The sequence below is a fragment of the Moraxella lacunata genome (assembly GCF_002027545.1).
GTDB classification, from domain to species: domain Bacteria; phylum Pseudomonadota; class Gammaproteobacteria; order Pseudomonadales; family Moraxellaceae; genus Moraxella; species Moraxella lacunata.
In genome coordinates, this window is the sequence record NZ_MXAN01000009.1 from 1 (window position 1) to 57,671 (window position 57,671).

Consider the following 57,671-nt stretch of genomic DNA (forward strand, 5'->3'; position numbering starts at 1 on the left):
GCGTGGTAGTTGGCTAACATGATTGGTTTGGCTCGGTAACGTGTTAATTGGGTTTTAAATTAGGGCGTGCATGCCTTTTATATTTGCAATGAAAAATGAGAAAAATCGCACGTTTTTCAAGGAAAAAATGCAGTCTGATAGTTATTCTATCAGACAAGTTTTTGACGATGAAAAACAAGATTTAGCCATTTTTCATGCAAAAACGATTAGTTTATTTCTAAAACATTTCTATATTGTAAATAGTGTTATAAAGGTTCAACACGCCCTAATCTTAAAAAGGAAAAACCCATGACCGCAGTTACCAAAACCCCATTCTCCCCAAACCAAATCCCCCTAGACTTAATCAGTGAAGTCCGCAAGCAAAACCCTCTAATTCACAACATCACCAATCTGGTTTCTGCCAATTTTACCGCCAATGGACTGCTTGCCGTTGGTGCGTCTCCGATGATGGCGGAGTCGCCCTTAGAGATGGCGGAGCTTGCCAAGATAAGTAGTGCTGTCGTGCTAAACATCGGCACACCGTCCGACCCCAAAACGTCCGCCATGATTATCGCAGGGCAGACCGCCAACGCCCACGGCATTCCTGTGGTGCTAGACCCTGTGGCGGTGTCGGCAAGCACTTTACGCCAATCTACCATTCATCAGATTAGCCAAGTCGTGCAGTTTGATGCCATTCGTGGCAATGCAGGCGAGCTTGCATTTTTGGCAGGGGCAAGCTGGCAAGCCAAAGGCGTGGACGCAGGGCGTGGCGATGCGGATTTGGCGAGCATTTGCCAAGCGGTTGCCCAAAAGTACCGCACCATTGCCATTTTGACAGGCGAGATTGACTATATTTCGGACGGCACGCAGGTGCTTGCTCTTGCCAATGGTGCGCCACTACTCCCTAAAGTTACCGCCACAGGGTGTCTGCTAAGTGCGGTGATTGGGGCGTTTTTGGCGGTGGCAGGGCGTGAGCGGTATTTGGTGGGGGCGGTCAATGCCTGTGCCACGTTTGCCATTGCAGGCGAGCTTGCCTGTGAAGGCTTATTGCCAAGCCAAAGTGGTACGTTTATGTATCAATTTTTGGACAAATTGGGCGGTATTAGCCCTGATGAAATTGCCAATCGTGTCAAGTTCGTGGGGGAAGTATGAATCACATCCACACGCACCCACTCACCCACCGCCCCGCCCAAGCCTTAACCATTGCAGGGTCGGACTCTGGCGGTGGGGCAGGCATTCAGGCGGATTTGAAAACCTTTACCATAAGGCGTGTATTCGGTACAAGTGTACTGACCGCCACAACCGCCCAAAACACCCAAGGCGTATGGGACATTCATCATCTGCCAACCGACCACATCAAAGCCCAGCTTGTCGCCATTGGGGACGATTTTGCGATTGGGGCGTGCAAAATCGGTATGCTTGGCACGTCTGACATTATTGATGCGGTGGGGGAATTTCTACAAAATCGTCCGTTTGGGCAAGTGGTGCTTGACCCTGTGATGATTGCCAAAGGCGGACAAGCCTTGCTTGATGACAACGCAACGGACAGCCTAAGACGGCTTATTCTCCTAACTGACATCATCACGCCCAACCTACCAGAAGCCGAAGTGCTGACAGGCATGACGATAGCGTGTGATGATGATATAAGGCAAGCCCTACACACCTTACAAGACATGGGGGCAAAGACGGTCATCATCAAAGGCGGACACAGCCAAAATTCCCAAAGTGCCATGTGTACAGATTATGTGCTTGATGAAACGGGCGATATTTGGCAAGTACAAAGCGAACGCACCGACAGCAAAAACACGCACGGCACAGGGTGCACGTTCTCGGCGTGTATCACGGCAGAGCTTGCCAAAGGGGCGAGCGTGGCAGATGCTATCTGTACCGCCAAACGCTTAATCAGTCAAGCGATTAGCACTGCCCCCAACATCGGACATGGACATGGGGCGGTTAATCATTGGGCGTTTTGGGAAGGTGGGGCATAGATAAAATGATTGGAAAATTTTAAAATCGTAATCGTAAGGTGCGTAGTACGCACCGATAATCGGTTACTTCAATCTCAACTTAAAATGATAACCTATTGATTTTTTATAATTATTTTTGGGTTGTAGGGGCGAATTGCAATTCGCCCTTGATAAATTAATCACTTATACAAAATTGAGAATGGGGTATCATTTATAAAAAGGTGTGTAATACGCACCTTATAATCATCACATTAATCCCCCAAAAGGAACTCCCATGTTTGATAAATCAATCCTGTCCGTCTATTTTGTCGCAGGGACACAAGACTGCACACACCGCTCCGAACCCACGCCAGAGCAGAGACTGCTTGCGGTGTTGGAGAATGCCTTGCAAGCAGGGATTACTTGCTATCAATTTCGTGAAAAAGGCGACAACGCCCTAACTTGCCTTGACAAGATTAAAAAGCTTGCCCTAGATTGCCAAGCGTTATGCTGTCAATATGGCGTGCCATTTGTGATTAACAATGACGTTCATCTGTGCCTTGACATTGGGGCGGACGGCGTTCATGTGGGGCAGACGGACATGGATATTCATGACGTGGCAAGGCTCTGCCGTGGGCGTGCGTTTGTGGGTTTGTCGCACAGCTCGCTTGATGAGATAGGGGTTAGCGTGGGGCATGATTTGGCGGATTATTTGGCGATTGGGGCGGTGTTTGACACACGTTCAAAGGCGGACGCTGGGCGTGCGGTGGGCGTGGATATGGTGGGGCAGGTGCGAGCGATGATTGGCAACCGTCCGCTTGTCGCCATTGGTGGGATTGATACGACCAATGCAAGCCTTGTGCGTGCCAATGGGGCGGACGGTGTGGCGTGCGTGTCGGTGATTGCCCGTGCGGACGATATGGGGGCGGTGGTGGGGGCGTTAAAGGGAACATGATAAATCGTATGGCGTTTGTCATTGCAAATTGGGGCGTATTGCTTTACAATAAAACAAATAACCATAAGGGGGCTATATGACCACAACCAATTTAAATATCCGCATTGATGACGAACTCAAAGCTCAAGCCACAAAAGTGCTGGCAAGCTATGGCTTGTCGCCCACACAAGCGATTAAACTGTTTTTTCATCAGGTGGTTAGCACCAATCAAGTGCCTGTGTCTTTTGATTATCAAGCCAGAACGCCCAACGCCAAAACCTTGCAAGCGATTGCCGAGCTAGAAAATGGCGGTGGTACGCTTTATGATGATTTGGATAGTTTGCTTGCAGGGCTAGATAATGTTAAGCGTTAAGACCAGTAAGGATTTTGACAGGGATTTAAGAAAACAAAAACTCACCGCCGAGCTTTTGGAAGTATTAAGTTGTCTATATCGTGGCGAGCCATTGCCTGCCAAATACAAAGACCATGCGTTACATGGCGACAAAAAGGGCTGGCGTGATTGCCATGTACAAAATGATTTGGTGCTGATTTACAAAATTGAAGATGATATTTTGTATTTGGCAAGGTTAAATACCCATAGCGAAGTTTTTGGTTAATCAGGGCGTGCCTGCCCTTTATAACACTGTTTACAATATAGAAATATTTTAGAAAAAACTAATCGTTTTTGCATGAAAAATGGCTAAATCTTGTTTTGCACCGTCAAAATCCTTGTTGGTATTTTAATATCAACTGCGGACTTTTCCTTGAAAAATTTGCGATTTTTCTCATTTTTCATTGCAAATACAAAAGACAGGCACGCCCTAAATAAATATCCCCCATTTCCCCAAAAATTTGCTATCATACCCCAAACTTCTTTTTGGAAAAATCATGACCCACACGCCAATCATCACATCATTATTGGATAATGACTTATACAAATTTACCATGCTCCAAGCCATGCTTCACCAATTCCCCCAAACGCATGGCGTGTACCGCTTTCGCTGTCGCAACAACGACAAATTGGCGTTCCCCTTAGGCGAGATTAAGGACGATTTGGAGCATCAGCTTGACCTGCTTTGCACCCTAAAATTTAAGCAAGATGAGCTAGATTATTTGAGAAATTTGCGGTTTATTAAGCCTGATTTTGTGGATTATTTAGAATTATTTCAATTAAAACGCCGATTTATCAAGGTGTGGACGGATGATGAAAACCGCCTAAATATTGAGATTGAAGGGGCGATGATTCAGGCGATGTTTTTTGAAATTTTTGTGTTATCCATTGTCAATCAGCTCTATTACGAACGCCTAAATGACCCCAATGCCCTAACAGACGGGCAAAAACGCCTTGATGAAAAGGTACAAATTTTAAAACATTATGAAATGCTAGAACACTCAGACGTACACAATCCTGCCTTTGCCGTGGCGGATTTTGGCACACGTCGCCGTTATAGCCGAGACTGGCATTATCATGTGGTGCGGACGCTTGCCAAGGCATCGCCCAGTATTTTTCGGGGGACGAGCAACGTCTATCTTGCCAAAGAGCTGGGTTTAACGCCAATCGGCACCATGGCTCATGAGTTTATGCAAGCCTTTCAAGCCCTAGATGTGCGTTTGCGTGATAGCCAAAAGGCGGCGTTGGAGGCGTGGGTGCGTGAATATCGGGGCGATTTGGGCATTGCCTTGACGGACGTTGTGGGCATGGACGCATTTTTAAGAGATTTTGATTTGTATTTTGCCAAGCTCTTTGACGGACTTCGCCACGACTCAGGCGACCCGTACGAGTGGGGCGATAAGGCGATTGCTCATTATGAGAAGCTACGCATTGACCCCAAAACCAAAAGCCTGACGTTTAGCGACGGCTTGACACTCCAAAAGGCGTGGGATTTGCATGAATATTTTAAAACCCGTATCAAAACAGGCTTTGGTATCGGCACCAATCTCACCAACGACATGGGGCTAACCCAACTGAATATCGTGCTAAAACTTGTGGAATGCAACGGGCAACCTGTCGCCAAACTCTCCGACAGCCCTGGTAAGACGATGATTGACGATGATACGTATTTGGCGTATTTAAAGCAGGTGTTTGAAGTTAAAGAGTGATAAAAAAAGGGGTGTTATACCCCTTTTGTTTTTAAAATTTCTAAATGGCATTAAATAAAGACCTATTCGAAGAAACAGACGATTGAGATTGTTTGACATTGTTGATTTTTAATTGGAAAAATGTGCCTTTGTTTTTAAAATATTGAGTGGTTTTAAAAAATGACACCAAAAATATTTAAATTATCCTGTCAAGAAATTGAAAAACAATTTGGACAAGGAAATTTTGATGACGCCACAGAATATGTTTGGGATTTAATTTATCATTATTTTGGCAATAGTGATAAATTCATCATTAAAAATATTGATTTTGATGATAGTCATACCAACCCTTATTTTCATACTTTAAATATTGAAGTTTAAGGAATTGATAGTATTACGGCAGATTTAATTTTACAAGAATTAAATGAAAAAAGACTAACTTTTTAGAATTTGATAAAGCCAAAATAGAGTTTTAAAAATGTATCAACTGCAAACTAACGAAAGAACAGAAATATTTCATATTTCATCAATTTTAATTACTTGTGAAAAATATCATCAAAAATCAGCCTTTGTATTTTTTAAAAGTAAATTAAAGTGGTATCAGACTTATTTTGATGAAAATGTTCTTTTTATAGAATTGATTGAGAGAGATATTGACAATCATTTGAGTGATTTTAATGAAATTAAACAAATGGAAATTATGTGGCACAAAACACAAGATTTATTTTTAAAATATCAATTCAATCTTTTAATGTTTTTAGGTGAGGATTGCAAAGTTAATTTTAAGATTAAAGACGGTTATTTTTATTTATTCAATGATGAATAAACATTCACCATGAACAAAATAAAAAAAATAGCATTTATTAGATAAATTTTCACAATGTTAGTGAGCATGATATACCACACTCTTGCCCCATAAAATTATCAAGAGCGGTTTTTATAGGATTATGCTATACTAATGCACCATCAATGGGTGCGTACGGCACGCCAATCATTTTAGCATTAAAATTAATAGGAAAATCATGACCACCTTAGACCCCAACTGGCAATCCGATGCCCTAGACCCGACTTTGGGATTTTTTGAAGAGACTTTGGCAATCCGTGGCGGTTATCATCGCACGGACGAGGGCGAGCATGGCGAGGCGATTTTTACGACCAGTAGCTATGTTTACAAGTCCGCCAAAGACGCCGCCGACCATTTTGACGGCACAAAAAAAGGCAATGTCTATTCACGCCACACCAATCCTACCGTGCGAGCCTTTGAAAGACGGCTTGCCCTGCTAGAAGGGGGCGAACGCTGTGTCGCTACCGCCAGTGGCATGGGGGCGATTTTGACCATGTGTTTGGCGTATCTAAAAGCAGGCGACCACTTGCTTTGTGCCAAGCAGTTGTTCGGCTCATCGGTTGCGTTGTTTGATACTTACTTTCGCTCGTTTGGCGTGGAGGTGAGCTATGTGGACTGTTTTGACAATGACGCATGGCAAAACGCCATTCAGCCAAACACCAGAGTTTTGTACTGTGAAAGCCCTTCCAATCCCTTAGCTCAAATTGCCGATTTGCGATTTTTGGCAAACCTTGCCCATGACAATGGGGCGATGCTTATCGTGGATAACTGCTTTGCCACCCCTGCCATTCAAAAGCCGTTGGAGCTTGGGGCGGACGTGGTGATTCATTCGGCGTCCAAGTACATTGACGGGCAAGGGCGTGTGCTTGGCGGAGCGTTGGTTGGCTCTGATGAGCTGATGGAAAAGGCGTTTGGCGTGGTGCGTACGGGGGGCATTAGCCTGTCGCCCTTTAATGCGTGGGTGCTGTTAAAGGGGTTAGAGACCCTATCAATCCGCATGAAAGCCCATTGCGACAATGCCAATCGGGTTGCCGAATTTTTATCAAACCACCCCAACGTCCAAAAAGTGCATTTTTCAGGGCTATCTGCCCACCCAAGCCACACGCTTGCCAAATCGCAACACACGCACTTAGACGTGCAAGGCGGAGCATTCGGGGCGATTATCGGCTTTGAAGTGGCGGACAAAGACAAGGCGTGGCACGTCATTGACAGCACACGGGTCATCAGCATTACCAACAACTTAGGCGATGCCAAGTCCACCATTACCCACCCTGCAAGCACCACCCATTTTCGCATGACGCCCGAGCAACGAGTGCAGGCGGGTGTGAATGACGGTCTCATTCGCCTATCGGCCGGGCTTGAAAATGTCAATGATATTATCAATGATTTAAAGCGTGGGCTTGATGAGTTGTAAAAACATGGGTCAGCCACGACTTTTGCCAAAATTGCAACAAAATATTACAAAGGAGCCATGTTTGCTTAGGGCGGGGCTGTTATCTTATGCTAAATTTATTTTTGAAAGTTAATTTATGAAAAAAATTCTTAAAGTTGTTGCCGTCGGTGGGCTGATGATGACTCTATGGCACAAAAAAGGGCAGGGCAAATCGCAGAGTGATATCACCACGTCCATCAGTCATGCTCGCCGTAGCCGTGGATGGCTCCCTGTCATTGGCTCGGCACTGTTGGTGGGGACAGCGGTCATGACTGCCCCTGCGTATGCCATGAGCGAGTCAGCGGTTCAGAGTTTTGCCAGTAGCCTAAATACTGCCGCCAATGCTCAAAATATCGGCATGGTTTCACGTCTTATCGATGATAATGCTGTCATTAGTTTGACACGCAAAGGCAATACCACTACCCTTGATAAAAATGGGTATTTGCAACTACTCCAAAAATCATGGGCAGGGGCGAGCGACTATCGTTATAGTATTAATGTGACAGATGTGGTCGTCACAGGCAATCAAGCCCGAGCCAATGTTATCACCACAGAGAGCTGGACAAAAGATGGTCGTCGCACGACATTTAGAACGCATTCCAAGGCAACTTTGTCCTATACAGGCGGTAATGCCATGCTACTTAGAGCGGTGTCGCAAGTTACTGTGGAATAGACTATACGATTTTAAAAAATCAAGAAAGAAAATAGGTGTGGCAATGCCATGCCTTTTCTATTAACATATTTGGGTTTGATTGATGGGGCTTGATATATTATAATACGAGCATATTTCACATCATTAATTAATAGGATTTTATCATGGCTTTTTTTAACATAGGCTCTAAAACAGGCGTGGCAGGTCTTAAACCCTTGACCATTGCTGTCTCATCGACGTTATTATTTGCTTGTGCCAGTACCAATAATACTAACGTAAACACAGGTAATGCCCCCATTGTTAGCACCCCAAGCACGCCAAATGCCCCTGCTGATATCTATGCAGGCGTGCTTGACCAAGCAACCCTAGATGAGTTAGAAGACCTACTCCAAGCCACGGACATGACCATGGTAGAGGGTGATGCCTTGACCGTACAGCGTTATGGTGATTTGTGGGACAGAGTGCGTCGTGGCTATCGCATGAGCGAGATAAATAATGGACGCATTGAAGCCCAAAAATCATGGTTTTATAGCCGTCAAGACTACATCAATCGCCTAACCGCCCGTACATCACGTTATCTACATCACACCGTAACCGAAGCGGAGCGTCGTGGTATCCCAACCGAACTTGCCCTACTGCCCATCATTGAAAGCTCCTACGACCCATCAGCAACATCCAACGCAGCGGCAGCAGGTCTTTGGCAGTTTATCCCCAGTACTGGGCGTATTTATGGTCTCAACCAAAGCACCACTTATGACGGTCGTCGTGACATCATCGAATCCACCCGAGTGGCGTATGACTTTTTGACCAGTTTGTATAATCAGTTTGGTTCTTGGGAGCTTGCTTTGGCGGCTTATAATGCAGGACCAGGACGTATCCAAAGAGCCATTGACGCCAATCGCAATGCAGGTCTGCCAACCGATTATTGGTCACTACGCCTGCCTACTGAGACGATGAACTACGTACCACGCTTTATGGCGGTTGCTCAAATTGTCAAAAACCCCCAAAGCTATGGCGTGTATCTGCCTGCCATTGCCAACCATACCCACTTTAGAGCCGTGCCTGCCAACTTTGGTGTGAGCCTATATGACGTGTCAAATGTGACGGGCGTGCCAGTAGATGAGTTAAGACTACTTAACCCGTCGCTTATTAATTATAGCGTGGATGCCAGTGGACCGGGACGTGTGATTATCCCCAATAGCGTGCCAAGCAGTGCTGATGCAAGGCTTAGAGAATTGCAAGGCATGGGCTATGGTGCTTCTACCTATGTTGCAAGCAATTATGTACAGCCAAACATGGGTGTACAAAACCCCAATTCAGGCAAAGAGCTGGCATCTGCCAATGCTTTGCCAGCCACAGGGGCGGGCATCACGGCTAATAACAGTATCATCCAAGAGCCACCACTCACCCAAGAAGAGCGTGATTTTATCGCTGCTCAAATCCAAGCAAACAGCACAGAAAACGTCCAACCGATTGCCCTTGATGGTAATATTGAGCTAAACGCGGTGCAAACTCAGCAGTCTGTGCTTGAAGTTCGTGGCGAGACAAAAAGCCTAAGCTATAACGCCCCAACAGGAGCGGGCACGCCTGCGGTCGCATCACCGCCAAACACAGCATACATCCCGCCCGTTACTACCCCTACTACCCCAGTCCCCACGCAGACACAAGCCCCTGTCAGAGCAGAGCGTTACAAGGTCGTGGCGGGCGATACATTGACAGGTATTGCAGCAGCTCACGGGCTAAGTGTCAGTCAGTTGGCAAGCTATAATGGCATTCCTGCAAACACGCAAGTGAAGACAGGGCAACGCCTGTGGCTCATCCCTGGTAAAGTCAGCACGGTCGCCAAAGACACCGCCAAGCCAGCAGCCAAGACCAGTACGCATACCGTCCAGTCGGGCGAGAGCCTTACTTCGGTGGCAAGAAAATACAACATGAGTGTGCAGGATTTGGCGGCACTCAATGGTTTGTCGGTCACCGATGGCATTTTGATTAATCAAAAGCTAAAAGTATCAGGCGCGCCAGTCAAGTCAAGCAGTAACACAAGCTCATCAAGCGGGTCATCGAGCAGTGCCAATACTGGCACCTACAAAGTCCAGTCAGGCGATACGCTGACTGCCATCTCCAGAAAACTGGGCGTGAGCAATGCTGACATCGCTGCATTAAATAGCTTTAATGCCAACTCGCCACTTATCGCAGGACAGACGATAAAAGTACCTGCCACCAACGCCCAAGTGGAACGCAAACTAAACAACCAATCGGTAAAATACACCATTCAATCAGGCGACAGCTTGTCATCGGTGGCAAATAAATACGGTATTAGTGTGGATGAGCTCGCTGCTGCCAATAACCTATCAAGAACAGCAGGACTTATTCGTGGTAGAAGTATTACCATTCCTGCGGCAGGCACGGTAAATACCAGCAGTAGAAACACCGCTCAAAGCAGTCGTAATGACAGCTCAAACACCGCTCGTGATAATGTCATCAAATCCACCGAAAGCTACACAGTAAAAGCGGGTGATAACTTAACGGTACTTGCCAATAGATATGGCGTGTCAGTACGGGATTTGGCGGCGACCAATAAACTGTCTGCCAATGCTCAGCTACAACGGGGACAGACACTCCAAGTGCCAAAATTGATTGATACTTATAAAGTTAAGTCAGGCGACAGCCTTAACTCTGTGGCGAGAAAATTTGGCATTAGTGTGGCAGAGCTTGCCAAGATGAATGATTTAAGCACTAACGCACAGTTGAAAATCAACCAAACCTTGATTGTGCCACACAAATAATCAGCCCAAACAAAACCCCATCTTGAAATTAAGATGGGGTTTTATGTTGTCAAAGGGGTTTAGAATAAAACCGCCATTAACTTCAATGACGGTTTTGCGGTTTATTTGGCTTTTGCCAATGCCTGATTTAAATCCGCCTTGATGTCATTGATATGTTCAATGCCGATAGACAGGCGAATCATGTCTTCGCTCACACCTGCTTTGGCAAGCTCTTCGTCATTAAGTTGGCGGTGGGTGGTCGTGGCAGGGTGGCAAGCCAGCGACTTGGCATTGCCGATATTGACAAGACGAGTGATAAGCTCTAAGGCATCGATGAATTTCGCCCCTGCTTCTCGTCCGCCTTTCACCCCAAAGGTTAAAATCGCTGACGGCTTGCCCTTATAGTATTTTTGTGCCAAATCATGCTCGGGGTGCGTGTCTAGCCCTGCGTATTTGACCCAAGCGACTTGTTCATGGCTTTCCAAGAACTTAGCCACCGCCAACGCATTATCGCAATGTCGCTCCATACGTAGGGCAAGTGTTTCAAGTCCAAGCATGATTTGCCTCATGGGCGACAGGCACGCCCCTGTGTTGCGAAGTGGGGCGACACGGGCTCGGGCGATGAACGCCATATTCCCCATGGCTTCGGCAAAGTTTACGCCATGATAGCTGACATCGGGGGTGTTTAGTAGGGGAAAACGCTCTTTTTGGCTTGCCCAGTCAAAACGACCGCCGTCAATGATGATACCGCCCACGCTTGTACCAGAACCGCTTGCGTATTTGGTCAAAGAATGCACCACGATGTCCGCCCCATGCTCAAAGAGCTTACATAGGATTGGTGTGGCGACCGTGTTGTCAATGACCACAGGCACGCCCTTACTATGAGCAAGCTCACTGATTTTGGCGATGTCTAGGATATTGCCTAGGGGATCGCCAATGCTCTCACCAAAGACTAGCTTGGTCTTATCATCAATCAAATCAAGCAGGCTTTCAGGGTTATTATAATCAAAAAAACGCACTTCAATGCCTTGACGGGGTAAGGTGTGGGCGAACAGATTGTAAGTGCCACCATACAAGGTAGAGACCGACACGATGTTATCGCCCGCTTCACAGAGTGCCTAAATGGTGTAGGTAATGGCGGACATACCAGACGCCACGCACAACCCCGCCACACCGCCTTCTAAGGCACTCATGCGAGCTTCTAGCACGGCATTGGTCGGGTTCATGATACGGGTGTAGATGTTGCCCGTCACTTTTAAATCAAACAAATCCGCCCCGTGTTGGGTGTTGTCAAAAGCATAAGAACTGGTCTGATAAATCGGCACGGCAACGGCTTTGGTTGTGGGGTCAATCTCATAACCTGCATGAATGGCAAGGGTTTCGGGGTGATGTGTGTGGGTCATGGCGTTTTCCTTTTTGCAATGAAGTAACCGTTAGATTGTAACAAATTGGACTGGTTATGGCAATTAAGATTTGACAATTAGGATTTGACAATCAAGATTTGGCTTTTTTCACGGCAGGTTTGGGGTCGGTTAAATCCAACGCCCCACCTGCAATCGCCCACAGATACAGACTTGCCACCGAATTATAGGGGGTAAACCGCCTTTGATATTTGGCAAACAGCTTGGGCGTGATTTCACGATGACGATACAACATTCTAAGCCCACGCACAATCGCCAAATCATGCTGACTTAACACGTCCATGCGATTTAGGCTAAAAATCATCAGCATTTGTGCTGTCCATTCGCCCACGCCTTTAAAGGCAACAAGCACCTGTTTTATCTCATCATCGCTCATCGTGTGCAGGCTATCCAAATCCAAATGATTGTCCAAAATATCGCACGCAATGCCCTGAATATAACCCACCTTGCGATACGATATGCCAATGCCCTGCAACTCATCAGCTGATAAGTTGGCAAGGGCGGTCGGTGTGATGTCGGTCAAATTTGTCAAGCGTTGCCATACGGTTTGGGCGGCGGAGCTGGAAATCTGCTGACCGATGATTGCCCGTATCAGCTCGCTAAATATATCAGGATTGACAGGGCGGTCAATGTGTCCGATTTTGTTAATCGCCATTGCCATTTTGGGGCAACGACTGGCCAAATAATCGGTATGGGAGTTGTCATATTGGAAAGTTTGCATAGGATTTCTTTTTATACTCAATTCATATCAAAACCATACAAAAAACCGTTCGCCCTGAGCTAAGTCGAAGGGTGAATTGGTTTTTCCGTTATGGTTCGACAAGCTTGCCACGAACGGAAAAACTTTTGTTGTGTTTTGAATAGAATTTACCATAAATCATTTAAAGTCATATTAGCACAAATCTTTATTTATCAGATATTTATCAATGGCAAGTTCAACGGTCTCTTGGGTAAAGGCTTGAATCGTTGGCACAACCCAGCCACGAGAACCGCCAAAATTTAGCGTTTTGATGTCATATTTTTCAATAAAATCAATAAGATAATCAGACGCTACTTCTGCCGAAAACACGTTCATATCAATGAGTAAATACGGCTTATGTTGGCTAATACACGTTTTTAGGGTCAATTCTGTGCCACTTTTTGGGGTGATTTGGGCGTGGTAAATAATCACGGTCGCATCGCTGTCTATCACGTTTTGGCGAGTGCGTTTGCGATAGCCCGCACCCATTAGGGGCGTGAGCGGATATTTGTCATCAATGATATCGTCTTCGGCTTGCCTGCCTTCGGGGCAATGCCCACCGCACGGCATACCACGAGATAACGCACCGTCCAACGCACCCCTATCCACGCCTGTCTGTCCGCCTGAGATGATTTTTGGGAAAGTCATGGTATTCCTTAAAAATTTACCAAAATTCTTTGAGTGGGTTAAACCGATTTGTCAATAGGATTGATAAGTTCTATGGGTAAATGAGTAAAATCTTTCAGATTGCGTGTGGCTAATGGCAAGTGATGAACAAGTGCCGTACCTGCAATCAAGGCATCAATGCCTTTCATTTTCTTAATACGGCGAATATGTGCGGTTTTAAAAATAATGTCGTGATTGATTTCTAACCATACAAACGATTTTTGCAAAAAATTTTCCACTTTTGTGGCTTGCTCATCATCAAAAGGATATGACAAAACTTCCATAACCGTCAAAATAGAAATGGCTAAATTGCCTTGATGTTGCTTGATGAATTTGACCGCATTATCATCGGCTGACAAATAATAATGTTGCTATCTACCAAAATCATCGCTATTCTGCCCGTAAAGCATTTTGAAATTCCACACCGTCCACGCCTTTTAATATACCAATCACTTGGTCTAGCGTGTCATCATTATGGCTAGGTTGTGGTTTAATTTGGCTAATTTCCACAACAAACCATTCATTTTGTGGAAAAGGTTGAATATTTGGAATAAATAACCCACCGTCTTTGGCAATGGCTGTATATTGCATAATAATCCTCCAATGTTTTAATAAGTTTAAAAAAATTATAACACATTGCAATCGCCAAAAACAATTAACCGCCATTATCTCTAACAGCGGTTAATTTTGATGTTTTTATAAGTAAATTACAAATCTTGCAATTTATACACATTAAACGGCAATGTCGTCTCATAGGCTTCACAAACCGCACGCCCTGCGTTTAGCGTGGTTGCGATGAGTACCTTGTTTTGTAGGGCTTCACGGCGGATTGGGAAGGAGTCTTCTAACGCCTGTTTGCCTTCGGTTGTGTTAATGGCAAGATGAATTTGACCATTTTTCATCATATCTACGATGTGCGGACGACCTTCGCTCACCTTATTGACACGCTCGCACGCCACGCCAGCATCGGTAAGTACGTCATGCGTACCGCCTGTGGCAACGATGTTAAAGCCAAAGCCCGCCAGACGTTTTGCCACGTCCACCACCCCTACTTTATCGCTATCACGCACCGAGATAAAGACAGTTTTGGTCTCGCCCTCTTGTGGTAGTCCTGTCAATCTGTCGCCACTGCCCAGCGTTGCCTTATAATACGCCTCGCCAAAGGTCTGACCCACGCCCATGACCTCGCCTGTGGATTTCATTTCAGGGCCCAAAATGGGGTCTACGCCTTGGAATTTGGCAAAGGGGAATACCGCTTCTTTGACCGAGAAGTGTTTTGGCACAATCTCGCTGACAAAGTTCTGCTCCGCCAACGTCTGCCCTGCCATACAGCGAGCGGCGACTTTTGCCAAAGACGTGCCGATACATTTTGAGACAAATGGCACGGTTCGGCTTGCTCTCGGGTTCACTTCTAGGATATAAATCTCATCGCCTTTTACGGCAAATTGCACGTTCATAAGCCCCACCACGCCAAGCTCTTTTGCCATGGCTATGGTTTGTCGTCTCATCTCGTCTTGAATGTCTTGCCCTAGCGAATAAGGCGGAATGGAACACGCTGAGTCGCCTGAGTGAACACCTGCTTGCTCAATGTGTTGCATGATACCGCCAATTACCACGTCTTTGCCGTCCGACACGCAGTCCACGTCCACCTCAATGGCATCGTCCAAGAAACGGTCAAGCAGGACAGGGGCTTCATTAGACGCTTGCACCGCCTCACGCAGGTAGCGTTTTAGCTCGTCTTCATTATAGACAATCTCCATGGCACGACCACCAAGCACATAGGACGGACGCACAACCAAAGGATAGCCGACTTTTACCGCCTCACGAATGCCTTCTTCTGATGATTTGACAATGCTGTTATTGGGCTGTCTTAGGTTTAGCTTGTTAATCATCTGCTGGAAACGCTCACGGTCTTCGGCACGGTCAATCGCATCAGGGCTTGTGCCGATGATAGGCACACCAGCTTCTTCTAGGCTACGGGCAAGTTTAAGCGGCGTTTGACCACCATATTGCACAATCACGCCCTTAGGATTTTCGGTGCGGACGATTTCTAGCACATCTTCTAGGGTAATCGGCTCAAAATACAAGCGGTCTGACGTGTCATAGTCGGTTGAGACGGTTTCTGGGTTACAGTTTACCATAATGGTCTCGTAGCCGTCTTCACGCATGGCAAGGGCGGCATGAACACAGCAGTAATCAAACTCAATGCCTTGTCCGATACGGTTTGGACCTCCGCCGATGACCATGATTTTGTCTTTGTCGGTTGGGCATGCCTCGCACTCGTCATCATAGCTTGAATACATATAGGCGGTATTGGACGCAAATTCGCCTGCACAGGTGTCCACTCGTTTATAAATCGGATATACGCCCAAATTCCAACGCTGTTTGCGGAACTGCTTTTGGCTAATGCCCATAAGATTGGCAATGCGTAAATCGCTCATGCCCTTACGCTTAAAGGTGCGGATATTCTCGGCAGTCAAATCGCCAAAGCCTAAGGTTTTGATTTCATTTTCGGTTTTGATGATGTCTTCAATTTGCACCAAGAACCAACGGTCAATCTTCGTCAATTCAAACACTTCATCAAGACTAAATCCATGACGAAACGCTTCGGCAAGATAAAAAATGCGTTCAGGCGTGGGAATGCTTAGGCGGTTTTTAATCTCAGAAACAATGGCATTTGCCGATTTGTTTTCCAAATTCATCACTTCATCAAAGCCTGTCGCCCCTGTTTCAAGCCCACGCAGTGCCTTTTGCATGGATTCTTGAAAATTGCGACCGATTGCCATAACTTCACCGACTGACTTCATTTGTGTGGTTAGCACAGGTTCAGCTTGGGGGAATTTTTCAAAGTTAAAGCGTGGAATTTTGGTAACGACATAATCAATGGACGGCTCAAAAGACGCAGGGGTAACACCGCCTGTAATGTCATTTTTTAGCTCGTCAAGCGTGTAACCGACCGCCAATTTGGCAGCGATTTTGGCAATCGGAAAACCTGTCGCCTTGGACGCTAACGCTGATGAACGGCTCACACGGGGGTTCATTTCAATGACGACCATGCGACCGTCTTTGGGGTTGATACCAAACTGTACGTTGGAGCCACCCGTCTCTACGCCAATCTCACGCAAGACAGCGATAGAGGCGTTACGCATGAGCTGATATTCTTTATCGGTCAAAGTCTGAGCAGGGGCAACGGTGATTGAGTCGCCTGTATGCACGCCCATGGGGTCAAAGTTTTCAATGGAGCAGACGATGATACAGTTGTCGTTTTTGTCTCGCACGACTTCCATTTCATACTCTTTCCAGCCGATAAGGCTCTCATCAATCAATAGCTGATGCGTGGGCGATAAGTCAAAACCACGCTGACAAATCTCCAAAAACTCTTCTTTATTATAGGCAATACCGCCCCCACTTCCGCCCATGGTAAAAGACGGGCGGATAATGACAGGAAAACCAAAACGAGATTGGATTTCTAAGGCTTGCTCCATGGTCTCGGCAATGTCGGCTTTGGGGCATTCAAGACCGATTTTTTTCATCGCCTTGTCAAATAGATTGCGGTCTTCGGCTTTTTCAATGGCTTCTTTGGTCGCCCCAATCAGCTCACAACCGTACTGTTTTAGCACGCCGTTTGCATCTAGTGCCAACGCACAGTTCAATGCCGTCTGTCCGCCCATGGTCGGTAGCACCGCATCAGGGCGTTCTTTTTCAATGATTTTGGCAACCGTCTGCCAAGTAATCGGCTCAATGTAAGTGGCGTCCGCCATAGACGGGTCGGTCATGATGGTGGCGGGGTTTGAGTTCACCAAAATCACTCGGTAGCCTTCTTCTTTTAAGGCTTTACACGCCTGAGCCCCTGAATAGTCAAATTCACAGGCTTGTCCGATGACAATGGGGCCTGCCCCGATGATAAGAATGGATTGTATGTCGGTACGTTTTGGCATGGTGTCTCTCTTTGTTGATAAATTTTTTGATTGATAAAATGGGTTAAAAAAGTGTTGCCATCGCTTGCTCTTCTTGGCGGATACGCTTAAATAAGACCAGCAAATAAATGGGCAAGCCAATCAATAACACATACCACGCTTGACATAATAAGGCGATGCCAATCAGTTCGGGTATGATGTTTAAAAAATAATTGGGGTGGCGAAATGTTTTAAATAACCACGAACGATTAATTTGATGTTTTGGTAAAATATAGATTTTAACCGTCCAAATCTCTCCCAACTGCTTGATAATCAACGCCAATATCACAAATGAAGCCGTCACCATCAGCGTACCAATCAAGGATATGCCATTAAAAGCAGTGTCAGAAAACCATACCGAGATAAAACATGCCAAATAATAAAGGGTATGAACCACCGCAAGCACCGTGGAATTGGTTTTTCCGTATTGTGTCGCCCCTTTGGTAATTAAGGCTTTTTCATGTTTAATGGAGACGGCTAAAAATAACAGTCTGATGATAAAAAATAGGATTAAGATGCTTAAAATCATTGTCATTGATGTTTTTCCATTGAAATTGAAATGAATATAAATTGGGTTTATGAGGTTTTTAATTAATGATGTTTTAGACCATCATGTTACACTCTACAAAACGAAAAAGTGCTACGGTTTCCGTTCGTGGTGAGCTAAGTCAAACCATCATGGAAAACCACCCGCAGGCATAGCTCAGGGCGAACGGCTTCCGTGGTAAAATTCAATTTTGTTAGCTGTATATAAACAATTCTCATAAGTCCACGCCACAATCTTGTTATCATCATTGCTTTTATAAAATGCTGATAATAATGTGTGCCATACGTAACCATTTACTTACACACGAGTACCAACTTAAAATCACTGTTTGATGATAAAATAAATTGCCATGCATTTTTTAGATTTAACAGCACTTGCATGTCATGGGTTGAAATGCCGCTCACACTCATGCCATCAATAATGGTTTTGGTCTGGGGAAAGTGGTATTGACATTTTCCAAGCGTGACATGCTGTGAATGACTTCCACGATATTCTTACGAGCCAAAAAACGATTTTGTTTAAGGGTTAGGTTGAATTTGTCAGTAAATATGATGGGCATATTCATTCAAAAAAATCTTCATCAATTTCACAAATTTCAAGTACTTCTTTAACTTGAATGCCCACTTTATATTTAATCATCAAACCAACCAGCTCTTGCCCATCAATCAGGACAATCTTGCCCAATAATTTTTGAGAAAATCCTTGGGCGGATTTGGTAAATGATGATGTGGTGATAAACACACCCCGTTCCACACCATTGCCCTGTAATGCTCCTGAAAAGGATTGTAATTCTTTTGAACCAATCATGTTATCACTGGCATATCTTTTGGCTTGAATGTAGATATTTTGAATGCCTAATGGGTCTTGTTTGATGACCCCATCAATGCCACCATCGTATGATTTGCCAGTATGTTCAAACAAGTTTTCTTTACCACCATATCCCATGGCAAGCAATAACTTTAATACTGATTTTTCAAAAAATAAAGGCGTGCCTTGTTGCAATTTATTTAACAGTTCAACCGAAATTTCTGTTTCAAGATTTTTAATGGCATTTTTAGCTTGGGCTTCAAAATCCATGTCATCATTATCATCAATTTTAATGGCGGATTTGTCTGATGATTTTTCTTTATGTTTAATTTCTGCTCTACTTTTTAAATAACTTTTCCAATCAGGTAAATCAGCTTCATCATATAGTTTCTCACTAATTTCTGTTTTATCTTGCCAAAGCTGTGCCATTTTTAAACCAATGGGTGTGATTTGATAAGTGGCTTTACTGATGCGATTTAAAATGCCTGCTTTGGTTAAAGAGGTGATTGACCAAGCGATGGCATTTTCCACTTTTGGCTGACCATGATTAAAGCGTAGGGTCAAAATTTCATCAGAAAATTCCCCCAATTGAATGACGCCTTGATAAATCTCTTGGCGTTTACGAACTTTATTATCGCTCATTAACTTTAAGGTTAAAGCACGGCATTTATCACGGTATTCACGATTATTAAAATTCATAACAGCTTTCCAGAAGAGCAAGTTATTTTAGATGGTGCGTTTCACAAACCAAATGCACCCAATTTATGCCTTCGCCTTTTGCATCTCCATAATAAATCTATCAAACAGCACCGAACAATCATGCGGGCCGGGGCTTGCTTCTGGGTGTCCTTGAAAACTAAATGCAGGGCGGTCGGTACGCTCAATGCCTTGATTGGTGCCGTCAAACAACGAACGGTGCGTGGCTCGTAGCGTGGCAGGTAGGGTGGTTTCGTCCACACAAAAGCCGTGGTTTTGGGAGGTAATCATCACCGTGCCATTGTCCAAATCCTGCACAGGGTGGTTCGCCCCATGATGACCATGCCCCATTTTCATGGTTTTAGCACCGCTAGCGAGTGCCAACAGCTGATGACCCAAACAAATGCCAAACACAGGGATTTTACTGGTTTCAATAATGGTGCGAATGCTGTCAATGGCATAATCACACGCAGACGGGTCGCCTGGGCCATTGGATAGGAAAATGCCGTCTGGGTTCATGTCCAGCACGTCTTTGGCAAGGGTTTGGGCAGGGACGACCGTTAGGCGACAGCCCCTATCGGCAAGCATACGCAAAATGTTGGTTTTTACGCCATAATCATAGGCGACAACGTGGTATTTTAGTTCAGGCTCGGTAAAGCCCACGCCCAGCTCCCACGAGCCTTGCGTCCATGTAAAGCCGTCTTTATCACAGCATTCTTTTGCCAAATCAAGTCCGTTCATGTCAGGGGCGTTTTTGGCAAGTTCTAAGGCTCTCTCCACATCATCGCCCACAACGATTGCCCCATTTTGAGCCCCTTTTTCACGCAAGATACGGGTCAGTTTACGAGTGTCAATATCGCCAATTGCCACGACATTGTGTTTGATAAGGTATTCAGACAGCGACATCTCGCTTCTAAAATTACTGTGAAGCAATGGCAAATCACGGATAATCAGACCGCTCGCCCACACCTTGTGAATGCGTCCAGACTCGGTGTCTTCTTCATTACAGCCTGTGTTGCCGATGTGCGGATAGGTCAGCGTAACCATTTGTTTGGCGTAGCTTGGGTCGGTCAAAATCTCTTGGTAGCCTGTCATGGCGGTGTTAAAGACGACTTCGCCGACCGTCTCACCGTCCGCCCCAATGCTAACACCATGAAAAATTGTACCGTCTTGTAGGGCTAAAATGGCTTTTTTGGTCATGACACGCTCCAATTGGAAAAAATAAATTATAGAGTTATAAAGATATAAAAATTTTGGTTTTTGGCAAATTTTAGACAAAATTTTTTGGCAAAACTGCCACAAGCTAAAATTTAGACACAAAAAAGCGAATGATTAAAAATAAAACTCAACTTTGCTCAAATAAGGGGCAAAAGTAAAGTTGTATTTTCATAATCACTCGCTTGTCGTAGATTTTGTTTATTATATACAAAAAAACAACTTTTTTCTACTACTTTTTATAAATTTTTGGGCGGTTGTGCTTTTTGGGGTAAATGGCAATTTTATTAGGGCGTGTTGAACTTTTGTATTTGCAATGAAAAACAAGATTTAGCCATTTTTTATGCAAAAACGATTAGTTTATTTCTAAAACATTTCTATATTGTAAATAGTGTTATAAAGGTTCAACACGCCCTACACAAACCCTAATCTTGGGCGAATGTGATTCGCCCCTACACACCAATTTTGTCATGGTTTTTGTTAAGTCATTTAAACATATTGATTTAACAACTCATCAAAATTTTGGCTTGTGATACGTCCTATCTCATCAGGCGTTTTACCAAAAATATCCGCCAGAGCCTTTGCCACATATGGCACAAAAGACGGTTCATTATCTCGCCCACGTTTCGGTGCGGGGGCAAGATAGGGACTATCGGTTTCTATCAAAATGCGGTCAAGGGGGAGTTTTTTGGCAACGTCTTGTAATTCCACCGATTTTTTAAAACTGACAATCCCTGAAAATGAGATGTATAACCCCATGTCAAGGGCGGTTTTGGCAAAGGCATAATCTTCGGTAAAGCAGTGGATAATGCCGTGTTCGCACTTTTCGGCTTTTAATAGGTCAAGCGTGTCGTGATAGGCGTTACGGGTGTGGACGATGATTGGTTTTTTTAGGGTTTGGCTTGCGTGAATGTGCGTGGCAAAGCTGTATTTTTGCTCGCTCTTTTTGGTGTCGTCCCAATGATAATCTAGCCCCGTCTCGCCAAACGCCCATACCTTGTCATCATTTAACCGCACAAAGTCGTCCACACTCACCGCCTTTAAAATCGCCTTGTCTTGGCAAGGGTGCAAGCCAATACTCATGCCGATGTTGATGTTGTCATTGGATAAATCTACCCACTGCCTGATGTCGTCAATCTCGCCAAATTCACAGCAAATTGCCATGATACGGCTGACGTTCATCTCTTTTAGGTTGGCAAGTAGGGCGGGTTTGTCGTGTTGGTAAGTGTCTAAATAGGTCAAATGGGCGTGGGTGTCGGTGTACATATTACTGTTCTTTTTGGTGTTGTTAAGTTATGTTGAATCGTGAGCGGTTAAATTAACATTGATTTGTGATGATAGGGTGGTTGTATGAATATGAATTTGTGTTGGGTGTGGCAATAAGTTATTTTGCCAAAATTGGCTGTTTTGATGAGTTATGCAAATTTGTCATGGTGTGTATTTTATCATTACCACCCCCAAAAAAGCAATTTTTGCCATCAGCTTGTGCCAAATGATGCCCATCTGCTATAGATTTTTCTCAATAACCTTTTAAATTTTTATAAAAAGATGAAAAATTAATCAAGTTAGCATGGTTTTTGCAACATATTATGATTAATTTTTAATTAATTTGAACAATAGTTAAACAAATTTTAATCATTACCATCTGTTACACAGCGTTTACAAAAAGAGTGACGATTGTATCCTTTTTGGCGACCAATAAAACTTAACAGAGATTTTTTTGTATTAAATCTCTTTCCAAACTAAAAATAAACCCTTATAAGTATTGGAGTTGAAGTTTTTAAAAATCCATAAAAATCAGGGTTTGGAAAGAAGTCTATTAAAATATTGTTTGATTTAAAATATCATTTAATTTTTTTAAACATTAATACATTGTAACGAACCATGCCGATGATGCTAAGCGACATGCTGGGTCATCGGTACTTTTGTTATTGGTTGTTACTGGTGTGATGTCTCAACAAAAACGCTCAAATAGGAGGCGTGATGAAAATTACCCTAAACTCCATTAAGATTGCCATCTGTGCATTGGCAGTATGCATGACACTGTCTGCTCATGCTGTTCGTATCGTGGATAATGAAAACACCAAGGCAGTCGGGCATGTCAAATGGCACAAAGAAAAAAGCGTGAATACAAACGATGTCATGAACGCACATGTGCCTGATAATGCGGTGAACGTGGTATTTATTCGTCAAGCCGACCAAGACCCCTTGCAGACCAGTGCCAATATTGCCATTAATGACCGCTTTCAGGTGAGCATCCAGCCGGGGAATTTTAGTCAAGTATATTCTTGCTCAGGCATTAACCAGCTTAGCTCTGCGGTTACGGGCGCTAAGCATAATGACCTATTGGCAAACCTACAAACACATTATCTATCAGCAGGTCAAACATACTATTTTTATGTAGAAGTAGATGATAATGCCCGCTCTACCATCAAGCAGATTGATGACACCAGTGCTAAGAGCCTGCTAGAACACACCAGATTGCAAACCCACCAAATCAGCCGTGTGGTTCCTAACTGCCCAGCACCTGCCCCTGCTCCCATACCCGCTCCTGCGGTTGTCAAACCTGCCCCTGTATCTGTGGCAACTACCGCCAAACAAACTCGCTCCATCGAGCTTGCGGTGCTGTTTGACACTGATAAGTCAGTTGTAAAATCCCAATATCATGACAAAATCAAAGAAGCAGCTGACTTTTTGGCAAGCCATCCAAATGCCACCGTGGTCATCGAAGGTCATACTGACAGCCGAGCCAGCGAGCCTTACAACCAAGCTCTATCAGAGCGTCGTGCCAATGCTGTAAGAAACGTACTTATCAAAAATTATGGCGTAAACCCTGACATCATCACTGCCGAAGGGCATGGTGAGCTACGTCCCATCGCATCTAATAACACCGCTGAGGGTCGCCAACAGAACCGTCGTGTGGTCGCTGTCTTTACTTACTAATCTAAACAGGAAATATCTATGAAAACCGTGATTGTAAAAACCTATAATACCAATGAAGCCATTAATGAAGTACGTGTGGTGACCAAAGACGGTCAGCCTACGGTCATCAAAGCAGGCAAGCATGTCAATTATGACTTTTTTGATGAATCTATCGGACGTGCCCCTAACCACATCATCACCAAGCGTCAAGGCAAAGACCTGCACGTCTCTTTTGAGCGAGAGGGTGTTGAGAGCGACCTTATCATCGAAGATTTTTATGAAAATGATGAGCAGGGCTTGGCGGGTATCGCCGAAAACGGTCGTTACTACTATTATATTCCTGATACCGGTGAAGTGGCAGACTACGTCACTCAGCTTCAAGCGGGCGATGTCGAAGGTCAGGCACTGGGCGGCGAGGAAATGCTGGTGCCATTTTGGATTATGATGGTCAATGGCTTGCCATGGTGGCCACTACTGGGCGTGGTGCCTTTTCTTATCAGAGATAAAGATGATGACCCAGCACCTTTAGCTGAGGCAAGACCTAACACGACGCCTGACATTGTCTTGGCACAGGTTAGCGAAGATGAAAAAGTAAATGGGGTGACGATTAATGTGTTAGATAATGACAGCTCATCAAATATCAATAAAGCTGGCATTAAGCTCATCAGCCCACAAACCAACCAAATCAGCACCGAAGAAGACGGTAAAAAAGTCACCGTAAAAGGGCAGGGTACATGGACAGTAGATGACGAGGGTAATGTCACTTTTGTCCGAGAAGAGGGTTTTACAGGCAACCCAACCCCCATCAACTACATCGTGCCAAACAACCAAGGGGAGTATTCAGTTAGCACTGCGGTGGCGGTGGACTACGGTCATGCCCTAACCGCCGATAACGCATCGGGCAAAGCAGGCACGCCAGTCACTCAGGATGTATTGGCTAACGATAACAAAGACGGACTGGTAACTGACACCCTGCAACTTGTCAATCCTGCCACAGGCGAGACGGGCTTGGCTTTGGTTGTGGCAGGTGAGGGCAAGTGGGAGCTTGTGCTTGGTGGTGATAATAAGCCAACAGGTGAGATGACCTTTACGCCCGAAGATGGCTTTACAGACAACCCAACTCCCATCAAATACCGAGTCACCACCACGACAGGCGGGGATTATGAGACAACGGTCGGTGTTAGTTATGACAGCGTAAGTTATGGCAATGGTCACACCAGACCTGACGTGCAGGTGGGTAATCTAGGCGAGCCCGTTACCATTGATGTCACAACTAATGATAATTCGGTGGATGCATCTTCGGTCAGACTGATTGACCCTGCCAACCCTGGTACTCCCGAAACCCCAATATTGGTCGATACTGTAAAAGTAAAAGATGAGGGTACTTGGACGGTAAGTGACGGCAAAGTGACCTTCACCCCTGATGCTGGCTTTGCAGGCAGCCCTAAGTCCATTAACTATGTCGTCAAAGACACTGATGGCAATCAGTTGCTACCAACACCGATTAACGTCACTTATCCATCAATGACCACCGCTGATGTCAAAACAGGTTCTTATGGTAAGCCTGTTGATGTAGACGTATTGGCAAATGATAAGAACATTGTCAAAGACAGCGTTAAAATCATCAATCCATCTACTGGCGAACCTACCAATGAAGTTGTCATTAAGGGTCAAGGTACTTGGAGTGTTGATGATAAGGGTATTGTTACCTTCAAGCCAGAGGATAACTATACGGGCAACCCAACACCGATTAACTATATCGGCACGGATTCTAACGGTCACACTACGTTGCCAACGCCAGTTACCGTCATCTATCCAAACCCTACCACCCCCGACACCAAAATCGGCACACCGGGCAAACCTGTTACTCAAAAAGTCACAGACAATGATGGTAATGTAGACCCAAGCACCGTCAAACTGGTAGACCCTAACAATCCAAATAACCCACCATCTGACAAAGTTACCATCCCTAACGAAGGTACTTGGACAGTAACCCCAGATGGCGAAGTTACCTTTACTCCCGATCCTAACTTCACAGGCAATCCAACACCGATCAGCTATGTTGTTGAAGATGACAATGGTAATGTGTTGCCACCGACACCTGTGGTGGTTAGTTATCCACAGCCGGTGGATGGCGATGACACGCCTATTGCCACCAATCCCGATACAAAACCAGGGTTTAAGGGTTATCCTGTCACGCAAAACGTTGTTGATAATGATAATAATGTTGATCCTACAACTGTTAAACTTATCAATCCCATCACCAAACAGCCTGTGGATGAGATTGTTGTGCCTAACGAGGGTACTTGGACAGTTGGTCCTAACCCAGGGGAGGTTACATTCACACCTGTGCCAGAGCTGGGCGATAAAGATCCATCACCGATTAACTATGTGGTCAAAGACATTGACTCCGATGATTTCTCAGAGCCAACACCGGTTAATGTTACTTATCCAGTAGAAGCACCAAAACCCATCGTCTCCATCAAAGCCACAGACCCTGTCGCCATTGAAGGCGGTGAGGGCAGTGACCCTGCCAAAGACAACAAACTTGTCTTTGAAGTGTCTCAAAGTGACACCATTACCGAAGCCAACACCATTAAGGTAAAAGGCAACCTACCAGCAGGTACGGTGAGTGCAGATGACATCGAGTCCATCAGCTACACAGATGGTGCAAATACAAAAGTAACCATTAAAGACCCAGCTGACATTGCCAAATTCTTTACAGATGGCATTGAGGTGGTCATTCCTGCCAATGGCACCACAGCACCTGTCATTACCATCACTGCCAAAGATGATGGCATCCCTGAAGGCACAGAGACCATCAGTGTTCAAGTGGCAGACGTTAGCAAAGGTTCAATCAGTCCTAATGCCAAGGAAAATACTGCCACAGGTAGTATCAAAGATGAGCCTTATGATGGCACCCCAAAAAATCCAAATGAGACAACTGATCCGAACAATCCGGTAACACCAAGCACCCCAGAAGTGCCGTCTAATGACAGCCCAAGGGTGCCAAAAGACCCAACCAAGCCACATGACCCAAATAATCCTGATGAAAACCTATTGGTGCCTGTTGATGAAAACAACACCTTAGGCGATAAGCCAATCGTTGCCATCAGTGGTCCAGAGCTTGTCAATGAAGCGGTAGGTACGGTTACTTATACCGTTGCCCTAGACCGTCCTGCCACCGAAGACATTGTCATCAGTTATGTCATCAACCACAAAGCAGATGGTTCAAACGATAACCCAACCGAAAATGATGACTTTACCACCGCCAACATCGGCACGGTACAAACTGTCACCATCAAAAAAGGCGACACCAAAGCAACCATTAGTGTTGGTATTAAAAACGACGACAATCACGAAGGTAATGAAGATTACAGCGTGAGCATTGTCCATGCCGACAACAAAGCTGTGGTTAATGACAAAGCCAACACCGTCATCACCACCATCAATGACGAAGGTCAAGGCACCACCGATGGACGTGATCCAAACGACCCATCTAACTACCCTGACCCGAACAATCCTGATGGACCAATGAAGGATCCTAACAATCCTGACAACCCTGTCACCCCTGATGATCTGCCAAAAGCAGATGATGACAGAAAAACACCAGTGGTTTCTATCAAAGCCACCAAGCCAGTATCAGTTGAAAAAGCTACCGCAGATGACTTTGTGGAGTTTACTGTGGCTCGCAGTGCCATCGTTGAGGGTAATAGCTTCAAAGGTGATGTCAATGTGACCTTAAAAGTCCAAGCTGATGGCACCGAGATTGATGCCAAAGATGTGGCTCGTGTTGAGATTGTTGATGAGACTGGCAAGAAATTGGCAGATGCAACTTATGCCGACCTGGTTGCAGGTAAAGTTGTTGTCATGCCACAAGACGCGACCGACACCACAGGTCAAATCAAAGTGCGTATCTATGCTAACGATGATGATGTCTATGAAATCTCAGAGAAAGTCACACTTGCCATCACTGATGTGGATGATACAGGCACGACTGATTCACGTATTGAGCCAAAAATCGATTCCAACAATGGCAATGCAACAGGCTATATCGTGGATGATAGCAAAGATGGGGACAAGCCATTTGACCCAACCAAACCTATCAACCCAACCACCAACCCTGCACCAACAGGGGATAAACCTGTGGTTATCATCAAGGGTGACGATGAAGTCCTTGAAAGTTCAGGCTCGGCTAATTACACCATTGAGATTGAAAATGGCAAAACTTCTGATAAGCCAATCAAGGTAAAATATAAAGTAACTTTACCCGAAGCAAGTGACACCATCAATCCTGCCGAACAAGCAGACTTTGGTGGCTCTGTTGTGATCGATAGAGTGGTCGAAGTTGAAATCCCAGCGGGTCAAACCAAGTTTGAGATTAATCTTCCGATTGTTGATGATGACATTTATGAGAGTAAAGAGACCTATCGTGTTGAGCTCATTGAGGCCAAACTTGACGATGCTGATGTTCGCACCACAGACTCTAATAAGCAGTCAGTAACCACGGTGATTGACGACTTTGAATCTGAGACTGATGCCAACAAGGATAAGCCCACTATTGAGCTTGATCCACCAGCTCACGTCTCAGAAGAGGGCTTGCCAGGAGGTAATAAAGATAATAACTCTGCTAAGCACGCCAACAACACCACAGTAGATGCAAGTACACCAAATAATAATGACTACGACATCACTAATGAGACAAGAACATCAGGCAAGATACGCATCACCAATGTTGATACTACTGATACGAACTTGCTTGATAGACTGTCGTTAGACTTGTCAAATGCCACCCCAATTCGTTTGAGCCAAAATGGTGAAAATCTGACATGGGAAAAAGATGAAAGTGTCGCAGACAAGATTACTTGGTATGCCTATGAGACTGATGTCAAAGACCCTGCATTGACCGTTACGATAGATAACAACTCTCGTAACGTGGCAACCGTTGATGGCAAAGAAGTGGTTGAGTTTACCTATGATGTTGAGCTTCATAAAGCCATTTATCATGAGGGTAACTCTATCATTACCGCTGATTCGTCAGCAGGAGAAGGTCAAGACAACTTGCCTGTAAACTTTACCATCATTGCCAAAGATGGTGATTCAAACATTGCAACCAATGAGACCGTTGTGGTGGTGATTGAAGATGATGCTCCGATAGCAGAACGAGTGGTGCATAATATCCAAGTGGCTCATGACGAAGTGACTCTTAGCGGTCTGATTGGTGGCTTTAAAGAAAATATAATCTTAAAGCCGACTGACAATAGCAATGATGTTACATTTAACAACATGAGAGGCAACTATCCTTCCCGTTGGAAGAGTTTAGATGATGACTCATTGTATGATGGTATTTCATGGGGTGTGCCATTCCCAAAGGAAAACCAAGGGTACAATCAAGCTGCCTATGAAGCTCGAGAAAACAGCGAGTTCTCTGGCACGAATGTCAAAGAGCTAACCACAGGTCTTGGTGAATCGTTCAATATCGGTACATTTACTCACCAAAACTACTCTATTTATACAGTCAGTCAGCAGATTCGCTCGGGTACGTTGACCTACAGCTTTAATACAGCTATTAATGGTCAAGATGTTACCATCTCAGACATTGACTATGATTTTGTCCATCTAGAGACCCAAAACATTGGTGTTCTTGATGGCGTAGCAGGCGACTTGGTGGCATTTAAGCAGTCAGACAAGACCTTTATCATTGGCGATACTGCTTATCGCTTGAGTGTTGAAGGCTTTGTTCCTGTTGCCAATAATGCCCCACAAGGTATGCCAGAAGGTGTCAGTTATGCCGATTATCTGCAAGCCCAGTATCTGTACTTCTTACAAGAGTCTTTGAAAATTAAGACAATTGGAACAACGGGTTATCTGTATGACCGAGAAGCTATGCAGATGCTAAATGAGACATTTGGTGCAGAGTTGATTGCTGAGGCAGAAAATCTTGGGTTGGTTGCCAATGGTTTTCATAACAATCACCCAAGTAACCCAATACTTAGCAAAGAAGATGTGGATAGGGCTTTGGCATTCTTGGATAAAGCCCAAATGGTGCTTGTGCATTCAGACGAGAGCCAAACCAACAACTATAACGTTCAAGCCCATATCGAGCCTATCACAAACCCCCTTGACCTTGAAACCAACGTTGATATTCAAGGCAAGATTCATGTGGGTGGTGACTTGCTGTTGGACAGTCAAGGCAACAAAAAAGTCGATGTTCTATGGACGGCAGTCATTGATGGTGATAATCCGCATATTAAAGAGATCACCTACAAAGACGCCAACGGCAGAGAAACCACCCAAGAAAATGCTCAGTCTACTGAAATCGTTACCACTTATGGTACGCTTGTGGGTAGAAAAGATGGTGATTATCGTTTTACTGCTGTCAATGATATTGCCAGACTTATCGCCGAAGGGGCTGATGAGACATTCACAGTGGAATATCAATATAGTGACTCAGATGGCGATATTGCCAAGTCAGAGGTGGTATTTAACTTTGAAGGTTTAACAAAGGCTCAAATGCAAGAAAGTCGTGCCAATCCTTACGCTGATGGTGAGAGTAATGATTATATTGTAGGCTCAACCCAAGCTGATATTATCTATGGTGGTATCGGTGATGATGTCATTGTTGGTAATGGCGGTGGAGATACACTCATTGGCGGTGCTGGTAATGATGTATTGTTCTATGCCAAAGATGCGGTCTTGATTGACGGTGATGGTGCCAATAATCAGGGTGGCGAAGCAGCCGATGGTAAGGATTATGTGGATATCCTGTCATTAACACATTGGTTGGAGCTTGACGAGAATAACAATCCATTACCTATTGACTTTAACGATGTGCGAAACGTTAAGAATATTGAAGAGATTGATATGAGAAATGATTTTGCTCAGACGCTAGAAATCACTGCTGACACAGTACTAAATATGACAGATGGTAGAAATCAACTGTTCATTCGTGGTGATGTGGATGGGGATGGTAGAGATACCGTGAAATTGATGAAAGGCATGAATGCAGAGTCAGAAGAAACTTATAATGACGAAAAAACCGGCACAACCTTTAAGGTATATGAAGGTTATACAGATGATGGAAGTGTAAAACTTTATATCCAAGACGGCATTACCGTTACAGGTGTCTAACCATCATCAATACTACAAACAACACCAAAAACGCCCCAAGTTGGGGCGTTTTTGTTTGGCTATTGATGGGTGTTAAGTTTGTACCCAATAAGGAGTTTATCAACAAACCCAACAACAAAAGATCCAACAAATTATGTCGGGTCTTTGTTTTGGTATTAAGTTGGGTATCTAGCTTTTTACCCAGCTTAGATCTTCATCAGGTCGTCCTGTCGTGATGATACAGCCGTTATCGGTAACGATGAGTGTATGCTCCCATTGGGCGGAGAGTTTGCGGTCTTTGGTGATTGCTGTCCAGCCGTCTTTCATGATTTTGGTTTGCCATACGCCTTGGTTAATCATCGGCTCAATGGTCAGTGCCATACCTGTTTTTAGCTCCACGCCTGTCCCTGCCTTGCCGTAGTGTAGCACTTGCGGCTCACAGTGAAACTCTGTGCCAATGCCATGACCACAAAACTCACGCACGATAGAAAACCGCTCAGGCAGGACAATCTTTTCAATCTCCGCTCCGATGTCGCCAAGTCTTGCTCCATTTTTTACCACGCTGATACCGGCATATAGAGCGTCTTGGGCGACTTTGCATAGGCGTTTTGCCATGACTGAGCCTTCGCCGATAATCCACATGGCGGACGTGTCGCCATAATAGCCGTCTTTGATGACCGTTACGTCAATGTTGATGATGTCGCCGTCCTTTAAGATGCGCTCGTGGTCGGGCATGCCATGACACACCACATGGTTGATAGACGTGCATAGGGTGTAAGGATAGCCGTGATAGTTTAGGCAAGCAGGAATGGCGTTTTGGACTTCGGTGATGTGCTTGTACGCCAAATTGTCCAAAAAGCCCGTACTAACCCCTGCCTTGACGTGGGGGTCTAGCATTTGTAGGACTTCACTGGCAAGCTGTCCTGCCACTTTCATCTTTTCAATGCCGTCTTTGTTTAATAGAGGAATAACTTTACTCATGGGATTCTCTTTGTCATTTGTTTAAATTTATAAAATTAGGGTAATGGTTTAAAAAGTATGCCAAACTAGGTTTTCCGTTCGCCCTGAGCTATGCCTGCGGGTGGCGGAAAACCGTTATGGTTCGACAGGCTCACCACGAACGGTTTTTCTTGTAGCATACTTTTGAACCAAAACTAAAATTAGTAATCATTGGAATCGGTGCTAACAGGCATATCCATAGGCTCGCCTTGCGTTGGGGTAGAGTGGGGTGGGGTGGGGGATTTTTCGGGCAGGTATAACGCCCCTTTTTGTCCGCACGCCGTCAGGGTGAATGCCAATGCTAGACCAAATAATAAGGTTTTCATCATCAAATTCTAAAAAAATAAAAGGTTATTTTAACATAATTTTGCCAAAATCGCTTGATTTGTGCAAACTCGGCATAATAAACTTTTTGCTTTTTAAGAGATAATAATTTGTCATGATAAACTGCTGTCTTTTTAAGTAAAATATATGCCGTTCTTAACTTTGTATAAGTGATTGATTTATCAAGGGCGAATTGCAATTCGCCCCTACGACCCAAAAAGTAATTATTAAACTTCCTGCAAAACTAGGTTTTCCGTTCGCCCTGAGCTATGCCTGCGGGTGGCGGAAAACCGTCATGGGCAGGCATGGCTCGCCACGAACGGTTTTCTTTAATTTGGGGTTTTGCAGGAAGTCTATTAAAAAATCAATGAATTGCCATTTTAAGTTGAGAATGAAGTAAAATATTTCTCTTTTCATCATTCGCCCACACCATGACCACCGATTATTGTTTTAAAACCACCGCCAAATACGCCTTTACCCAGAGTTTGCCCATTTTGTCGGGCTTTTTGTTTTTGGGCATGGCGTATGGGGTGTATATGCACTCGCTTGGCTTTTCGGCGTGGTATCCTATCATCATGGCGGTGCTGATTTTTGCAGGGTCGGTGGAATTTATCGTGGCGGGGTTACTTATCATGGCGTTTAACCCGTCATCGGTGTTTTTGCTTGTGGCGATGATTAGTGCCAGGCAGATTTTTTATGCCATTTCTATGTTGGATAAATTCAAAGGCATCACAGGGTGGAAACGCTGGTATCTCATCGCAGGCATGGTGGATGAGAGCTTTGCCATTAACTACACCGCCGATACGGACAAGGCAGGCGTGGATAAGGCGTGGTTTATGGTGCTCGTTACGCTGTTTTTGCACCTTTATTGGGTCATGGGGTCAGCACTGGGGACGGTCATGGGGGCGGTATTGCCGTTTGATTTGAAGGGGGCGGAATTTGCGATGACAGCACTGTTTTTGGTGATTTTTGTGGAGCAATGGGGCAGAGAAGCCACGCACGAAAGCTCGCTACTTGGCATTGGCATGACCGCGTTGGCGTTGGTGGTGTTTGGTAAGACTAATTTTTTAATCCCTGCCATGCTTGGGATTTTGGTGTATTTGACCGTCAGACGCTCGGCACTGCATGACAAACTGACCAACAAGGTGGCAAAATGACCCTAAATGAACAACTTTTGACCATTGCCACCGCCATTGTTGCTGTTCAGCTGTGCCGTTGGGTGGCGTTTTGGGCGTTTCCTGCTCACAAAAAGGTCCCTGATTTTGTGCAATATCTGGGCAAGGCGTTGCCGTCTGCGGTGTTTGGACTGCTCGTGGTGTATTGCTACAAAAACGTGGATATTTTGGGGCAATATCACGGCATGGCGGAGTTTATCGCAGGGGCGGTGGTTGTGGGGCTACACCTATGGCGAAAAAATATGTTTATTTCCATTGGCGTGGGGACGGTGCTGTATATGATATTGGTGCAAAAGGTGTTTGTGTAAAAAAGTATATAAAAGCGTCAATGAGTACGGCTACTACAACCACATGATGTGTGGATGTAGGGGCGTGCTGAGCACGCTTTGCATGGCAATATCATCAAAAGGTGTACTCAGCATATCCCTACAAGCCTGTGGTAAATATCAAGTTCGTTAGGTATGTATTTTAAATGATGGATGTAAATGATGGGCGTGTAGGGGCGAGTGGCTGTCCCAATTAATAGATATCAATTTATAAGTATCATCACTCACAAAAAACCAGAAACGGCAAGGATGGCACATGACAGGGATGTCATCATGTGCCATGGTGTATCAAAGCATGGGCTTGGTTACTGCCAACACCAAAATCCCCACATAGGCGATACCTGCAATCACCATACCTGCCTTTTTTTGGCTCAGTAGCGGAGCTCGCAAAGCCTTGATATTGGCAGAGACCGCCACAGCCAATAGCATAATCTTGACAACCGCCCAATGCTGAGCCCCTGCTACTTGCCACAACTGCCACATCAAATAAAGCCCACTGCCAACCAGTAACAGATAGATGATGTGGCTTGCTATCTTAAAGGTGCGTGACTGAGTCACCTGACCGCCTGCGAAAATCAGCCCTGTTTGATATAAAAACAGCCCAATGGTAATCACAACCATGAGTAGATGTAGATGTTTCATAAGACGACCTTAGTGAGTGTGTTGTTTGTATCGTTTATATTTGTTGGCGATGGCTGGCAAAAGCCATTATTCGTACAAGACTTCAACAATCTCATATTCTGCCAAGCCACTTGGGGTTTGGATTTTGGCTTCATCGCCTTCTGACTTACCAATCAAACCTTTGGCAATAGGACTGCCGACCGAGATTTTGCCGACTTTGACATCCGCTTCATCTTCGCCCACGATTTTGTAGCGTTTTTGGTCGCCCGAATCCACGTCTTCGATGATGACAGTCACGCCAAACACCACACGCCCGTCTTGGGGTAGGGTGGTTGGGTCAATGACCTGAGCCCCGCCAAGTTTTGCTTCGATGTCACGAATGCGTGCTTCGGACAGCCCTTGCTGTTCCCGAGCGGCATGGTATTCGGCATTTTCTTTTAGGTCGCCATGCTCACGAGCTTCGGCAATGGCGGCGGTAATGCGTGGACGCTCCACGGTTTTGAGCTGTTTTAATTCTGCTTCTAGGGCGGCGTGTCCTTGTGGGGTCATGGGATAGCGTTGCATGGTTTCTCCTGATAATTATCAATACATAGCTAAAAACACCACGCCGATTGGGGTGGTGTTCTGTCATCTGTGATTGGCTTTTTGCCAAATTGTTAGTTTGATAGTATACTAAAAACAGCCAGTGATTGCAACTGTTTTAACGCCAATATCTAAGTTTTGCCATCATAAATAACAGCCCCACAAACATTCCCAGATAGTACGCCATACGCACATCAAAGCTGTCATCTCGGTACTTGATGGGCAGACTGACAAGGGCGGTACAGCTTGGGATTAGCACAAGGTATAGCACCCAATTTTCTAGGACGTGAAGTATGCCTTGCATACTGTTGCCATTGCCATAACGATAAGCGGACAAACTTGTGAGCATGATGACGATGATAAGGGTTAAAATCAAGCCTTTAGGAATATCTTTGGGAACAAGGCCGTCAGGTAAAATGTTGCTTATTTTAAAATTTGCCATCAGCTATACCGCCCCATAATCGTCAAAATCGCCACAACAGATGTAAGATACCCAAGCGTGATGGCGTTCTGGGTTTGGATATTTGCCCCGTTAAATTTGTTTAAAATTTTTGCCCCACCAACAAACAACGCAGGCACAACAATCATAAAAAACGACACCACCACAGACGCATGACGCACCACCGCCCCCACGTCATGCCCTGCCAGTAGGCGAAAGCCATATCCTGCTAAGGCAAGCACAAGGGCAAAAATGGCAAGCCCGATGGTTACGCCAATGGGGACAAGGCTTGGGGGTTTGGGGGTGGGATTGGTCTCTTGCATAATTATACCTAACGAATTTGATATCTACCATAGGCTTTGTGGGGACGTGCTGAGCACGTCCCTTAATGTTATCATTTTTTTATAGGCGTGCACAGCACGCCCCTACACCCAAACATCATTACATTTGTGGTAATTTTAAATTTTCTTGGGTATATTTAATTGGTTTGGTTTATGGTATTAGGGAAAATGTGGCTCGCCCCTACATTCATATTTTCAAATAGAAAAACATTTATTTGGCAAAATCTGATTTGGCAAGCTCATCACGCATTTTGTCAATGACCACCTTATAATCATCTTTACCAAAAATCGCCGACCCCGCCACGAACATGTCCACGCCAGCATCCGCAATCGCACGGATATTATCAGGATTGACACCGCCGTCAATCTCCAAGCGAATGTCAAGCCCACGCTCATCTATCATACGGCGAACCGCTCGCACTTTGTCAAGCGTGCCGTCAATGAACTTTTGTCCGCCAAAGCCAGGGTTTACGCTCATAATCAAAATCTGGTCAAGTTTGTCAATGGTATAATCTAGGTAGTGTAGGGGCGTGGCAGGGTTAAACACCAGTCCACATTTAACACCGCCATCCTTGATAAGCTGTAAACTTCTGTCAATATGCTCCGATGCCTCTGGGTGGAACGTGATAATATCCGCCCCTGCCTTGATAAATTCTTCAATCATTCTATCGACAGGCTTTACCATAAGATGCACATCAATCGGAGCGGTAATGCCATAATCTTTTAAGGCACGGCAGACCATCGCTCCAAAAGTCAAATTTGGTACATAGTGGTTGTCCATGACATCAAAATGCACCACGTCCGCCCCTGCGTCTAACACGGCTTTTGTGTCATCGCCCAAACGGGCAAAATCGGCTGATAAAATGGACGGAGCGATAAGAAATTGTTTTTCGGGTAGAATTTTCATATTAGATAATAAAAGTTAAAATTTGGCTTATAATATCAGATTTTTGCTTATTTTAAAAATAAAAAACAAGCCAAAACATCTGCTTTGACTTGTCTTAAACATTTTGCCATGATTATTTTTGCTGATAGGCTAGCTTCACACCTGCGATAAAGCCATCATTATCATCAAATTCGCCCGCTTTTACACCATTAGGCAACTGAGCGGTAGCATCACCAAATTTCAGGTATTTGCCACCCACCGATACCGACCATTCTGGGGTAATATTATATTTCGCCCCAAGCCCTAAGCTGTAATAGCCTTTGATAGGTCCAAGTGTACTAACTGGATTGCCCGCCCCACTATCGTAACCCAGATTACCAGAGACAGATACTTTGTCAGAGAGTTTCTTACCCAAACCGACTTCTGCCGACCATTGATCTTTCTCATAGCGTACAATAGGCAAGCCATTTGGATAAAGAACAGGGTTGCTACCTTTGATTGTTTCGCTATATTGTGGCGGCGTGATATTAAAATCAGACCATGGAACATAACGCACTTTAGCGGTCAGCAATGTCGTTGGATTGATACCGGTTTGAAAATCTAAGTTCCATGATTCAGGCAGGGTTGCTTTAAAATTCTGAGAACTCTCATAGCCTGTTGCAGGAATGATCTCTGCAATAGAACGCTCATGATCTATCTCTGAGCGATAAGTTAACGCTGCTTTTAAGGCGATTTCTGGTTTGCTATAAGCAACGCCAGCCACCTAGCCATAACCCATGTCCGCCCCGATGTTGGCATCATAGCCTGTCATCGGTCCATAGGCAGCACCACGTAAATGCACCTCGCCTGTCAGACGTTGCATCTGTGGGCCGCCATAGATTTGCAAATTTTTATTTTCACCCAATTTGGCACCGAGCAATAATGTGGCGTTTTGGGTGCGAATCTCTACGTTGGTGCCTTGACCGTCAGTTGCTTCTGCATGTGCAGCCGCCGCTCTTAATCGGTCAGTAATGAGTTTGGTTTGTGCTGAATTTGAATTGCTCTCTAAGATTGATGCTACTGCCCGAGCACGCTCTGGTGATTTAACACTGTCTAAAACTGGCTTAATTGCTCTTCTATAAGTAAAGCTATCATTTAATTGTGCTTTTGTACCCTGATTGATGGCTTGGGCAAAAATCGTTGCTGTTGTATTTTTATCTGCCACAAAATTACTATTACCCTGATACTCTACCGCCGCACCCCACGGTTCATCATAGAGTACGCCCACACTAAACGTGTCATTAATGTCTGCTTTGACACCAAAACGCCCAAAATCATAGGCTTCGGCGATGTCAGAGATTGAGTTACCAGATGTGTCCTTACCCGAGATATCTGCATCAATATAAGTATAGACCACTTCGCCATAAGTGCCATCTTGTAAAAATGCTGTAACGTCCTGCCCTGAACGGTCAAGACCTGCTGCACTTGCCACGCTAACTGCACTGATGGATGCAATCGCTACTGCTAAGTGTTTGTAGTTAAACATAGAACCACTCCGATTTATTACCATAAAATTTCCGTATGTCGCACATACACCTAGAAATCCTGCCAAAACATCCATACAACTGTTTTTACAACCGTATAACAAACGTTTTAACAAATGTTTCATTGCTACATATTAAAACAAAATAACTCATAAAGCAATAGCAAAAACCGCACAAAAACCCCATTTTTTGGCATTTCATCAAAAATTTGTAAATATGGATAAATGATTACAAATAATAATTATTATTATAAATTAAATACTGTTTTTTGTTTTATCCACTCAATAATGCGGTGGTCTGTCTGCGAGTAAATCAAACGGAGCAATGCCGTCATCATCACGACTTTCCAAGAATTTATACAAAAGTTTTAATTGGTCTTGTAAGTCTTTTAAGGCTCTGTCCTGCTGGGCAATAACGTCATTTAGCGTATCCACTGTATTTTCAAGATAGGCGATTTTGATTTGCAAATCGGTAATATCAGCGTGGGTGTCGGTCATTTTATTTTCCCCTTTAAGGTGTAAATTTGCTATAATTGGCACATTTTATCATTGAAAAGCAGGTAGTGGTATAAAAAGTATGCCAAACTAGGTTTTCCGTTCGCCCTGAGCCATGCCTGCGGGTAGGAAAACCGTCATGGGCAGGCATAGCTCACCACGAACGGTTTTCTTTATAGCATACTTTTTGAACCAGAACCAAAAATCCGTATTGAAAATAAATTATGGCACTCATTCATCTAAAAAATATCTCTCTTGCCTTTGGCGTTGCCCCTGTCTTAGACCACGTTAATTTTAGCCTTGATGTGGGCGAGCGGGTGTGTCTGATTGGGCGAAATGGCGAAGGTAAATCCACACTCTTTAAGCTCATTGACGGCACACAAAGCCCCGATGACGGCGAGATTATCATTGCTGACGGCATTAAGATTGCCATGCTTGCCCAAGACGTGCCAAGCGATGACGGCACCTTGCTTGACATCGTCATGAATGGCGATGAAAAAGTGGCAACCCTGCTCCGCCAATACCACGACCTATCGGACAAATGTGGGGCGGGCGACATGACCGCCTGCGAGCGTATGACGGACGTACAACATGAGATTGACGCCCTGCACGGCTGGGAGCTAGAACGCAACGCTCGCACCTTACTTGACAACATGGGGTTAAACCCCACCGACCGCCTTGCCGACTTATCGGGCGGACGAAAAAGACGGGTTTTGCTTGCTCGGACGTTGGTGGTTAAGCCTGATGTATTGCTACTTGATGAGCCGACCAACCATTTGGACGTAGAGAGCATTGACTGGCTAGAAAATTACCTTTTAGGGCAAAATTTGACCGTACTATTTATCACGCACGACCGCAAATTTGTGGATAATCTTGCCACTCGCATTGTGGAGCTAGACCGTGGCAAACTCTCCACTTATGACGTAACCCAAGGGGTTAAGGGCTATGCTCGTTATCAAGAATTAAAGGAGTTGGAGCTTGAAAGCGAAGCCAAATCCTTTGCCGAATTTGACAAAAAACTTGCCCAAGAAGAAGTGTGGATTCGCCAAGGCATTAAGGCAAGGCGTACTCGTAACGAAGGGCGTGTGCGTGCATTAAAGGCACTGCGTGAAGAGCGAAAACAACGCCGTGATGTGGTCGGCAGTGTCTCACTCACCCAAAACACGTCCGAAAAATCAGGCAAAATCGTCTGTGAAGTCAAGGACTTAACCCTACAATATGACGGTAAAATACTGGTAAAAAACTTCTCAACCCTACTCATGCGTGGCGATAAAGTTGGTATCATCGGTAATAATGGCGTGGGCAAAACCACCCTAATCCGCACCGTGCTTGGGCTTGATGATTCTGCCAAAGTGGGCGGTACGGTCAAGCTTGGCACAAATCTAAACATCGCCTTTTTTGACCAATTAAAAGACCAATTAGACTTTGATAAATCCGTTGCCGAAAACGTCTCCGAAGGCTCGGATTATGTGGACGTGGGCGGAAGACGAACGCACATTTTGGGGTATTTGCAGGACTTTTTATTTACGCCAAACCGTGCCAGAACGCCTGTCAAAGCCCTATCAGGGGGCGAAAAAGCCCGTGTTCTGCTTGCCAAAAACTTGCTAAAACCTGCCAACGTCCTTGTGCTTGATGAGCCGACCAACGACCTTGACATGGCAACGCTTGAACTGTTGGAAGAGTTTGTCGCAGGATTTGACGGCACGATTTTGCTCATCAGCCACGACCGCACCTTTATGGACAACGTGGTAACGCAGACTTGGGTATTTGGCACGGACAAGGACGGTCATGGCGTGATTGATGAATATGTGGGCGGTTATCAAGATTATCTCACCCAAAAAGCACGGAGCGAACCAACCAAGCCCAAAGCGGATAAAGTTGAAAAATCAGAAACAGTCAAAGCTGACAAACCAAAATCCGACACGCCCAAAGCTGAACAAAAACGCAAACTCTCCTATAAAGAACAACGTGAATTAGAAAGCCTACCCAATGAAATTGCCGACCTTGAAAGCGAGCAAAGCGAGCTAAATGACAAACTGGCGGACGGCTCTCTGTTTGTCAGTGATTTGGCATTGGCGACTAAATACAGCGAACGACTTGGGGAGATTGATGAACTGCTTATGGAGAAGTTGGAGCGTTGGGACGAATTGGAAAATTTAGTAAAGTAAATACAGGCAAAAACAATGAGTGATAAAAACTGCTGTGGGGGAAATTGCCACACCGACAACCAAACCCCACAATCAAATAACCCACAAATTGACATTAAAAAAATGCCCGATTTGACCGCCACGCACAAACAAACAAGCATGGCGGACAAAGCCCCTTTTGAGTGGGAATTTTTATTGCCAAAATATTGGGGAATTTGGTTTGCCTTGATGATATTTTTACCGCTCATTTATTTGCCCTTGCGTATCCAATTTTGGCTTGGCAGAAAAATTGGCGAACTGGCGTATGCACTCATCAAAAGACGGGTAAAAGATACGCTGACCAATCTAACTTTGGCATTCCCCAATAAAAGCGATGATGAAAAAGTGTTAATCGCCAAACAGGTTTTTGTCAATCAAGGCATTGGCATTTTTGAAACGCTAAACGCATGGTTTCGCCCCAATGTCTTTAAACGCACGTTTAGCATTTCAGGATTACAGCATTTAATCACCGCCCAAAAAGAAAATAAAGCCGTGATATTATTGGGCGGGCATTTTACGACATTGGATTTGGGTGGGCGGTTATGTACGCAGTTTTTCCCTGCTGATTGTATGTACCGCAAACAAAACAATCCGCTTTTGGAATGGTTTATTTATAATGGTCGCCGTCATATTTTTGATGAGCAAATCAATAGCCGTGATATGAAAAAACTCATCAGTCGAATTAAAGACGGCAAAGTGATATGGTATAGCCCTGACCAAGATTTTGGTTTGGAGCATGGGGTCATGGCGACATTTTTTGGCGTGCCGTCTGCAACCATTACCGCCCAAAGACGATTTGCCAGCATGAATAAAAAAAATCCGCCTGTGTTTATTGCTTTTGATATGATTCGCCAAACGCCTGACAATATCCCCAAAGGCAAACGCCCCCATTATCATATCAGCCTATCGCCTGTGATTGACAATTACCCCAGTGATAATGAAGTGGCGGACGCCCAGCGTATTAACGACATCATGGAGCAAAGTATCAAAAAAGACATTGCCCAATGGATGTGGTTTCATCGGCGGTTTAAAACACAGGCGGACGGGACGGATTATTATGGGTGAGTTTTAAAAAATTGAAAAAGAATGATATTTGGGCGAATGTGATTCGCCCCTACGTCTTTTTATGGTAAATTTTTAAAATAAAAAATCACGACTTTAAACTTGTTAAAAATTTATTTAATTCATGATAATCAAAATTTTCATCAAATAAAATTTCGCATTCTTGAATTGCAGGCTGATTTCTTTCATTTAAAAAATCATCATCTATATAAATATTTTCAAAAACATCATGGCAATCAATGGCTTTATTATCGATATTTTTAGCCAAACATTTAGCATTATTCATATTTAAATCATCTAATTTAAAAATAAAAGCATTATAATTGGTTCAATAAAAATTGTCAAAATTCCCTTGAATTTGCTATAATACGCCCTTTAATTGAATACATATTAAGGCAAGCCATGACCACCAAACGCATTTTAACAGGCATTACCACCACAGGCATTCCCCATTTGGGTAACTATGTCGGGGCGATTCGTCCTGCCATTCAAGCGGTACAAAATTCCGATGATGACGCTTTTTTCTTTTTGGCGGATTATCATGGGATTATCAAATGTTTTGACCCTGATGAGATTCATCGCTCCACCAAAGCCATTGCCGCCACTTGGATTGCCTGCGGTCTTGACCCCGAGAAAGTTACCTTTTATCGCCAGTCGGACATTCCCGAGATTCCTGAGCTTGCGTGGATTCTAAACTGCTCTTGTGCTAAGGGGCTTATGAACCGAGCCCATGCCTACAAAGCGAGCGTGGATATGAACCTTGCCAAAGAAGACACGGACGCTGATTTTGGTATCAGCATGGGGCTGTTTAGCTATCCTGTGCTAATGAGTGCGGATATTTTGATGTTTAACGCCACGCACGTCCCTGTCGGCAAAGACCAGATTCAGCACATTGAAATGGCACGAGACATTGCAGGGACGTTTAATTTTAAATACAAAGAGCTGTTCACGCTCCCCACTGCCGTAACGGACGAAAACACGCCCCTGCTGACAGGGCTTGACGGTCGCAAAATGAGCAAATCCTATGGCAACACCATTCCGCTATTCGGGGACGGCAATCCCACCATTGACCCACAAAAGGCACTAAAAAAAGCAATCGGGCAAATCGTAACCAACTCCCAAGCTCCCGAAGAACCCAAAAATCCCGATGAGTGTAATATTTTTGAGATTTATAAAGCCTTTGCCACGCCTGATGAGATAAATGCCCTTGCTGAGCATTATAGACGTGGTATCGGTTGGGGCGAAGCTAAGGAGATTTTGTTTAATAAGATTGACGGCGAGATTGCTCCCATGCGTGAAAAATACGCTCATCTTATGGCAAATCCTAAGGAGCTTGAAGAAATTTTGCAAATGGGAGCAGTTAAGGCTCGCCGTGTCGCCCAAAAACAGCTCGATAAAACCAGACGAGCGATTGGGATTAAACCGCTTGCGAAGTTAAAGTAAACAGAAATCATCTAAGTTAGAAATGGATATTTTATGAAAAAAGCAATCGCAGTAGATGGTGCCACCACATCTCATGGTGGTATCATTAAAGCCACCCAAAATAAATCAAGCACCGATGGACGTTACTGGCTAAGAGAGGATGATGGTTTGTTATGTCCCAAATGTGGCGTTTGGTCATCCATCATTCGAAGTAACACATTCATTAACGTTCATGGCAAATATGTTGCCATGGTGGGTGACAAACTAACTTGTGGTGCCGTTATTACCGAGCCTATGCAAAATCTAACATTTGCTGGTGATAACAGTCAAATGATTGATAACAGCTGCTTTAATATCACCGATGACTTAGCAAGTGCTACCAAGCAGTACAAAGAACGCTTTCAACTCATAGATGAGAATACAGGCTTTCCGCTTCGCCAAATCAATTACCGTATTAAATTAGGCGAGAAAATTGTCGCAGTCGGTATCACCGACGATGATGGCTACACCAAAGTCATAGAATGCGATAATATGGAAGAGGTAGAAGTAGAGATAGGCTTGATACACGGGGATGATGATGGAGTTTAAGAGTGCTTATCGTGGTGGGATCATCGGTGGGATGTCAGAACACACCAAGCAGATACAAGTATCAATAATCAGAGAGCTGACATCTGCTGAGATTGCCATGGCAAGGCGTATATTTAAAAACAGTATTAACTATCAGCAGGTAAAAATCTGCCGTGGCAATCCGTTTCATAACCTAACAGGCAATGCCCAAGTACTGGGCAATAACATGACCTTTCCTGCTGATATTTATGATAAATACAGCAAAGGCAATATTGATTTTTCCAATACTAGCGACAAAAATCACCAAGTGTGGTTTATACACGAGATGGTACATATTTGGCAAAATCAGCTGGGCAGCTCCACTCTAAAACATGGTGCTTGTATTTTTGTTGGGGGTAAATACTTTGGCAGTGGTGGTACACAAAATGGTCAAGCTTCTAATAGTGCCAAGGCTTATGATTATGACATCGTCAACGACGGTATAGATTTTCCTGATTATAGCCTAGAACAACAAGCCGAGGTCATCTCGCACTATTTTGACATCCTAAAGTTTGGTCAAAAAGCAAAATTTTATTCTCTAAAAACATATTATGAAAAATGCTTGGCTTATTTCTTAAAAAATCCAAATGAACCTTTGTTATTACCCAAAAACATCAAATGGACAGAATGTTTTGATATCATAAAATAGGAAATGCTTTTATGAAAAAATCACTGTTAATGATACTGGTATTGATGAGTACCATACTGACCGCCTGCGATGGACCTGAGTATGGCGGTGTGCTAATTACACTAAAAAACAATCAACCTTGTTTTTACTTGTATGACGAAAAAGATAATAATCAAAAAGCAGACAATTATCATTTTTTTCTCGCCAATCTCAATCCATTTGTGGATATTGAAAAAGAAGGGCAAGATACTTATTTTACTGGCGACCTACCCATATTAAAAAGCCCTGAAAACTGTTTTATGTTTTCAGACTTTAGCTATAGACTAAATGATATTTATGTTGTATCTAGCAGGGAATATAATGCCAACTCCTACTTTTGCCTAGTAGAAAATAATGGCAAATTACAAATCAATCAAGCAGAGTATGTGCGTGATTCACAAGGCTATTTTACACAAATATGCACTGATAAAGCATACAGCAACCATCGTGGTTTTTGGTGGCGATTGAAACGTTGGCTTTTTTAATGCATTTCATCCAGTAGGAATGTTCTTATGAAAAAATCACCACTAATGACATTGGTATTGATGAGTGCCATGCTTACCGCCTGTAGCAATGGAGAACCCAACGATGGTGGCGTGCTAATTACACTAAAAGACAATCAGCCTTGTTTTTATTTATATGACGAAAAATATAATGATGAAAAAACGTACAATTATCATCTGCTTCTTGAGAATAGCGAACCATCTGTAAATAATGAAAAAGAAGGACAAGATACTTATTTTACTGGCGACTTACCTATATTAAAAAGCCCTGACAGTTGTTTTATGTTTTCAGACTTTAAATATCGGCTAAATGACATTTATGTCGTATCTAGCAGTAAATACAGTGCCAGTGCTTACTTTTGTTTAACAGAACACAATAGCAAATTACAAATCAATCAAGCAGAGTATGTGCGTGATTCACAAGGCTATTTTACACAAATATGCACTGATAAAGCATACAGCAACCATCGTGGTTTTTGGTGGCGATTGAAACGTTGGCTTTTTTAATACAGTTGAAGAAAAAATAGAGTATTTATGAAACTGCCACTAATTATCTTATTGGTATTAACAACCATGCTTACTGCCTGCAAGAAAGGGCCTGCAGAAGGTGGGGAGTTGATTATCCTAAAAGATAACAAGCCCTGTTTTTACTTGAATGATGCCAAGTTTGAAACTGAAAAACACAAAATCATTAATTTTTTTAGAAAATATAACTCAAGTGCAAAAATACAACAACATTAGTAATAGAACTTCGTATTCTGGAGTAATACCGATACCAAAAAATCCTGACAACTGCTTTATCTTTCCCCAAGAGTTTGAGTACCGACTAAACGACATTTATTCGATACAAAACTTTAGATACTACACCACATCCAACTTCTGCCTAACAAAAAATAACGGTAAATTACAAGTCAGTGAAGTCATTGGAGTGTCTGATTCACAAGGTATTTTTACAAAAACATGTAGTGATAAAGGATATGGCAACCATCGTGGCTTTTGGTACGAATTAAAACAATTTTTTTGATATATTTTAAATTTATTTAATTATGAACTTCTCTTCTATCCGTATTTTTGATACGCCCGTTTCATCATTGCCCGATGATTTATATATTCCGCCCCAAGCATTTGCGATATGGCTTGAACAATTTGCAGGCCCGCTGGATTTTTTGTTGTATTTGGTCAAAAAGAATAATTTTGATTTGACCGAAACCGCCATTTTGCCGATTACCGAGCAGTATTTGACTTATATCAAAGAGCTTGATGATACTTATTTTGAATTAGCGGGCGATTATCTGCTCATGGCAAGTACGCTCATCGCCATAAAAAGCGAACTTTTGCTCCCCCAACCACAAATCACAGGCGAAGAGCTAAGCCCCAAAGCACGACTCATCAGACGGCTAGAAGAATACGCCCAAATCAAAGAAGCCAGTCGCCGACTAGACAGCCTTATCCGCCTAGAACGTGATGTGTTTTTGGCGTTTGCCAGCCTGCCCAGCAGTGAAGCCATGAAAGCCGAACTGCCAAGCTACTCGCCCCAGATACTCATCAACAGCTTGATTACTATGCAAATCAAGCCCGATTATCAAATGCACCACATCAAGACCGACCCTGTGCCACTGCCTGAGCGTATCGCCAAGATTAGCCTGATGTTAAGCCAACAAGGTTCTGGCACGTTTGCCGAGCTGCTTGATGAAACGCAGGGGCGTGTGGGCGTGGTCGTGAGTTTTGTGGCGGTGCTTGAACTTCTAAAACGGAGGCTGATTGGCTTTGCTGACGGTGATGACGCCCTACTCAAAAGTGAGATAAATGTGGACATCGCCCAGAGTTTTCAGCTTGAAGTCATGGACGCCCCCACGTCCAAAAAAGGCAAGCAAAAAGACCCTTTATTTAACATCAATAACACCGGCTTTGACTTGTCCGAGCAGACTTTATATTGGCTTCATTAATCATTAGGGCGTGTTGAATATTGGTATTTGCAATGAAAANNACGATGAAAAACAAGATTTAGCCGTTTTTCATGCAAAAATTGGTTGAAATTGTCAAATTTTGCCATATCTATAAAAATGTTATCAATGTTCAACACGCCCTAGACAACTGTATGCAAAACAACCAACCCTTATCAACGCTTATACCCAACAGCGATAGCGACAATATCGCTGACGACATCAAAAACACCCACGCCACTGCCACAGCGTTAAGTCGCTATATTGAAGTGCTACTGCACGCCAGCGAGTCGCCTTTGACGGCAGATGATTTAAAAAAGCATTTGATGATAAGCCAAGATGAATTTGACGTGGCACTGGCGGTGCTAGAAGAGCGTTTGTCGCACAGCGTGCTGACCCTTGCCAAGACCGCCAGTGGTTATCGTTTGCAAATCAAGGACTCATACAGTCGCATTATTCATCAGGTATTCCCCGAACGCCAAGAGACCCTAAGCCAAGCCCTGTTAGAGACCCTAAGTGTCATCGCTTATAAACAGCCTGTAACTCGCTCGGACATCGAACATATTCGTGGCGTGAGCGTGTCTAGCCATATCTTACGCCAACTGTTTGATAAGGGTTGGATTATGGAAAAGGGGCATAAAGACGTGTTGGGTCGCCCTGCCCTGTTGCACACCACAAAGGCATTTTTGGACGCATTTGGTTTGACAGATTTAAAAGAATTGCCCGAATTGCCTGATTTGGAAAATTTTAAAGTGGACGGGTAGGGCTGATATTAAAATGACTGATTTTATAATATTGGGTTGTTTATAAAGTATTATCTTAATTTCTTTTAAATCATTTGATTTTAATTTATTTTATTTTATTTTAATTTGGTATTATTAAATTGGGATATGTAGTGGGCGAATTATATTCGCCCAAGTATTTTATTTAAAAATACATTTTAAAAATTGTAAGTATTTAATTAATCATATTTTTAATTATAAAGTTATAACCATTGATATTAAAATTTCCCCAATATTTTTAAAACCCTACCAATAATAATCTCTGCCCTATCTTTTTCTTTTGCGTTTTATCATCATAAATTTAATCATACGCTCGGAGCGGTGAAACCATTTTTCCATATGCACATAACTGATTGCCGAAAGAAAAATAATGGTAATGGGTAGAAGCATTGACCAATAGCCATATTTGGCATAGAGCCACACCGCCACAAAGCCACCGCCAAAAAATCCCCACCATAACGCACTTTGTAGCACCACTTTGGCAAGGCTGACCTTTCGTCCCACAAGCCAATGCCCCACAGTCGCCCCCAAATCAGACGTTACCCCTGTCAAATGCGTGGTACGCACCACTGCCCCATGATAGGTTGCCACCATGGAGTTTTGTAGTCCACACGCCATGGCGATGAGCATTTGCCCGTAGCCGTTGCCCGATAGATACAGCCACAGACTGCCACAGAGCAGGACAAATTCTAGGTACATGGCATAGCCATAATGACGTTTGATGTGTAGCTCACTACCCCCGATAATCATGCCACTTAGCACCGAGCCAAGCCAAAACGAACCCACCGACACGAGCAGTAGCCACAGGTTTTCCCAGTCATGATGAAAAGACGTTACCGCCAGCAGGCTGATGTTGCCCGTAACGTGTGATGCCGAAACGTGGGTAAATCCCATGAGTGCGGTTGTGTTTAAAATGCCAGCACTAAATGCCAACACCACCGCCCCACACAGTACCCAAGTGGGAAGTTGGTTTTGCATGACCGATAAATGAGTGATAACAAACCAATTAGTTTACAAAACTTTGGACAAAAATAAAAGCACACAACACAAGACGTGCTTGATTGTGTGCTGTTAAAATGTTACAAAATTTTACAAACCTTGGGCGTGCCTTACTCGGTATCGTCCGCCACCAGCTCCATAAGCTCACTGCTTAGTCCGACCGTATTAAACCCTGCGTCCACAAACAAAATCTCGCCTGTAATACCGCTCGCCCAAGGCGATAGCAGGAATAAGGCGGTGTTACCCACTTCCATTTGATTGACGTTGCGTTGTAAGGGCGTTACTTTTTCGGTAACGTCCAGCATTTTGCGGAATGACTTGATGCCACTGGCGGCAAGCGTGCGAATGGGGCCTGCACTAATGGCATTGACACGAATGCCTTCTTTGCCCAGCGAGCTTGCCAAATAACGCACCGATGATTCCAAACTGGCTTTGGCAAGTCCCATGACGTTATAATTTGGCAATACAGAAATACTGCCTTCATAAGTCAAAGTAAGTAGTGAGCCTTGACGTTTGGCAAGCAGTTCACGACTGGCTTTGGCAAGTGCCACAAAGCTATAACTGGACACATCATGAGCAATGGCAAAGCCTTCACGGGTCGTGGCGTCTGTAAAATCACCGTCCAACTGCTCGGCAGGGGCAAAACCAATGGCGTGTACCACACCGTTCACGCCGTCGCCCCAAATGCGAGCTACTTCATCAAAGCATTTGGCAATCTCATCGTCCGAGCTAACATCGCAAGGCAACACCGCCACCGCCCCAAAGGTCTCGGCCGCCATGTCTACCCGTTTTTTGATTTTGTCATTGGGGTAAGTCAAAATCAGCTCCGCCCCTTCACGGTGCAAGCATTCGGCAATCGCCCAAGCAATCGACAGCTTACTGGCGATGCCCGTTACCACAAATCGTTGACCTTTTAATAACATCAGTCGCTCCACGCATTTAGTTAAAATTGTTGGCATTATACCACAGATTTTGTCAAATGGGGAAAATTTAGGAACGATTGTAAACTTTTAATTACATCGCCATTTATTTGGATTTGATTAGGGCGTGTTGAATGTTGGTATTTGCAATGAAAAATGAGAAAAATCGTACGTTTTTCAGGGAAAAAACGCAGGCTGATAGTCATTCTATCAGACAAGTTTTTGACGCAGAAAAACCAGATTTAGCCATTTTTCATGCAAAAATTGATAAAAGTGTTAAATTTTCATCTTATTTTATAAGAATATTATCAATGTTCAACACGCCCTATTTTAAAAAGGGTAAAATTATAACCCATTCACACCGCAAAACACACAAACCATTTGGCAAATCTTGTCTTTTTCGCTATAATATCACGTTTATTTTTATTTGATAATACCATGTGCCAACATTGCGACAGCCACGCCACGCCCGCCTTTTCTTTTGATGTAGAAGCCACCGCCCAGAACTACGCCAATATCATCTTGGCCAGTGGCGAAAATCTAAGCCGTGAAGGACTGCTTGATACGCCCATGCGTGCCGCCAAAGCCTTTGGCGACTTGACGGCAGGTTATCATCAAGACCTACATACGGTTGCCAATAATGCCGTATTTGCCAGCGATAATGCTGATTTGGTGCTTGTGCAAAACATTGAATTTTATTCATTGTGCGAGCATCACATCTTGCCGTTTTTTGGCGTGGCACACATCGGCTATCTGCCAAATGGTAAGGTATTGGGCTTATCCAAATTGGCTCGCATTGTTGATATGTATGCCAAACGCCTACAAATCCAAGAAAACCTAACCAAACAAGTCGCCCAAGCCATCCATGAACTCACGGACTGTCGTGGTGTGGCGGTCGTCATGGATGCAAGCCATATGTGCATGATGATGCGTGGTGTGGGCAAACAACAGTCCACCACTCGCACCACGTGTATGCTTGGGGTGTATGAGACGGACAATCAAGCACGAAATGAATTTTTGGGCACCATTCCTAAGCGTGCGCCAGCATTTGGCTGATGGTGATCTGTTTTGGAATTAGAAATAGGCACGATAAAAAGCCCTTAATGTAGAGTTAAGGGCTTTTTCAATTGGGTTAATGATGGGTTAAATGATGTGGATTAACCCAAAAACGCATTATACATCCAAATTTCTTTTTCTTGGGCTTGAATGTAGCCTGTTACGATATCAGCAGTACCTTGGTCAGATGCTGATTCGGCAAGCTCGGCAACGGCTCGTTGTTCTTCGATAAGTGTTTGTAAGCCCTTAACCACGCCTTCCACACAGCCACGACCATCAAACACGCCTTTGTCTTCTTTGATGCTAGAACGCTCGGCAAAGTCGCTATAAGCGTGTAGTGGCGTGCCACCTAGGGTTAGGATACGTTCGGCAATTTCGTCAATTTGCAGTTGTAGCTCGGTGTACAGCTCTTCAAATTTTGGGTGCAAGGTAAAAAAATGCTCGCCTTTGACATTCCAATGATAGCCACGCACGTTGATATAAAACAGATGATAGCTAGACAGTAGGGCGTTTAGGGCTTTGATGACTGGGGTAAGTTCTGCTTTTTCAAGACCGATTTGATTGGTACTCATAACATTTCTCCGATTGGTTGGTTTATAAATCAGTATTATAAATTGATTTTTGGTAATCAATTTATTTATATAATCATAATACCACAATTTTATGATGAGTAAAATTAGTGATTTTGATGATTATCATAAATTTATTCAATAAATACACAGTAAATTTGTGGATTTATTGAGAATCATTATACTGTTATATTATCCGCTTTCAAGCCCTTTGGTGTAACTTCTTGTAAATGCTTGATGACGGTATTTACGGGGAAATGCTGTTGGCTTAGGCGTTTTGGCAGGATTTGACTGCCCTTTTGTCCATTTAGCTCAAACATGATAAAAACAAAATTGGCCGTCTCGTCCCATTGGCTAACTGCCGACCACGGAATGACCCCTTGTTGCATGGGGGCGTGGCGTAGGTTCATGCCACGCATTTGCGGAGCGGGGGCATTTTTGACAGGCACAGCCATGATAAGCCCATGACTTTGCACGCCAAGTTTTAGCTCACTCATCTCATCGGGCAGACCGCTCTCGGCAACTTGTTTTTCAAATTCTTTTTTCATGTACCATTGTAGCCCAAGCGTCCGCAGGGCAAGGTAGATGCCCACGCCCACAAGCATAATCCAAAAAATAATCGTAGAATAGCCACTGACAAAAATAAGCCCCAAAATGGCAAGCACGACCAACACGCCCAAAATTCCCCATTCTTTGGTGCGAATGGATTTGAAGCCGACCGATTGGGCGGTTTTTTCAAATAGGGCAAGCTGTGCCGATTTGAATTCAGCGTCCGTCATGTTTAGGGCGACAGGTTGTAGGGTGTAGGGGTAGAGTGCGTCTTGTTTTTTGGTTTTGGCTTGGCTCATGGCGGTCAATTCTCGGTAAAAATGCCTATATTACCCAAAACTTGCCAAAAAATAAACCCAAAAAACAAAAACAAGTGAAATTTTGTGGTAAATTTGATATGATGAGCAAAATTTTAGTAAAAAGGTAAACCCATGCTAGACCCCAAATTATTACGCACCGATTTGACTACTTTAAAAGAAAAACTGGCAACCCGTGGCTATGAACTTGACGTGGTGTTTTGGACGGACGTAGAAACCAAACGCAAGGAACTACAAGTCCGCACCGAAGAATTGCAAGCCCAAAAAAACGCAGGGGCAAAAAAAATTGGCGAATTAAAACGCAGTGGCGAAAATGCCGATGACCTGCTTGCCCAAATGGAAAAAGTCAGCGACCAGATGAAAACCGCCGAAAACGAGTTAAGAGACTTGCAAGCGGTTATCACAAACGCAAGCCTTGCCATACCGAACCTGCCCGATGACAGCGTGCCTGTGGGGGTGGACGAGAGCGACAACGTGGAAGTACGCAAATGGGGCGTGCCACGAGTCTTTGATTTTGAGATTAAAGACCATACCGACATTGGCGAAGGCTTGGGACAGCTTGATTTTGCGTTGGCAAGCAAACTCACAGGGGCAAGATTTAGCACATTAAAAGGCGGACTTGCACGGCTTAACCGAGCGTTGATTCAGTTCATGCTAGACACGCACATCAGTAAGGGCTACACCGAAATGTATGTGCCTTATATGGTAAATGCCGAGAGCTTAAAGGGGACAGGGCAACTGCCTAAATTTGAAGAAGACCTATTTAAGGTGTCAGACAGCTATTATATGATACCGACAAGTGAAGTGCCACTCACCAACACTGTGCGTGATACCATTTTATCACCAAGCGATTTGCCGATGAAGCTCACCGCTCATACGCCTTGTTTTAGAAGTGAAGCAGGGTCGGCAGGACGAGACACTCGTGGGCTTATCCGTCAGCACCAATTTGAAAAAGTAGAAATGGTGCAAATCGTGCGAGCGGACACGTCCATGCAAGCCCTAGAAGAGATGACTGCCCAAGCCGAGAGTATTTTGCAAGCGTTGGAGCTTCCCTATCGTGTCATCACGCTATGCACAGGCGACATGGGCTTTGGGGCGGTCAAGACTTACGATATTGAAGTGTGGCTACCGTCTCAGGATACTTATCGTGAGATTAGTAGCTGTTCTAACTGTGGCGATTTTCAGGCTCGCCGTATGGGGGCAAGGGTTAAGGACGGTAAGCAAACCGAGCTTGTCCATACCCTAAACGGCTCAGGGCTTGCGGTGGGCAGAACGCTCCTTGCCATCTTAGAAAACCACCAAAACGCAGACGGCACGGTCAATATTCCTAAGGTACTGCAACCTTATATGGGTGGACTTGAAGTGTTGAAATAATGTTTTCATACAAACCGTTTAGTCTTGGGATTAAGCGGTTTTTTCTTGCCAAAATTCGCCCAATAAGGCGGATTATGCTATAATACCGCAAATTTTCACTTCTAGAATTTGGATACTCCTTATGCCAACCCCCCTAAACCAACGCCACAACGCCAACGCCATTCGTATCCTTGCTATGGACGCCGTCCAGAAAGCCAACTCAGGACACCCTGGGGCTCCGATGGGCATGGCGGACATTGCCGAAGTCGTGTGGCGTGAATTTTTAAATCACAACCCCAAAAACGCCAAATGGGCAAACCGAGACCGCTTTGTGCTGTCAAACGGACACGGCTCTATGCTACTGTACGCCTTGCTACATTTGTCGGGTTATGATTTGACGATTGATGACATCAAAAATTTCCGCCAACTGCACGCCAAAACCGCAGGACACCCCGAACATGGCTATGCGGACGGCATTGAGACGACCACAGGGCCTTTGGGGCAAGGCATTGCCAATGCGGTGGGTTTTGCCTTAGCTGAAAAGACCTTGGCAGGACAGTTTAACAAACCCGACAACGCCATCATCAACCACTATACCTACTGCTTTTTGGGGGACGGTTGCCTTATGGAAGGTGTGTCGCACGAAGCCTGTTCGCTCGCTGGTACGTTAGGACTTGGCAAGCTCATCGCCTATTATGATGACAATGGCATTTCTATTGACGGCATCGTTACAGGCTGGTTCTCTGACGACACCGCCAAGCGTTTTGAAAGCTATAACTGGCAAGTACTCCACGTGGACGGACACGATGCCGATGCCATTCGTGAAGCAACTTTGCAAGCCAAAGCCGAAACCAACAAGCCTACGCTCATCATCTGTAAAACCATCATCGGTCTGGGTAGTCCCAACAAACAAGGCAAAGAAGACAGTCATGGTTCGCCACTTGGTGTCGATGAGATTACGCTAACTCGAAGCGAATTGGGCTGGAATAATGCCAATGCCTTTGAGATTTCCGATGACATTTATCAAGCGTGGAATGCGTGCGATAAGGGCGAGAAGTTAGAAAACGACTGGAACGCCCAATTTGCCGAGTATCAAGCCAAATATCCAAGTGAGGCGAGCGAGCTACAACGCAGACTGTCAGGCGAGTTGCCAAGCGATTTTAACGCCAAAGCGGACGAGTTTATCAAAGCCTGCCAAGCCAAAGGCGACACCATCGCCACTCGTAAGGCAAGCCAAAATACCATTGGTGCGTTTGCTCCATTATTGCCCGAGATTTTGGGCGGTTCGGCAGACTTGGCAGGATCAAACTTGACCTTGTGGAGCGGTGCTAAGGGCGTACAAGACCACGCTGACGGCAACTATGTACACTATGGCGTGCGTGAATTTGGCATGACCGCCATCGCCAACGGGGTGGCGTTGCATGGCGGATTTATCCCTTATACTGCCACGTTTTTGATGTTTATGGAGTACGCTCGTAATGCGGTGCGTATGTCAGCTCTCATGAAACAGCGTATCATCAATGTCTACACCCACGACAGCATTGGGCTTGGCGAAGACGGCCCGACCCATCAGCCTGTGGAGCAGATTGCAAGCCTACGCCAAACGCCAAACCACTTCACTTGGAGACCGTGCGACACGGTAGAGACGGCGGTGGCGTGGAAAGTTGCCCTACAAACTGCCAATGCCCCAACGTCCCTTATCCTATCTCGCCAAAACCTTGCCCATCAAGACCGTACGGACGAGCAGGTTGCCTTGATTGAAAAAGGGGCATATGTGCTTGCCAAAGAGCAAGGCGACTTGCAAGCCATCATCATCGCCACAGGGTCGGAGGTGGACTTGGCAATGCAAGCTCACAAGACACTAACCGAGCAGGGCGTGGGCGTGCGTGTGGTATCTATGCCATGTGCCGAAGTTTTTGTCAAACAAGACCGTGATTATATTGAAAGCGTACTGCCTAGCGATGTAAGAAATCGTGTGGCGGTGGAAGCGGGCATTACCGATTATTGGTATAAATTTGTCGGACTTGACGGCAAAGTCATCGGCATGACGACTTTTGGCGAGTCCGCCCCCGCCAAAGACTTGTTTAATCATTTTGGTATTACCACCGATAAAGTCGTGGAAGCGGTGAAATCGTTGATTTGATTTTGACTGTTTGATGTTTTACAATAAAACCAATCAGTACTATGCTGATTGGTTTTTTAATGCTTAATCCTAAGTCCTAAATCCTAAATCCTAAATCCCAAAAGGAGCAAATCATGGGTATGTACGCCAGTTATTATGCCATTGACGACAGTCAAGCCAAAGAATATAAAGCGTTATTGTCAAATAATGATGACGACAGCGTGGAAGAATTTTTTGAAAATTTAGAAGAGCTTGATGACAATATTGATGATGAAGATTTTGCCAATCTTGATAAATTATGGGACGGCTTGCATTTTTTATTGACGGGCTTTGCCAGTTATGATGATGAAGATGAAGTCAAAACCCCAGAGCAGATTGCTTTGTATCAAGGGTTTTTTGGTACGGACGCACTAAGCGATGAAGGGGTGTATTTATTGGACGCTGATAACGTTGCCAATGTAGTCAATGCCCTTAATAAAGTAGATATTGATAAGCTCATCAAACAGGCGGATTTTACCAAGTTTGAAGAAGCTGATATTTATCCGTCCATTTGGGATGATGAAGATGAATGTGATGAGATTGGCGAAGAGCTGGCAGAATACTTTGAAAAATTTAAACGTTTTTATCAAAATGTATTAAAAAATAACCGCTCGGTGCTGATTGTGATTTGTTAGATAAAATTTAGACAAAGTTTAGACAAAATGGTTGTTTTTGTTTTTATCTGGATTTAAAACGATTTTTGATAAAGTAAATCAAAAAAACCGCATCACAACAACACCCCTTTATCATCATATTAAATGCTCAAACACCCTAGGCGTGTCTCCATAATACACGCCCAGCCCCACGCCCGTTGGTCCATGATTGGCGAGTGCGACGGTGGATATGGGAATGACGGGAATGTCATGCAGCCCATATTCATTGGCTAAGAGTCTTTTAAATTCATGCGTATGTAGTCCGATGGATGTGTCTACCATGTATATAAAGGCGTTTCGGTTGGCGGCTTGACCCACGACGATGTCCGCCATGTAATGCATGACCCGCTCAAATTTACGCACTTTTTCTTTGACCACGACATAGCCGTTATCGTCAATCCATAAGATGGGTTTGATGTTAAGTAGATTGGCAAAAAAGCCAGCAGGGGCAGAGAGTTTCTTTCTTTGTATTAAAACACTCAGGTCAGATAGACTCATGATGAATGCGTTATTGGCTCGCAGGGCATTTAAGCGGTGGATGATGTCAAGCATGGATTTGCCTTCTTGCATCATTAGGCTTGCTTCAAATGCCAAAGCTCCTTCATTGATGTTGATGGTTTTGCTGTCGTACAGATAGATGTTCATTTTGCCGACATACTTGGGGATGACTTTTGAGAAATTCTCATGGGCTTGGCTCAGTACCGAAGCGGCGGTGCAGACCAGTACTTCTTCATAATCTGACTCATACAACTCATCAAAAATCTCTTCAATCTCTTGGCAAGTGGGCGGTGTGGAATAAACGTCCAAATGGGGGTTTTGGTAGAGCATGCCGCTCAGACGGGCGGTGTCAATGTCTTTGCCATCCAAAAAATGAGTGCCATTAACCATGATGTGAAGTGGCACCAAACGAATGCCGTGCGGTACTGATAAATGCCCAATGCAGGAAGTGGACGTGCTAAGAACGATGCGTTTCATGGGTATTCCTTTGGTAAGTTGCCATGATTTTACTAAAAATCATTGGTCTTGTAAATAGCATCATTTGATATTTTAAATCAAAGCAAAAACAAAAAAAGCGAACCGAAGTCCGCTTGTTAGAGCATGCCTACCCTGACTATTTGAGATATTTGACGATTCTGGGTACTTTACCGTAATACACGCCCAGCCCCACGCCTGTCGGCCCATGGTTGGCAAGGGAGACGGTGGAGACAGGGATGACTGGCACATTGCGAAGTCCGTAGCCATTGACAAACAGTTCTTGGAAACTGTCGGTATAAAAGCCCATGGAAGTATCAACCATATAGATAAAAGCGTCTTTGTTGCCAATGTGGGCGATGGCAGTCTCTGCCATGTAGTTAATACTACGTTCGATTTTGCGGATTTTGTCACGGGGAATGACACGCCCGATATCATCCACCCACATGATGGGCTTGATGCCAAACAGATTGGCGATAAAGCCAGCAGGGGCGGAGAGTTTTTTGTTGCGGACGATAAAGTTTAGGTCAG

The 57,671-nt window shown here is 44.3% G+C and carries 56 protein-coding genes and 2 pseudogenes (1 of these 58 running past the window's edge); 30 read left to right on the top strand and 28 right to left on the bottom strand.

All coding sequences use genetic code 11. The annotated features are described in order from the left end of the window. Nucleotides 1-288 precede the first annotated feature (288 nt). The 11 genes from thiM to B5J94_RS01825 all read left to right on the top strand — a co-directional run bounded on the left by thiM (nt 289) and on the right by B5J94_RS01825 (nt 10,652). Nucleotides 289-1,131: a hydroxyethylthiazole kinase gene (gene thiM / locus B5J94_RS01775; RefSeq protein WP_062498505.1), complete on the top strand. Its 843-nt coding sequence runs from the start codon at nt 289-291 to the stop codon at nt 1,129-1,131. After that, complete coding sequence (gene thiD / locus B5J94_RS01780) at nt 1,128-1,967, top strand: bifunctional hydroxymethylpyrimidine kinase/phosphomethylpyrimidine kinase (RefSeq protein WP_062498489.1); 840 nt, start codon at nt 1,128-1,130, stop codon at nt 1,965-1,967. The genes thiM and thiD overlap by 4 nt, the downstream gene beginning before the upstream one ends. A gap of 253 nt (nt 1,968-2,220) precedes the next feature. Next, on the top strand, nt 2,221-2,880 hold the full coding sequence (gene thiE, locus B5J94_RS01785) for a thiamine phosphate synthase (RefSeq protein ID WP_062498490.1): 660 nt from the start codon (nt 2,221-2,223) through the stop codon (nt 2,878-2,880). Nucleotides 2,881-2,956: 76 nt separating this feature from the next. Next, nucleotides 2,957-3,232 (top strand): type II toxin-antitoxin system RelB/DinJ family antitoxin, encoded by a 276-nt coding sequence (locus B5J94_RS01790; protein ID WP_062498491.1) that lies wholly within the window; start codon nt 2,957-2,959, stop codon nt 3,230-3,232. Next, the gene (locus tag B5J94_RS01795; RefSeq protein WP_062498492.1) at nt 3,219-3,476 is read left to right on the top strand and encodes a type II toxin-antitoxin system YafQ family toxin; all 258 of its coding nucleotides are present in this window, start codon (nt 3,219-3,221) and stop codon (nt 3,474-3,476) included. The genes B5J94_RS01790 and B5J94_RS01795 overlap by 14 nt, the downstream gene beginning before the upstream one ends. A 271-nt stretch (nt 3,477-3,747) precedes the next feature. Continuing rightward, nucleotides 3,748-4,959 carry a nicotinate phosphoribosyltransferase gene (gene pncB / locus B5J94_RS01800; protein ID WP_062498493.1) on the top strand — a complete coding sequence of 404 codons (1,212 nt, stop codon included), beginning with the start codon at nt 3,748-3,750 and terminating at the stop codon, nt 4,957-4,959. 159 nt (nt 4,960-5,118) lie between these two features. Beyond that, nucleotides 5,119-5,319 carry a hypothetical protein gene (locus B5J94_RS01805; RefSeq protein WP_062498494.1) on the top strand — a complete coding sequence of 67 codons (201 nt, stop codon included), beginning with the start codon at nt 5,119-5,121 and terminating at the stop codon, nt 5,317-5,319. Nucleotides 5,320-5,416: 97 nt separating this feature from the next. Further along, nucleotides 5,417-5,764 (top strand): hypothetical protein, encoded by a 348-nt coding sequence (locus tag B5J94_RS01810; RefSeq protein ID WP_062498495.1) that lies wholly within the window; start codon nt 5,417-5,419, stop codon nt 5,762-5,764. Between the two features lie 196 nt (nt 5,765-5,960). After that, nucleotides 5,961-7,196, top strand: a complete 1,236-nt coding sequence (locus B5J94_RS01815; protein ID WP_062498496.1) for an O-succinylhomoserine sulfhydrylase — start codon at nt 5,961-5,963, stop codon at nt 7,194-7,196. A 115-nt stretch (nt 7,197-7,311) separates the two neighbouring features. Beyond that, on the top strand, nt 7,312-7,887 hold the full coding sequence (locus tag B5J94_RS01820; RefSeq protein ID WP_143821876.1) for a nuclear transport factor 2 family protein: 576 nt from the start codon (nt 7,312-7,314) through the stop codon (nt 7,885-7,887). Between the two features lie 143 nt (nt 7,888-8,030). Beyond that, nucleotides 8,031-10,652: a LysM peptidoglycan-binding domain-containing protein gene (locus tag B5J94_RS01825; protein ID WP_062498497.1), complete on the top strand. Its 2,622-nt coding sequence runs from the start codon at nt 8,031-8,033 to the stop codon at nt 10,650-10,652. Between the two features lie 101 nt (nt 10,653-10,753). On the opposite strand, the pseudogene B5J94_RS01830 reads toward B5J94_RS01825, so the two are convergent. The 11 genes and pseudogenes from B5J94_RS01830 to B5J94_RS01875 all read right to left on the bottom strand — a co-directional run bounded on the left by B5J94_RS01830 (nt 10,754) and on the right by B5J94_RS01875 (nt 21,944). Then, a pseudogene (locus tag B5J94_RS01830) lies at nt 10,754-12,034 on the bottom strand (O-acetylhomoserine aminocarboxypropyltransferase/cysteine synthase family protein). Nucleotides 12,035-12,125: 91 nt separating this feature from the next. Beyond that, the gene (locus B5J94_RS01835; RefSeq protein WP_174519802.1) at nt 12,126-12,773 is read right to left on the bottom strand and encodes a DNA-3-methyladenine glycosylase family protein; all 648 of its coding nucleotides are present in this window, start codon (nt 12,771-12,773) and stop codon (nt 12,126-12,128) included. Nucleotides 12,774-12,944: 171 nt separating this feature from the next. Then, nucleotides 12,945-13,439 carry a putative molybdenum carrier protein gene (locus B5J94_RS01840; protein ID WP_062498498.1) on the bottom strand — a complete coding sequence of 165 codons (495 nt, stop codon included), beginning with the start codon at nt 13,437-13,439 and terminating at the stop codon, nt 12,945-12,947. A gap of 38 nt (nt 13,440-13,477) precedes the next feature. Then, nucleotides 13,478-13,816 (bottom strand): type II toxin-antitoxin system VapC family toxin, encoded by a 339-nt coding sequence (locus B5J94_RS01845; protein WP_062498499.1) that lies wholly within the window; start codon nt 13,814-13,816, stop codon nt 13,478-13,480. A 31-nt stretch (nt 13,817-13,847) separates the two neighbouring features. Further along, nucleotides 13,848-14,048 (bottom strand): hypothetical protein, encoded by a 201-nt coding sequence (locus B5J94_RS01850; RefSeq protein ID WP_062498500.1) that lies wholly within the window; start codon nt 14,046-14,048, stop codon nt 13,848-13,850. Between the two features lie 116 nt (nt 14,049-14,164). Continuing rightward, nucleotides 14,165-17,395 carry a carbamoyl-phosphate synthase large subunit gene (gene carB, locus B5J94_RS01855; protein WP_062498501.1) on the bottom strand — a complete coding sequence of 1,077 codons (3,231 nt, stop codon included), beginning with the start codon at nt 17,393-17,395 and terminating at the stop codon, nt 14,165-14,167. Nucleotides 17,396-17,438: 43 nt separating this feature from the next. Next, entirely contained in the window at nt 17,439-17,948 is a 510-nt protein-coding gene (locus tag B5J94_RS01860; RefSeq protein WP_079363892.1) for an isoprenylcysteine carboxyl methyltransferase family protein, read from the bottom strand. Between the two features lie 418 nt (nt 17,949-18,366). Continuing rightward, nucleotides 18,367-18,519: a hypothetical protein gene (locus tag B5J94_RS14320; RefSeq protein ID WP_211271039.1), complete on the bottom strand. Its 153-nt coding sequence runs from the start codon at nt 18,517-18,519 to the stop codon at nt 18,367-18,369. A gap of 2 nt (nt 18,520-18,521) precedes the next feature. Then, nucleotides 18,522-19,466, bottom strand: coding sequence for a restriction endonuclease (locus tag B5J94_RS01865; RefSeq protein ID WP_062498502.1), 945 nt, complete (start codon nt 19,464-19,466; stop codon nt 18,522-18,524). Nucleotides 19,467-19,529: 63 nt separating this feature from the next. Continuing rightward, nucleotides 19,530-20,663 carry a glutamine-hydrolyzing carbamoyl-phosphate synthase small subunit gene (gene carA / locus B5J94_RS01870; protein WP_062498503.1) on the bottom strand — a complete coding sequence of 378 codons (1,134 nt, stop codon included), beginning with the start codon at nt 20,661-20,663 and terminating at the stop codon, nt 19,530-19,532. 504 nt (nt 20,664-21,167) lie between these two features. After that, a complete protein-coding gene (locus B5J94_RS01875) occupies nt 21,168-21,944 on the bottom strand; it encodes a TatD family hydrolase (RefSeq protein ID WP_062498504.1) in 777 nt (258 codons plus the stop codon). 717 nt (nt 21,945-22,661) lie between these two features. Here B5J94_RS01875 and B5J94_RS01880 point away from each other — a divergent pair. Together B5J94_RS01880 and B5J94_RS14890 are read left to right on the top strand one after the other, a co-directional pair. Next, complete coding sequence (locus B5J94_RS01880) at nt 22,662-23,621, top strand: OmpA family protein (RefSeq protein ID WP_062499760.1); 960 nt, start codon at nt 22,662-22,664, stop codon at nt 23,619-23,621. Between the two features lie 18 nt (nt 23,622-23,639). Continuing rightward, nucleotides 23,640-30,731: an Ig-like domain-containing protein gene (locus B5J94_RS14890; RefSeq protein ID WP_062499761.1), complete on the top strand. Its 7,092-nt coding sequence runs from the start codon at nt 23,640-23,642 to the stop codon at nt 30,729-30,731. A 168-nt stretch (nt 30,732-30,899) separates the two neighbouring features. Here B5J94_RS14890 and map read toward each other — a convergent pair whose 3' ends face one another. The 3 genes from map to B5J94_RS14020 form a co-directional block, all read right to left on the bottom strand. Then, a complete protein-coding gene (gene map, locus B5J94_RS01890) occupies nt 30,900-31,691 on the bottom strand; it encodes a type I methionyl aminopeptidase (RefSeq protein ID WP_062499762.1) in 792 nt (263 codons plus the stop codon). 179 nt (nt 31,692-31,870) lie between these two features. Next, the gene (lptM, locus tag B5J94_RS01895) at nt 31,871-32,035 is read right to left on the bottom strand and encodes an LPS translocon maturation chaperone LptM (RefSeq protein ID WP_143821877.1); all 165 of its coding nucleotides are present in this window, start codon (nt 32,033-32,035) and stop codon (nt 31,871-31,873) included. Nucleotides 32,036-32,300: 265 nt separating this feature from the next. Further along, nucleotides 32,301-32,453, bottom strand: a complete 153-nt coding sequence (locus tag B5J94_RS14020) for a hypothetical protein (protein ID WP_211271037.1) — start codon at nt 32,451-32,453, stop codon at nt 32,301-32,303. Between the two features lie 11 nt (nt 32,454-32,464). On the opposite strand from B5J94_RS14020, the gene B5J94_RS01905 reads away from it, so the two are divergent. Next, nucleotides 32,465-33,190 (top strand): AzlC family ABC transporter permease, encoded by a 726-nt coding sequence (locus tag B5J94_RS01905; RefSeq protein WP_062500755.1) that lies wholly within the window; start codon nt 32,465-32,467, stop codon nt 33,188-33,190. Beyond that, nucleotides 33,187-33,516, top strand: coding sequence for a branched-chain amino acid transporter permease (locus tag B5J94_RS01910; protein ID WP_062500753.1), 330 nt, complete (start codon nt 33,187-33,189; stop codon nt 33,514-33,516). The genes B5J94_RS01905 and B5J94_RS01910 overlap by 4 nt, the downstream gene beginning before the upstream one ends. A 306-nt stretch (nt 33,517-33,822) precedes the next feature. Here the strand turns inward: B5J94_RS01910 and B5J94_RS01915 are convergent, their stop codons facing one another. The 7 genes and pseudogenes from B5J94_RS01915 to B5J94_RS01945 form a co-directional block, all read right to left on the bottom strand. Next, the gene (locus B5J94_RS01915) at nt 33,823-34,176 is read right to left on the bottom strand and encodes a SirB2 family protein (RefSeq protein ID WP_062500751.1); all 354 of its coding nucleotides are present in this window, start codon (nt 34,174-34,176) and stop codon (nt 33,823-33,825) included. Nucleotides 34,177-34,242: 66 nt separating this feature from the next. After that, nucleotides 34,243-34,719 carry a transcription elongation factor GreA gene (gene greA / locus B5J94_RS01920; RefSeq protein WP_062500748.1) on the bottom strand — a complete coding sequence of 159 codons (477 nt, stop codon included), beginning with the start codon at nt 34,717-34,719 and terminating at the stop codon, nt 34,243-34,245. Between the two features lie 136 nt (nt 34,720-34,855). Then, nucleotides 34,856-35,179 (bottom strand): hypothetical protein, encoded by a 324-nt coding sequence (locus tag B5J94_RS01925; RefSeq protein ID WP_062500747.1) that lies wholly within the window; start codon nt 35,177-35,179, stop codon nt 34,856-34,858. After that, on the bottom strand, nt 35,179-35,499 hold the full coding sequence (locus B5J94_RS01930; RefSeq protein ID WP_062500744.1) for a hypothetical protein: 321 nt from the start codon (nt 35,497-35,499) through the stop codon (nt 35,179-35,181). Before B5J94_RS01930 ends, B5J94_RS01925 begins: the two co-directional genes overlap by 1 nt. A 229-nt stretch (nt 35,500-35,728) precedes the next feature. Next, on the bottom strand, nt 35,729-36,424 hold the full coding sequence (gene rpe / locus B5J94_RS01935; protein ID WP_062500742.1) for a ribulose-phosphate 3-epimerase: 696 nt from the start codon (nt 36,422-36,424) through the stop codon (nt 35,729-35,731). Nucleotides 36,425-36,536: 112 nt separating this feature from the next. After that, nucleotides 36,537-37,928: pseudogene (locus B5J94_RS01940) on the bottom strand (hypothetical protein). Nucleotides 37,929-38,207: 279 nt separating this feature from the next. Then, nucleotides 38,208-38,423, bottom strand: a complete 216-nt coding sequence (locus B5J94_RS01945; protein ID WP_062500739.1) for a SlyX family protein — start codon at nt 38,421-38,423, stop codon at nt 38,208-38,210. A 221-nt stretch (nt 38,424-38,644) separates the two neighbouring features. Between B5J94_RS01945 and B5J94_RS01950 the strand changes: the two genes are divergently transcribed. Both B5J94_RS01950 and B5J94_RS01955 read left to right on the top strand, forming a co-directional pair. Beyond that, on the top strand, nt 38,645-40,588 hold the full coding sequence (locus B5J94_RS01950) for an ATP-binding cassette domain-containing protein (RefSeq protein WP_062500701.1): 1,944 nt from the start codon (nt 38,645-38,647) through the stop codon (nt 40,586-40,588). 102 nt (nt 40,589-40,690) lie between these two features. Next, nucleotides 40,691-41,671: an LpxL/LpxP family acyltransferase gene (locus tag B5J94_RS01955; protein WP_228144498.1), complete on the top strand. Its 981-nt coding sequence runs from the start codon at nt 40,691-40,693 to the stop codon at nt 41,669-41,671. An 85-nt stretch (nt 41,672-41,756) separates the two neighbouring features. On the opposite strand, the gene B5J94_RS01960 is transcribed toward B5J94_RS01955, so the two are convergent. Continuing rightward, entirely contained in the window at nt 41,757-41,954 is a 198-nt protein-coding gene (locus B5J94_RS01960; RefSeq protein WP_062500697.1) for an AbrB/MazE/SpoVT family DNA-binding domain-containing protein, read from the bottom strand. A 116-nt stretch (nt 41,955-42,070) separates the two neighbouring features. Here B5J94_RS01960 and trpS point away from each other — a divergent pair, with 116 nt between their 5' ends. The 8 genes from trpS (at nt 42,071) to scpB (ending at nt 47,573) form a co-directional block, all read left to right on the top strand. Next, nucleotides 42,071-43,111 carry a tryptophan--tRNA ligase gene (gene trpS / locus B5J94_RS01965; protein WP_062500695.1) on the top strand — a complete coding sequence of 347 codons (1,041 nt, stop codon included), beginning with the start codon at nt 42,071-42,073 and terminating at the stop codon, nt 43,109-43,111. A 33-nt stretch (nt 43,112-43,144) separates the two neighbouring features. Next, nucleotides 43,145-43,678 (top strand): PAAR domain-containing protein, encoded by a 534-nt coding sequence (locus tag B5J94_RS01970; protein WP_062500693.1) that lies wholly within the window; start codon nt 43,145-43,147, stop codon nt 43,676-43,678. Beyond that, nucleotides 43,668-44,345, top strand: coding sequence for a hypothetical protein (locus B5J94_RS01975; RefSeq protein WP_143821878.1), 678 nt, complete (start codon nt 43,668-43,670; stop codon nt 44,343-44,345). Before B5J94_RS01970 ends, B5J94_RS01975 begins: the two co-directional genes overlap by 11 nt. An 11-nt stretch (nt 44,346-44,356) precedes the next feature. Continuing rightward, nucleotides 44,357-44,848: an NF045616 family extracytoplasmic (lipo)protein gene (locus B5J94_RS01980; RefSeq protein ID WP_062500689.1), complete on the top strand. Its 492-nt coding sequence runs from the start codon at nt 44,357-44,359 to the stop codon at nt 44,846-44,848. Nucleotides 44,849-44,875: 27 nt separating this feature from the next. Further along, a complete protein-coding gene (locus B5J94_RS01985; RefSeq protein WP_079363895.1) occupies nt 44,876-45,373 on the top strand; it encodes an NF045616 family extracytoplasmic (lipo)protein in 498 nt (165 codons plus the stop codon). A 27-nt stretch (nt 45,374-45,400) separates the two neighbouring features. Beyond that, nucleotides 45,401-45,607, top strand: a complete 207-nt coding sequence (locus tag B5J94_RS01990; RefSeq protein WP_062501128.1) for a hypothetical protein — start codon at nt 45,401-45,403, stop codon at nt 45,605-45,607. Between the two features lie 305 nt (nt 45,608-45,912). Then, entirely contained in the window at nt 45,913-46,812 is a 900-nt protein-coding gene (locus B5J94_RS01995) for a segregation and condensation protein A (protein ID WP_062501130.1), read from the top strand. A 152-nt stretch (nt 46,813-46,964) separates the two neighbouring features. Beyond that, complete coding sequence (gene scpB, locus B5J94_RS02000; RefSeq protein WP_079363899.1) at nt 46,965-47,573, top strand: SMC-Scp complex subunit ScpB; 609 nt, start codon at nt 46,965-46,967, stop codon at nt 47,571-47,573. 285 nt (nt 47,574-47,858) lie between these two features. On the opposite strand, the gene B5J94_RS02005 is transcribed toward scpB, so the two are convergent. Together B5J94_RS02005 and B5J94_RS02010 are read right to left on the bottom strand one after the other, a co-directional pair. Further along, nucleotides 47,859-48,569 (bottom strand): YoaK family protein, encoded by a 711-nt coding sequence (locus tag B5J94_RS02005; protein WP_062501131.1) that lies wholly within the window; start codon nt 48,567-48,569, stop codon nt 47,859-47,861. A 131-nt stretch (nt 48,570-48,700) separates the two neighbouring features. Further along, on the bottom strand, nt 48,701-49,513 hold the full coding sequence (locus B5J94_RS02010; protein ID WP_062501133.1) for an enoyl-ACP reductase FabI: 813 nt from the start codon (nt 49,511-49,513) through the stop codon (nt 48,701-48,703). Nucleotides 49,514-49,659: 146 nt separating this feature from the next. On the opposite strand from B5J94_RS02010, the gene B5J94_RS02015 reads away from it, so the two are divergent. After that, complete coding sequence (locus B5J94_RS02015; protein WP_079363896.1) at nt 49,660-49,941, top strand: hypothetical protein; 282 nt, start codon at nt 49,660-49,662, stop codon at nt 49,939-49,941. 7 nt (nt 49,942-49,948) lie between these two features. Then, nucleotides 49,949-50,566 carry a GTP cyclohydrolase I FolE gene (gene folE / locus B5J94_RS02020; RefSeq protein WP_062499244.1) on the top strand — a complete coding sequence of 206 codons (618 nt, stop codon included), beginning with the start codon at nt 49,949-49,951 and terminating at the stop codon, nt 50,564-50,566. 101 nt (nt 50,567-50,667) lie between these two features. Here the strand turns inward: folE and B5J94_RS02025 are convergent, their stop codons facing one another. Then, nucleotides 50,668-51,138 (bottom strand): Dps family protein, encoded by a 471-nt coding sequence (locus tag B5J94_RS02025; protein ID WP_062499245.1) that lies wholly within the window; start codon nt 51,136-51,138, stop codon nt 50,668-50,670. Nucleotides 51,139-51,314: 176 nt separating this feature from the next. After that, entirely contained in the window at nt 51,315-51,983 is a 669-nt protein-coding gene (locus tag B5J94_RS02030) for a YcxB family protein (RefSeq protein WP_062499246.1), read from the bottom strand. Nucleotides 51,984-52,115: 132 nt separating this feature from the next. Between B5J94_RS02030 and serS the strand changes: the two genes are divergently transcribed. The 3 genes from serS to B5J94_RS02045 all read left to right on the top strand — a co-directional run bounded on the left by serS (nt 52,116) and on the right by B5J94_RS02045 (nt 56,150). Then, complete coding sequence (gene serS, locus B5J94_RS02035; RefSeq protein ID WP_062499247.1) at nt 52,116-53,375, top strand: serine--tRNA ligase; 1,260 nt, start codon at nt 52,116-52,118, stop codon at nt 53,373-53,375. A gap of 121 nt (nt 53,376-53,496) precedes the next feature. Beyond that, entirely contained in the window at nt 53,497-55,497 is a 2,001-nt protein-coding gene (gene tkt / locus B5J94_RS02040) for a transketolase (RefSeq protein WP_062499248.1), read from the top strand. A gap of 113 nt (nt 55,498-55,610) precedes the next feature. Then, nucleotides 55,611-56,150 (top strand): YfbM family protein, encoded by a 540-nt coding sequence (locus tag B5J94_RS02045; RefSeq protein ID WP_062499249.1) that lies wholly within the window; start codon nt 55,611-55,613, stop codon nt 56,148-56,150. Between the two features lie 114 nt (nt 56,151-56,264). Here the strand turns inward: B5J94_RS02045 and B5J94_RS02050 are convergent, their stop codons facing one another. After that, nucleotides 56,265-57,143: a DegV family protein gene (locus tag B5J94_RS02050; protein WP_062499250.1), complete on the bottom strand. Its 879-nt coding sequence runs from the start codon at nt 57,141-57,143 to the stop codon at nt 56,265-56,267. 136 nt (nt 57,144-57,279) lie between these two features. Then, a protein-coding gene (locus B5J94_RS02055; protein WP_062499251.1) for a DegV family protein crosses the window boundary here: on the bottom strand, nt 57,280-57,671 show its 3' end. The gene runs 487 nt beyond the window's last position; the window shows 392 of its 879 coding nt (coding positions 488-879); its start codon lies beyond the right edge, outside the window — the gene reads right to left on this strand; it ends in the stop codon at nt 57,280-57,282.

What these genes read in the sequence shown, in the direction of transcription:
- thiM (WP_062498505.1), top strand. Translation starts at nt 289, where the DNA reads ATGACCGCAGTTACCAAAACCCCATTCTCCCCAAACCAAATCCCCCTA.
- thiD (WP_062498489.1), top strand. Translation starts at nt 1,128, where the DNA reads ATGAATCACATCCACACGCACCCACTCACCCACCGCCCCGCCCAAGCC.
- thiE (WP_062498490.1), top strand. Translation starts at nt 2,221, where the DNA reads ATGTTTGATAAATCAATCCTGTCCGTCTATTTTGTCGCAGGGACACAA.
- B5J94_RS01790 (WP_062498491.1), top strand. Translation starts at nt 2,957, where the DNA reads ATGACCACAACCAATTTAAATATCCGCATTGATGACGAACTCAAAGCT.
- B5J94_RS01795 (WP_062498492.1), top strand. Translation starts at nt 3,219, where the DNA reads ATGTTAAGCGTTAAGACCAGTAAGGATTTTGACAGGGATTTAAGAAAA.
- pncB (WP_062498493.1), top strand. Translation starts at nt 3,748, where the DNA reads ATGACCCACACGCCAATCATCACATCATTATTGGATAATGACTTATAC.
- B5J94_RS01805 (WP_062498494.1), top strand. Translation starts at nt 5,119, where the DNA reads ATGACACCAAAAATATTTAAATTATCCTGTCAAGAAATTGAAAAACAA.
- B5J94_RS01810 (WP_062498495.1), top strand. Translation starts at nt 5,417, where the DNA reads ATGTATCAACTGCAAACTAACGAAAGAACAGAAATATTTCATATTTCA.
- B5J94_RS01815 (WP_062498496.1), top strand. Translation starts at nt 5,961, where the DNA reads ATGACCACCTTAGACCCCAACTGGCAATCCGATGCCCTAGACCCGACT.
- B5J94_RS01820 (WP_143821876.1), top strand. Translation starts at nt 7,312, where the DNA reads ATGAAAAAAATTCTTAAAGTTGTTGCCGTCGGTGGGCTGATGATGACT.
- B5J94_RS01825 (WP_062498497.1), top strand. Translation starts at nt 8,031, where the DNA reads ATGGCTTTTTTTAACATAGGCTCTAAAACAGGCGTGGCAGGTCTTAAA.
- B5J94_RS01835 (WP_174519802.1), bottom strand. Translation starts at nt 12,773, where the DNA reads ATGCAAACTTTCCAATATGACAACTCCCATACCGATTATTTGGCCAGT.
- B5J94_RS01840 (WP_062498498.1), bottom strand. Translation starts at nt 13,439, where the DNA reads ATGACTTTCCCAAAAATCATCTCAGGCGGACAGACAGGCGTGGATAGG.
- B5J94_RS01850 (WP_062498500.1), bottom strand. Translation starts at nt 14,048, where the DNA reads ATGCAATATACAGCCATTGCCAAAGACGGTGGGTTATTTATTCCAAAT.
- carB (WP_062498501.1), bottom strand. Translation starts at nt 17,395, where the DNA reads ATGCCAAAACGTACCGACATACAATCCATTCTTATCATCGGGGCAGGC.
- B5J94_RS01860 (WP_079363892.1), bottom strand. Translation starts at nt 17,948, where the DNA reads ATGACAATGATTTTAAGCATCTTAATCCTATTTTTTATCATCAGACTG.
- B5J94_RS14320 (WP_211271039.1), bottom strand. Translation starts at nt 18,519, where the DNA reads ATGCCCATCATATTTACTGACAAATTCAACCTAACCCTTAAACAAAAT.
- B5J94_RS01865 (WP_062498502.1), bottom strand. Translation starts at nt 19,466, where the DNA reads ATGAATTTTAATAATCGTGAATACCGTGATAAATGCCGTGCTTTAACC.
- carA (WP_062498503.1), bottom strand. Translation starts at nt 20,663, where the DNA reads ATGACCAAAAAAGCCATTTTAGCCCTACAAGACGGTACAATTTTTCAT.
- B5J94_RS01875 (WP_062498504.1), bottom strand. Translation starts at nt 21,944, where the DNA reads ATGTACACCGACACCCACGCCCATTTGACCTATTTAGACACTTACCAA.
- B5J94_RS01880 (WP_062499760.1), top strand. Translation starts at nt 22,662, where the DNA reads ATGAAAATTACCCTAAACTCCATTAAGATTGCCATCTGTGCATTGGCA.
- B5J94_RS14890 (WP_062499761.1), top strand. Translation starts at nt 23,640, where the DNA reads ATGAAAACCGTGATTGTAAAAACCTATAATACCAATGAAGCCATTAAT.
- map (WP_062499762.1), bottom strand. Translation starts at nt 31,691, where the DNA reads ATGAGTAAAGTTATTCCTCTATTAAACAAAGACGGCATTGAAAAGATG.
- lptM (WP_143821877.1), bottom strand. Translation starts at nt 32,035, where the DNA reads ATGAAAACCTTATTATTTGGTCTAGCATTGGCATTCACCCTGACGGCG.
- B5J94_RS14020 (WP_211271037.1), bottom strand. Translation starts at nt 32,453, where the DNA reads ATGATGAAAAGAGAAATATTTTACTTCATTCTCAACTTAAAATGGCAA.
- B5J94_RS01905 (WP_062500755.1), top strand. Translation starts at nt 32,465, where the DNA reads ATGACCACCGATTATTGTTTTAAAACCACCGCCAAATACGCCTTTACC.
- B5J94_RS01910 (WP_062500753.1), top strand. Translation starts at nt 33,187, where the DNA reads ATGACCCTAAATGAACAACTTTTGACCATTGCCACCGCCATTGTTGCT.
- B5J94_RS01915 (WP_062500751.1), bottom strand. Translation starts at nt 34,176, where the DNA reads ATGAAACATCTACATCTACTCATGGTTGTGATTACCATTGGGCTGTTT.
- greA (WP_062500748.1), bottom strand. Translation starts at nt 34,719, where the DNA reads ATGCAACGCTATCCCATGACCCCACAAGGACACGCCGCCCTAGAAGCA.
- B5J94_RS01925 (WP_062500747.1), bottom strand. Translation starts at nt 35,179, where the DNA reads ATGGCAAATTTTAAAATAAGCAACATTTTACCTGACGGCCTTGTTCCC.
- B5J94_RS01930 (WP_062500744.1), bottom strand. Translation starts at nt 35,499, where the DNA reads ATGCAAGAGACCAATCCCACCCCCAAACCCCCAAGCCTTGTCCCCATT.
- rpe (WP_062500742.1), bottom strand. Translation starts at nt 36,424, where the DNA reads ATGAAAATTCTACCCGAAAAACAATTTCTTATCGCTCCGTCCATTTTA.
- B5J94_RS01945 (WP_062500739.1), bottom strand. Translation starts at nt 38,423, where the DNA reads ATGACCGACACCCACGCTGATATTACCGATTTGCAAATCAAAATCGCC.
- B5J94_RS01950 (WP_062500701.1), top strand. Translation starts at nt 38,645, where the DNA reads ATGGCACTCATTCATCTAAAAAATATCTCTCTTGCCTTTGGCGTTGCC.
- B5J94_RS01955 (WP_228144498.1), top strand. Translation starts at nt 40,691, where the DNA reads ATGCCCGATTTGACCGCCACGCACAAACAAACAAGCATGGCGGACAAA.
- B5J94_RS01960 (WP_062500697.1), bottom strand. Translation starts at nt 41,954, where the DNA reads ATGAATAATGCTAAATGTTTGGCTAAAAATATCGATAATAAAGCCATT.
- trpS (WP_062500695.1), top strand. Translation starts at nt 42,071, where the DNA reads ATGACCACCAAACGCATTTTAACAGGCATTACCACCACAGGCATTCCC.
- B5J94_RS01970 (WP_062500693.1), top strand. Translation starts at nt 43,145, where the DNA reads ATGAAAAAAGCAATCGCAGTAGATGGTGCCACCACATCTCATGGTGGT.
- B5J94_RS01975 (WP_143821878.1), top strand. Translation starts at nt 43,668, where the DNA reads ATGGAGTTTAAGAGTGCTTATCGTGGTGGGATCATCGGTGGGATGTCA.
- B5J94_RS01980 (WP_062500689.1), top strand. Translation starts at nt 44,357, where the DNA reads ATGAAAAAATCACTGTTAATGATACTGGTATTGATGAGTACCATACTG.
- B5J94_RS01985 (WP_079363895.1), top strand. Translation starts at nt 44,876, where the DNA reads ATGAAAAAATCACCACTAATGACATTGGTATTGATGAGTGCCATGCTT.
- B5J94_RS01990 (WP_062501128.1), top strand. Translation starts at nt 45,401, where the DNA reads ATGAAACTGCCACTAATTATCTTATTGGTATTAACAACCATGCTTACT.
- B5J94_RS01995 (WP_062501130.1), top strand. Translation starts at nt 45,913, where the DNA reads ATGAACTTCTCTTCTATCCGTATTTTTGATACGCCCGTTTCATCATTG.
- scpB (WP_079363899.1), top strand. Translation starts at nt 46,965, where the DNA reads ATGCAAAACAACCAACCCTTATCAACGCTTATACCCAACAGCGATAGC.
- B5J94_RS02005 (WP_062501131.1), bottom strand. Translation starts at nt 48,569, where the DNA reads ATGCAAAACCAACTTCCCACTTGGGTACTGTGTGGGGCGGTGGTGTTG.
- B5J94_RS02010 (WP_062501133.1), bottom strand. Translation starts at nt 49,513, where the DNA reads ATGTTATTAAAAGGTCAACGATTTGTGGTAACGGGCATCGCCAGTAAG.
- B5J94_RS02015 (WP_079363896.1), top strand. Translation starts at nt 49,660, where the DNA reads ATGAAAAATGAGAAAAATCGTACGTTTTTCAGGGAAAAAACGCAGGCT.
- folE (WP_062499244.1), top strand. Translation starts at nt 49,949, where the DNA reads ATGTGCCAACATTGCGACAGCCACGCCACGCCCGCCTTTTCTTTTGAT.
- B5J94_RS02025 (WP_062499245.1), bottom strand. Translation starts at nt 51,138, where the DNA reads ATGAGTACCAATCAAATCGGTCTTGAAAAAGCAGAACTTACCCCAGTC.
- B5J94_RS02030 (WP_062499246.1), bottom strand. Translation starts at nt 51,983, where the DNA reads ATGAGCCAAGCCAAAACCAAAAAACAAGACGCACTCTACCCCTACACC.
- serS (WP_062499247.1), top strand. Translation starts at nt 52,116, where the DNA reads ATGCTAGACCCCAAATTATTACGCACCGATTTGACTACTTTAAAAGAA.
- tkt (WP_062499248.1), top strand. Translation starts at nt 53,497, where the DNA reads ATGCCAACCCCCCTAAACCAACGCCACAACGCCAACGCCATTCGTATC.
- B5J94_RS02045 (WP_062499249.1), top strand. Translation starts at nt 55,611, where the DNA reads ATGGGTATGTACGCCAGTTATTATGCCATTGACGACAGTCAAGCCAAA.
- B5J94_RS02050 (WP_062499250.1), bottom strand. Translation starts at nt 57,143, where the DNA reads ATGAAACGCATCGTTCTTAGCACGTCCACTTCCTGCATTGGGCATTTA.